The following is a 55,736-nucleotide window of genomic DNA, read 5'->3' as shown; positions in this document are numbered from 1 at the left end:
GGTGAACCTGCGGTGCAGCGCGGCGATGAACTCGAGCGCGCCACTGGTCAGCACCTCCTCCTGCCTCTCGGGCCGCTGCCCGGGGTCGACGCCGACGATTTCCAGCGGGGAGGGCGCTGGTGCGGACATGGTGGGTCACTCCTTCGACGAGCGGTGATCTGCGGCCGCCGGGCGATGTGCGGCGCGGGGCGGCACCGGGTGCCGCGTTCCGCGCCGGGCGCGCGGAACGCGGGCATGGGCACCTTCGGGACAGGAAGGTGCTTCTGATCAGTGGAGATTAGTTTCCTCATAGTGGAACTTCAAGAGTTTGTTGACGTCGAGATATCTCTCACGCCGATCCACCCCCGGAACCGGCCCTTCCACTGTCCTCGGGTGCCACCCCACGCAATCGCCATGCCGCCGCGCGTGCTGTACGGATCGGCTACCGCAGGCGGTGCAGATCGTCCGGGGTGTCGATGTCGGCGGGGTCGGCGATGTCCGCGCACTCCACGAGCGTCAACTCGTCCTGCCGCTCGCGCAGATAGTCGCGCGCCCCCGCGTCCGCCTGGGCGCTGCGGGCGACGCCCTCCCAGTGCGCGGCGCCCAGCAGCACCGGATGGCCGCGGCGGCCGTCGTACGTCGCGGCGGCGAGGGTGGACGGGGAACGGTAGGCCACCCGTACTCTGGCCACGGCTTCCGCGCCGATGCCGGGCTGGTCCACCAGGGACACCACAACGGCCTCCGCGCTGGTGACGGCCCGCAGTCCGGTCCGCAGCGAACTCCCCATCCCCTCGGCCCAGTCCGGGTTGTCGACCAGTACGCACCCGGGCAGCCGCGCAGTCTCCCGCACCTGCTCGGCAGCCGCGCCCAGCACGACGTAGACCGGCGCACATCCCCCCTCCCGCAGGATGCGTACCGCGTGCTCCACCAGCGGCCGTTCCGCGTGCCGCAGCAGGGCCTTGGGGTGGCCCCCCAGCCGTCGCCCGCCGCCGGCGGCCAGCAGTAGCCCGGCTACGCGCGGGGCCGTACCGTCCGCACGGCCGTCCGATGTCTGTTCCCTTGGTGGCATACGTTCATGGATATCGCACGTAAGGGGGAGGCCAACCGTCATCCTTGGGGACGATCATCGGAATAGGCACCCTGAAATCTCGCGTTCCGTGTGGCGCCACACGCGTAGAGTGGCGTTTACTGTCGGAATCTCCGACTGGAGCGGTCAACTCCTTGGAGGAAAGCGGTTATCCCGCGCTCCGCGGCGCGGGACATCCCATGTGGGGGGAGAACGTGCGAAGCGAGACTGTGGGGCAACGGCGGACGCCGGCCGCCGGGCACGATACCGGCGCAGACCCGCGCATCGAGGCGCTGAGCCGCGCCGTGCACCGGATGCGGCGCGCGCTGGACGCGCACCCCGCCGAGCTGCATGACCGCCGCGAGGCCGAGCGGGAGCTGGACGCACTCGCCGCGTCGGCCCGCTCCGGGGCACCCGTCGCGGAGGAGCTGCGGCACTCACTGCTGCTGCTCGCGGCCGCCGTCGGCTCGGTGAGCGCCCTCGCACGCCCGCTGGTCGGCGTGCGCGAGGCCGTCGAACTCTTCGGCAGCGGCCCCCGCCCGACGAGTTGATCGCTGCCCGGTACTGTCTGATCGTCTGTGATGTACACGACGATATCGGGGGCAGTTCTTCATGACTGACGGAGCGGCAGCGGACGTGTTCTCACCGCTGGCCGAGGACGATCCGGCGTCGGTTGCCGGGTACCGGCTGGCGGCCCGGTTGGGCGCGGGTGGGATGGGCAAGGTCTACCTTTCCTACACCCCGGGCGGGCGTCCCGTCGCGATCAAGGTGATCCGTCCCGACTTCAGTGAGGATCCGGAGTTCCGGCGCCGTTTCCAGCAGGAGGTGCGGGCTGCCGAGCGGGTGCAGGGCCTCTATACGGCGCCGGTGATCGACGCCGACACCGAGGGCCCGCACCCCTGGCTGGCCACCGCCTATGTCCCCGGCCCCTCGGTCGCCGAGGCGGTGGCCGGGCATGGGCCGCTGCCGGTGTCCACGGTGCTGTTCCTGGTCGCCGGGATCGCCGAGGCACTCCAGGTCATCCACAAGGCGGGCATCGTCCACCGGGACCTGAAGCCCTCCAATGTGCTGCTCGCGGACGACGGGCCGCGCGTCATCGACTTCGGTATCGCCCGCGCCGCCGACGCGACCTCGCTCACCAGCACCGGGGTCAGCATCGGCACCCCCTCGTTCATGGCGCCCGAACAGGCGGAGGGGCAGCGGATCACCGGCGCCACCGACATCTTCGCGCTGGGCCAGATCGCGGCGTATTCCGCGCTGGGCACCCCGGCCTTCGGCGAGGGCACCTCGCACGGCGTGCTCTACCGCATCGTCCACGCCGAGCCCGCGCTGGACGGGATCCCGGACGAGCTGCGGGAGTTGGTCACCCGCTGTCTGGCCAAGAAGCCGGAGGACCGGCCCGGGCTCGACGACATCCTGCGGATGTGCCAGACGGCTTCCGGCGACACACAGCTGCGTCGGCCGGGGGACTGGCTGCCGTCCGCCGTGGCCGCGGACATCTCACACCGCGCGGCGGCACCCGCCCCGGCGCAGTCCCCCACCCAGACCGCTGGGGGACAGGGCGCGACCCGGCCCGCGACCCAGGTCTCGGGGCCTGAGGGCGCCGGAACAGCTCCGCTGACCGCTCAGGTGCCGCCCTCGCCCCAGTCGGCCGGGCCGCAGACCCCGCCCCCGGCGCCGCCGCTCGCCGCCGCGCCCACCATGGCGGCCAGGCCGGTGGGCCCGCAGCACCCCACGCCACCACCCGGCGGCGCATACCGGCCGGTCGGTCACTACCAGCACGGCCCGGCGGGCCCGGCCGGCCCGTACGGACCGGTCCACCCCCGCCCGCTGCCGCCGCGCCGCAGATGGGACCGGGGCAAGACGATCGCGGCCGTCGTGGTGGGCGTGGTCGTGCTTTTCTGGGGCAGCGCCTACCTGGTCGGAAGTGACAAGGACTCCGGCTCCGGCGGCTCCTCGGGCGGCGCCCAGGAGGCGGGTAGGGGCGGGAAGAAGCCGAACCCCAAGCCCGCGGCGTACAAGGGCATCAACCTGCCGGAAGGCTACTTCCTGGCCATGGCCGACAAGCCGCTCAAGCCCCGGAAGCTGGGCAGCGGCGGGGTGTCCTCGGAGCTGACGTACCTCAACACCATGGTGGACGGCGCGACCCTCGGTATCGACGAGCCCAACGGCAAGCTCGTCCTGCTGAACAACTCCCAGCAGGGCTCGCTCAAGACGTGCCGGTCAGAGACCCGTTTCACCGGAGACGTCAAGCTCAGCCAGCTCTCCCCGGGCTCCCAGCTGTGTGTCCGCACCAGCTCGGGACACCTCGCCCTGGTCACCTACCGCGGCCACGCCCCCGAGGGCGACCCCAGCGACCACGTGAAGCTCGACGTCACGGTCTGGCGCAACGCCATCGCCGCCCGCGACGACTAGCGCCCCGCGCCCCGAAGGGGCGCGGGGAACTGCTCCCCTGGGGGCACCTCCCGGCCGGAGGCTGGGGGACTCCGGCCGGGAGGTGCCCCCACCAGCCAGTACAAAGCCGTAGCCCGCGACCGACAGCCAGGGGCAGCCCCGAATCGGAACAACGAAGCCGGCAGGCAAGGCTGAGGGAGCCCCCTACTGGCCCCCCGCGGAGCTGGCGAGAGCCGCCGACAGCTCGGCGGCGACCTCGTGCATCAGCGGGACGAACTTGTCGGTTGCCGCGTCGGTGACACGGCCGGCCGGGCCCGAGATGGAGATCGCGGCGGAGGTGGGGGAGTCGGGCACGGAGACGGCGATGCAGCGCACGCCGATCTCCTGCTCGTTGTCGTCGGTGGCGTACCCGGCCTCGCGGACGCGTGCGAGCGCTTCCAGGAAGCCCTCCGGGGTGGTGATCGTCTTCTCGGTGGCCGCGGGCATCCCGGTCCGGCTGAGCAGCGCGCGGACCTGGTCGTCCGGGGTGTGGGCGAGCAGCACCTTGCCCACACCCGTGGAGTGCGGCAGCACCCGGCGGCCGACCTCGGTGAACATCCGCATCGAGTGCCGGGAGGGCACCTGCGCGACGTAGACGACCTCGTCGCCGTCGAGCAGCGCCATGTTCGCCGTCTCGCCGGTCTCCTCCACCAGCCGGGCCAGGTAGGGGCGGGCCCAGGTCCCCAGCAGCCGGGCGGCGCTCTCCCCGAGCCGGATCAGCCGGGGGCCGAGCGCGTAGCGCCGGTTGGGCTGCTGGCGCACGTAGCCGCAGGAGACCAGGGTGCGCATCAGCCGGTGGATGGTGGGCAGCGGCAGCCCGCTGGCGGCCGAGAGCTCGCTGAGCCCGACCTCGCCCCCGGCGTCGGCCATCCGCTCCAGCAGGTCGAAGGCCCGCTCGAGGGACTGCACCCCGCCGGATGCGGCAGGGGCCGTGGCAGCCTGGGGGGTGGTTGTGTGCTCTGCGGACGGCGGCACGTCGCGTTCCTTTCCTGGCCTGCGGTCAGGCGCATGGTATCGAGGGCGGGGAGCCGGGGGACCGTCTCCCGGGAGTTCGCCCTACTCGTACACGCCCCGGCGCGGACGCCGGTTTCCAGCTGCGTCGTTCTGCTGGATCACACGTCCCGCGAGGCCCTGTGTCGCGCCGATGTTCTTCGGCATGGCGGCCGATCTTCTTCTGTATGGTGAAAGACTAGTTCCATTTTGCGGAGTTCTCCAGGGGTAGACCCTTGACGGGTCCTTCCGGTCGCACGAAGATTCGTGCAACCGAACTTTTCAACAGAACGTTGAAAGGGCTGATGGAGCTGAAGGAGGTCGGTTTGTCCGACGTGCGGCTCGTCCTGCGCTCACGGCGCGTCCTCACCCCCGAGGGAGAGCGTCCGGCAACGGTCACGGTGAACGGCGAAGGCCGGATCGAGGCGGTATCGGCGTACGACGCCGAGGTGCCGCCCGGCGCGGCGCTCGAGGACGTCGGCGAGGACGTGCTGCTACCCGGTCTGGTCGACACCCATGTCCATGTGAACGACCCGGGGCGCACCCAGTGGGAAGGCTTCTGGACGGCCACCCGCGCCGCCGCGGCCGGCGGCATCACCACCATCGTCGACATGCCGCTCAACTCGCTCCCGCCGACCACCACCGCCGACAACCTGCGCATCAAGCGCGAGGTCGCCGGGCCCAAGGCACACGTGGACGTCGGCTTCTGGGGCGGCGCCATCCCCGGGAACGTCGCCGAGCTGCGCCCGCTGCACGAGGCGGGCGTCTTCGGCTTCAAGTGCTTCCTCTCGCCCTCCGGGGTCGACGAGTTCCCCGAGCTCGACCGCGCACAGCTGGCTGCCGCCATGGCGGAGATCGCCTCCTTCGACGGGCTGCTGATCGTGCACGCCGAGGATCCAGGCCGACTCGCCGCCGCCCCGCAGAAGGGCGGCCCCGCCTACGCCGACTTCCTCGCCTCCCGCCCCCGGTCGGCCGAGAACGACGCCATCGCCCTGCTGATCGAGCTCGCCGCCGAGCACGGCACCCGCGTACACGTACTGCACCTCTCCTCCAGCGACGCGCTGCCGCAACTCGCCAAGGCCCGCGCCGAGGGGCTCCGCATCACCGCCGAGACCTGCCCCCACTTCCTCACCCTCACCGCCGAGGAAGTCCCCGACGGTGCCACCGAGTTCAAGTGCTGCCCGCCCATCCGGGAGCAGGAGAACCAGGACGCGCTGTGGCAGGGCCTGGCCGACGGCACCCTCGACTGCGTCGTCTCCGACCACTCGCCCTGCACCACCGACCTCAAGATCCCCGACTTCGGCACCGCATGGGGCGGCATCTCCTCCCTCCAGCTCGGCCTGCCCGCCATCTGGACCGAGGCCCGCCGCCGCGGGCTCGCCCTCACCGACGTCGCCCGGTGGATGTCCGAGGCACCGGCGCGGCTGGCCGGGCTCCAGGGCAAGGGCGCCATCGCGCCGGGCCGCGACGCCGACTTCGCGGTCCTCGCCCCCGAGGAGACCTTCACCGTGGACCCGGCCCGCCTCCACCACCGCAACCAGGTGACCGCCTACGCGGGCAAGACCCTGCACGGCGTCGTCCGCTCCGCCTGGCTGCGCGGCGAACGCGTCGCCGACCACGGAGTTCCCACCGGAAAGACCGGACGGCTCATCGAAAGGAAGACCGCATGACAGCGGCGCAGACCGCAGGCACACCCAGCTACACCGGCGACGCGGAGCCCTACCGGGGCGGCGACACCTACGCCGACTACCGCGCGCCCGAGGCCGGGTTCCCCTTCGCCCACCTTCCCGATCTGGCCGACCGCAGGCTGGGCGCCACTGTCATCGCCGCGAACGACGAGTTCTTCGCCGAGCGGGAGAATCTGCTCAACCCCGAGCGCGCCGAGTTCGACCCGCACGCCTTCCAGCACAAGGGCAAGGTCATGGACGGCTGGGAGACCCGCCGTCGCCGCGGCGCCTCGGGCGAGAGCCCGCATCCGACCGACGACGAGCACGACTGGGCATTGGTCAAGCTCGGCGCCCCCGGTGTGATCCGCGGTCTGGTGGTGGACACCGCGCACTTCCGCGGCAACTACCCGCCGGCCGTCTCCGTCGAGGCCACCTCCGTCCCCGGCGCGCCCTCCCCCGAGGAACTGCTGGCCGACGACGTGAAGTGGACGACCCTCGTTCCCCGTACGCCCGTCGGCGGCCACGCGGCCAACGGCTTCGTCGTCACCGAGGAGCGCCGCTTCACGCATCTGCGGCTGCGCCAGTACCCCGACGGCGGCGTCGCCCGGCTGCGGGTGTACGGCGAAGTGGTGGCCGACCCCGAGTGGCTGGCGGCGCTGGGCACCTTCGATCTGGTGGCGCTGGAGAACGGCGGGCTGGCCGAGGACGCCTCTGACCGCTTCTTCTCGCCGCCGGTCAACAGCATCCTGCCGGGCCGTTCGCAGAAGATGGACGAGGGCTGGGAGACCCGCCGCCGCCGCGACAAAGGGCACGACTGGGTCAGCTACGTACTCGCCGGGCAGGGCCGCATCCGCGCCGTCGAGGTCGACACCGCCTGCTACCGGGGCAACGCCGCCGGCTGGGTGGGCCTGGTGGGCAAGGACGGTGAGACGGGGGAGTGGACCGAACTGCTGCCCCGCACCCGGCTCCAGCCCGACACCATCCACCGCTTCCTGCTGACCGACGCACCGCCAGTCACCCATGTGCGGATGGACATCTTCCCGGATGGCGCGGTTGCCCGGCTGCGCCTGCACGGCTCCCTGACCGAGGAGGGCACCCGCCGACTGCGCGCCCGCCACACCGAGTTGAGTTGACGGCACCGGCTCCGGAGGGGCGGCGCCGCACCCGCTGCCCCTCCGGCTCCCGGCGCTTCCGGCTTATCCGGGCGTGAACGACCGGCAAAATTCCGCGAGTTGGCATTGACATGCCATCTACGCGCGTCACCATAGGGTGGCATGAGATTCCCCCCACGTCTGAGCCGTATCGGTGCCATCGGAGCCCTCGCCGCCGCGATGTTCGTCGGCGGCCCAGCCCTCACCACCGCGCCCGCGGCCGCGGCGCCGGTGGCGCAGTCCGCGGTCGCGGCACCGCAGATCACCGCCGTCGGCGACATCTGCCAGTCGAAGCTGCCGCCGGAAGCCCACGACACCCTCGACCTCATCGAACAGGGCGGCCCCTACCCCTACCCCCAGGACGGCACCGTCTTCGAGAACCGCGAAGGCATCCTGCCGGACCAGCAACAGGGCTACTACCACGAGTACACCGTCAAGACTCCTGGCTCCGACGACCGCGGTGCCCGCCGCATCGTCACCGGCGAGAAGGACCAGGAGGACTACTACACCGCCGACCACTACGAGTCCTTCGACCTGGTCGACTACTCCTGCTGACCACCCCCCACAGTGCGACACACCGGATGTGCTCCGCGGCTCCGCCGCGGAGCACACTCGTGTCTGCCACGCCCGCACGCCGGAAGTTACTTCCTTCGTGCGGTTTCCGCGCGAGGAGAGGTTCTTGTGCCCCGGCCGCGGAGATTCAACGTGCGCCGTGCACCGGCCACTTGAAGGAGCACCTCGTGCTGACGCCCCGGCGAATGACCACCGAGCGACTGCTTCTCCGGCTCCCCGAAGACTCCGATCTCGACCCCCTCGCCGCTCTGTACGGCGACCCCCTCGCGTTGAAGAACATCGGAACCGAGGCCCACTGGAGCCGCGAACAGACTCTCCGCATGCTCCGGGAGTCGTCTGCTGAGTACGAACAGCGGGGCTACGCCATGTACACAGTGGTGCGACGCAGCGACGGCACGGTCCTCGGTCTGTGCGGGCTGTGCCCCGACGAGGACGACCTTCCCGAGATCTCCGGTGTGCTCATCCGCCGCCACTGGGGCCAGGGCTACTGCCGCGAGGCGGCCGCGGCCGTGCTGACCCGGGCGCAGGCGAGCCCCGGCCCTGTGACCCTCACCGGGCACGTGGAAGCCGACCATCCCGCTCTCGAATACGTGGAGAGGACGGTCATGTACGCGCATGGGTTCGTCTTCGAGAAGGAAGCCCCGTTCCCCTACAGCGGCAAGCTCATGCGCTACTACCGCTGGTCGTCGCCGACTGCCGGTCCGGGGACGGAACAGCGGCGGTGACGTCACCCACCCGGGCGGCGTACGTGGCCCGTATTCCGCTCTTCTCCTGATCTCCGTCGCCGCCGCGATGCTCCTGAGCGCCGCCCTGAATCCGCGTCTCCGTGTGGGTACTTGGGGAGGAGATCTAGTGACGTCTCGGTTCGAGGCGACGAAAAAGGAGCCGGAAACGGCAGAAAAACTGGAGCACCACCATGATCAAGAAGCTGATGAGCAAGCTGTACGTCTCCCGCCAGTACGGCGCATACCGTTTGTACTGGCGCTGAGCCCCACCGGCCCACGCCGCCGGCTCCGTACCATCCCGGGCCGGCGGCGTGGGCCTCCGACGCCGGAGCGGAGAGGGCCGTACATGACCTCGAAGCGGCAACCCCCGCAACTATCCAGGAGCGAGGCCGGTCCCAGAGCGTGGCGGCGGGACCGGCTGGGCGTGGCGGCGCGGGCCGCCCAGGAATGCGGGGACGTATGGCAGCTGGCACCCCGGGTGTACGTGGCCGCCACGGCCGGGCCGTGCGAGACGGTGCTCCAGCGGACGACGTACGAGTACGAGACCACTCCGGGGACCTTCCTCCCCACGAAGCGCCCTGACGGGTCCGTGCCGGGCCCCACCGAGCGGGCACACGGCCACGCCGCGCGGATGCGCGCGCTGCGCCCGAAGGCGGTGGCCGCCCGGATCGGCGACATCGCCCCGGACGCCGCGCGCTTCGCCGCCGACTGGCCGGTGGGCCGGGACGTCGACGTACTGCCCCGGGCCCAGTCGGCGCTGGCCGACATCGGCTGCCGCTATCTGTTCTCCACCGACGCCGAGACCCTTCAGGCCGCCGGAGCCCGGCTCGCCGAGGCCCGCGAGGGGATCATCCACTCCTGGCCGCTGCCGCCCTGGGTGCCCACGCCCACGCGCCGCTTCCTGGCCCGGCAACAGGCCGTCTTCGCCGAGGCGTTGCAGGGCGTGATCGACCGGCGCCGGAGCACGGGACGGCTCGGGGAGGATCTGCTGGGGCAGATGCTCCGCCCGTCCTCGCAGTACGGGCTGCTGCCGGACGCCGCGATCATCGACAGCCTCACCGGGCTGATCGTCGCCACCGCGGAGACGCCTACCCGTGCCGTCGGCTGGATCCTGCTCACCCTGGCCCGCCACCCCGAGGTGGCCGGCCGCGTCGCCGCCGAGGCCCACGCCCTGCCCGCCGACCCGCACACGGTGACCGGCGCCCACCTTGACCAACTGCGCTACACCCAGGCACTCGTCCGCGAGGTGCTGCGGCTGTATCCGCCCAACTGGCTGCTGGCCCGCAGGGCCACGCGCCCGACCGAGCTGGGCGGCTACCCCGTCGAGCCCGGCACCATGGTGCTGGTCTGTCCGTACACCGCCCACCGCGACCCGGTCCAGCACCCGGACCCGGGCCGACTGCGCCCCGACCGCTGGCTGGACGCGGCCGGCTCCCTCGGCACCCCCGGCGTCTTCCTGCCGTTCAGCACCGGGCCGCGCGCCTGCGAGGGCACCTCCATGGCGCTGGCCGAGCTGACGCTCATCACCGCCGAGACCGCCCGCCGCTACCACCTGAGCGAGCCGCCCGGGCCAGTGCCCAGCCACCGGATCGCCACTTTCGGTGCCCTCACCCCCGTCGGTCTGCGGCTGCGCGCGACCCCGCGGAGCTGAAAACGGGCAGGTGGCCGTTGTCCCGTAATGGGACGACGGCCGCCGCTTTGCGGGTAACGTTCAGCCCTTACCCCAGGTGTCCCGCCACCCGGGGGGTGGCTTACCCGGCGTAAACGGGTAACGTTCCCCACAGAGAGTGATGCGTGGGCGGTAGATATGGGGAGTTACCGGTGAGAAACGGCCCAGAGGCGGTTACCTGCGGTGAGGCCATGCTGCTGATGCTCGCCGAGCCCGGTCTCCCACTGGAACGCGCGGCGAACTTCCGGCGTTCCGTGGCAGGTGCCGAGTCCAACGTCGCGGCGGGGCTTGCCAGGTTGGGTCACTGGGCGCGCTGGATCGGCCGCGTCGGGGACGACCCGGCGGGGGAGGCCGTGCTGCGGGAGCTCCGCGCCGACGGTGTCGACGTCTCCTGCGCCGAGATGGACCCCGAATCGCCGACCGGCCTTCTGCTCCGCGACAGCCATCCGCACCGCGCCATCGATGTGCAGTATTACCGCACCGGTTCGGCCGCCTCCCTGCTCAGCCCCGCGCAGATCACCCCCGAAGCTCTCGCCGGAGTACGGCTCGTGCACGTCACCGGCATCACCCCGATGCTCTCCGACGACGCCGAGCAGGCCACCCGCGCCCTGATCGAAGGCGCCCGGCAGACAGGCGCCACCGTCTCCTTCGACCCCAACGTCCGCCGCAAACTGGGCACCGACCACGAGTGGATCCGGCGCGTCGGCCCGCTGCTGCGCGAGGCCGACCTCGTGCTCGCGGGGGAGGACGAGATCGAATTGCTGCTGGGCGCGGGCCCCGACGAAGGCGCCAAGGCACTGCTGACCCTCGGCCGCGCCAGCACGGTCGTCATCAAGCACCGCGACCACAGCGCCGTCGCCCACACCGCCGAAGGCCAGTGGCGGCAGCAGCCCTTCGACGTACCCGTCGTCGACCCGGTGGGCGCCGGCGACGCGTTCGCGGCGGGCTGGCTCTCGGCGCGACTGCGCGGACTCGACCACCAGCGGGCGCTCGCCGAGGCCGCCTGCGTGGCGGCACTCGTCATCCAGGCCCCCGGCGACATCGACGGGCTGCCCACGGCCGCGGCGCGCGACCGCGCCCTCGAGGCGTTCACCCGCGGCATCGACCCGGTGCACCGCTGACCGCAACCCGGTACGGCCCGGTACGGCGAGGGCCTAGCCGACATTCCGACAGATCAAGAGAGGCGGCGAACTGCCGTGTATCGCTGGGAGATCACCAGGGCCGCGCTGGAACAGCGCGTCTTCGCCATTGTCCGCGCGGACAGCTACGAGAAGGCCACCGCGACGGCCGACATCCTGCTCGCCGCGGGGCTCACCAGCCTGGAGATCTCGCTGACCACCCCGTACGCGCTGGACGCGATCAGCACGCTGCGCCGCGAGACCGGCGACGACTCGGTGATCGGCGCGGGCACCGTGCTCGACAGTGCCTCGGCGCGGCTCGCCGTCGACGCGGGCGCCCGCTTCCTCGTCTCACCCAACCTCGACGAGGAAGTCATACGCACCGGACACCGCTACGGCGTGCCCGTCTTCCCGGGCGTCGCCACCCCCACCGAAATGGTCCGGGCACTTGAGCTGGGCGCCGACGGGCTCAAGCTCTTCCCCGCCTCGCAGTACGGGCCCGGCTGGCTGCGGAACGTACGGGCCGCGCTGCCGCAGGCACCCGTGCTGCCCACCGGCGGCGTCACCGTCGAGTCGGCGCCCGAGTGGATCGCGGCGGGCGCCGTCGCCTGCGGTATGGGCTCCGCGCTGACCGAGGGCGACGACCGGGAGACGGTCGCTAAGCGGGTCACCGACCTTCTCCAGCGCATCGAGGACGCCGTACCGGCCAAGAGCAGGGGCAGCCGGGGCTGACCGAGAGGGGGCGTCCGGCAGGCCCCTGACTCCCGGGTGCTGGCCGGCCCCGACTCCCGGCTGCCGGCCGGCCCCGACTCCCGGCTGCCGGCCGGCCCCGACTCCCGGCTACTGGCCGAAAAGGCACCGGTGATGTTCCGAACACCGGCTCCTACGCTCGCCGTATGGCTGACCAGAGCGTGCTGGACGTGAGCCCGGGCACCGACGGAATCGTCGATCTCGCCGCGCTGGGCGAGGAGTTCGTCCGCGACCCCTACCCCGTATACGCCGCGCTCCGGGAGCGCGGCCCCGTACACCATGTCCGTACTCCGGAAGGGGCGCTCGCCTGGCTGGTGGTCGGCCACGAGGCGGCGCGCGCTGCTCTCACCGACGAACGCCTCTCCAAGAGATGGCAGAACGCCTCGCCGGATGCCGGCGGCCTGGTGATCGCCCCCGGCACCCACATGCTGATCAGCGACCCGCCGGACCACACCCGGCTGCGCAAGCTGGTCGCCAAGGAGTTCACTCAGCGCCGTATCGCCGCGCTGGAACCGCGGATCCGGGAGCTGACCGCCGGGCTGCTGGACGCCATGCTGGCGAGCCCCGACGGGCGGGCCGACCTGGTGGCGTCGCTGGCCTTCCCGCTCCCGATCGCGGTGATCTGCGAACTGCTGGGCGTACCCGACCTGGAGCGGGACCGCTTCGGCGCCTGGTCCGACCACGTACTGAGCGCCGCGCCGCCGGAGGAGAAACAAGGCTCCGTCCAGGCGCTGGCCAACTATCTGACCCAGCTGCTGGAGCGGCAGCGCGCCCAGCCGGGGGACGACCTGCTGAGCACCCTGATCCGGACCAGCGACGAGGACGGTGACCGGCTGTCCACCAATGAACTCCTCGGCATGGCCTGGCTGTTGCTGATCGCCGGGTACGAGACGACGGTGGGGCTCATCGCCAACGGCACCCTCGCGCTGCTGCGCCACCCCGACCAGCTCGCCGCGCTGCGCGCCGACCCGGCACTGTTGCCGGGAGCCGTCGAGGAGATGCTGCGCTACGACGGTCCGGTCGAGGTGTCCACCTTCCGCTTCACGCTGGAGCCCGTCGAGATCGGCGGCACGCTGATACCCGGGGACGGGCAGCTCGTGCTGCCGGTGCTGGGGGACGCCGACCGCGATCCGGCGCGGTTCCCCGACGGCGACCGCTTCGACATCCGCCGCGAGGCACGCGGCCACCTCGCGTTCGGTCACGGTATCCACTTCTGTCTGGGTGCCCCACTGGCCCGCCTGGAGGTCCGGGTCGCCTTCGAGATGCTGCTGGAACGTACTGCCTCGCTGGAGCTCGACGCCCACCCCGCGACGCTGGAGTGGCGGGAGGGAACGGTGCTGCGTGGAGTGAAGAGCCTGCCGGTGCGGTTCGGGTGAGCCCGCTGGTGATGCGGGGGCGGTAGTGGCTGCCGTAGCCGGTGGTCGGCCGGGTGCCGGGGCCGTCGGCGGACCGGGTGCAGCGGTCGGTAGCAGACCAGGTGCAGGGTGAGGTGTCGGACGGGAAACGTGTTGTGAAGCTCGGCGCGGTGGTCTGGACCGGGCTCGTAGGGTACCGGCATGCGGATCAGTCAGTGCCGGGAAGAAGATCTACAGCTGCTCGACCAGCACATGCCTTCCCGCGGGGCGACCTCGCACCATGTGGCCCGCTACACCCGGCAGCGGGAGGGCCGCGCCACCTTGCTCGTCGCCTGGCGGGACCGGCGCCCGGTCGGAAGCTGTGAAGTTCGCTGGGAGGGATGCGCGGCGCCGGAAGTGCGGGCCGCCCACCCTGGCTGCCCCGAGGTGAACGGGCTCGGGATCTGGCCCGAGACGCTGCGCTCCCAGGGCATCGGCACCGCCCTCATCCAGGAGGCGGAGCGGCTTGCCGCGGGGCGGGGATGCGGGGTCATCGGGCTCGGCGTCGAGAAGAACAATCCGCGCGCCAGCGCGCTGTACACCCGGCTCGGGTATCACGCCTCCGTGCCGTATCTGGACTGCTGGAGTTATGAGGACGGGGCGGGGGTGGCGCATCGGGTGGCCGACGCGTGTGTGTTCATGGTGAAGCCGCTTTAGGGCGTGTCCGGCGGATCTTGTCCGGCTCACCGTTGTTCCGGTGAGGGGGTGCCCCTGCCCGTCGTCCGCGGACTGCGGCTACGTCGTGGCTGGTCGCGCAGTTCCCCGCGCCCCTTGCGGGGCGCGTCTCCCCGCCCCAACCCGAGGGATCAACTGGTCGGGGTCGTCTCCAAGGTGGCGGGGTCCACCGGGGTGCCCGTTGCGCGGGACAGTTCGCAGGCTTCCGCGACCAGGAGGGCCGCGAGGGCTTCCCGGCCGTCGCAGGGGTTGGGGATCTCTCCGCGGAGGGCGCGGACGAAGGCGGCGAGTTCGGCCTCGTAGGCGGGGCCGAAGCGGTCGAGGAAACCGGGCCAGGGCTTGTCCGGGGCCGCGGGAGCGGTCGGCTCCAGTGAGGTGAGGGGCGTACGCGCGTCCAGCCCGACCGCCAACTGGTCCAGCTCACCCGCGAGTTCCATCCGCACGTCGTACCCGGCCCCGTTCACCCGCGTAGCCGTGGCGGTGCACAGGGTGCCGTCGTCCAGGGTGAGCAGCGCGGCCGCGGTGTCCACGTCGCCCGCCTCCGCGAACATGGCGGGTCCCGCGGCGGAGCCGGCCGCGTAGACGGAGACGATCTCGCGCCCGGTCACCCACCGCACCGCGTCGAAGTCGTGTACGAGGCAGTCCCGGTAGAGCCCTCCCGAGTACGGCAGATACTCGGCGGGCGGCGGCGCCGGGTCCGAGGTGAGGGCCCGTACGGTGTGCAGCCGTCCCAGCCGCCCGGCCCGCACGGCTTCCCGTGCCGCGGTGTAACCGGCGTCGAAGCGCCGCATGAAGCCGATCTGCAACAGGGTGTCCGCCGCCTCCACTTCCGCCAGCGCCTCCCTGGTGCCCGCCAGATCGAGGGCGATGGGCTTCTCGCAGAAGGTGGGGAGCCCGCGCCGGGCCGCCGTGCGGATCAGCTCGGCGTGCGAGGCGGTCGCCGAGGCGATGACCACGGCGTGGATGTCCAGCGAGAACAGCTCGGCGACGCTCGGCACCGAGGTGGCATCGAGCGCGGCGGCGACCTCGACGGCGCGCATCGCGTCCGCGTCCGTGACCACCAGCTCGGTCACCTCGGGATGTGCGCTGAGCGTGCGGGCGTGCAGGGTTCCGATCCGGCCGGTGCCGATGAGTCCGATGCGCATGGCCCTACGCTGGCGCGGCGCACTCGGCGCTGTCAACGTTTTGTCTTTTCGTCCTGACAATCGAATGTACGGTTCCCGGTGGCGCGGAAGAGCACTACGCTCCCGTCCGTGGCCAAGAATGATCCGGTGGACCTCCAGCTCAGTGTGGACCGTGCCAGCCCCGTCCCGCTCTACTTCCAGCTCGCCCAGCAGCTGGAGAGCGCCATCGAGCGCGGCAAGCTGGCGCCGGGGAGCCTGCTGGGGAACGAGATCGAACTGGCGGGCCGCCTCGGGCTGTCCCGTCCCACCGTCCGGCAGGCCATCCAGTCCCTGGTCGACAAGGGGCTGTTGGTGCGCCGCCGCGGTATCGGCACACAGGTCGTACACAGCCAGGTCAAGCGGCCCATGGAGCTGAGCAGCCTCTACGACGACCTGGAGGCGGCGGGCCAGCGCCCGGCCACCAGGGTGCTGCGGCAGGTCGTGGAGGAGGCGACGGCCGAGGTCGCCGCGGCGCTGGCGGTGCCGGAGGGCACCGAGGTGCTGCTGGTTGAGCGGCTGCGGCTGGCCCACGGCGAGCCGATGGCCCATATGCGCAACCATCTGCCGGCCGACCTGCTCGCCCCGAAGCAGCGCGAGCTGGAGACCACGGGGCTCTACCGGCTGATGCGCGGGGCCGGGGTGACGCTGCACTCCGCCCGGCAGACCGTCGGCGCGCGGGTCGCGGACGCGGCCGAGGCCGAACTGCTGGGCGAGGTCGAGGGCGCGCCGCTGCTCACCATGCAGCGCACGACGTACGACGACACGGGGCGGGCCGTCGAGTACGGCTCGCATCTCTACCGCGCTTCCCGCTACTCGTTCGACTTCCAGCTTCTGGTGCGTCCTTGAGAGGTGTCCTGATGAGAGAGCCTGGCGACGGTCCCGCGGACAGACCGGTTGACGGTCACCCACCGCGTCGTCACATATCCGGGGCAGGTCGGGCGGGAGCGGACCCGTCGGACGGTTTCCGGCCACTGTGGCGGATACTTGGGCGAAGGTCCAGGGCGATTCCCGACGGCGACCGTATCCGTATCCGTACCGAGCGAGCAGAACAGGTGGCCAGCGTGCACAGGTCCCGGCGAAGGTCCCGTACGTCCCGCAGGTCCATACGCGCGGCCGGGGCCGCGGTGGCGGCGGCGATCGTCGCGGTGGGTGCGCTCGCCGGATGCAGCAGCACCGGCGGCAAGCGGGCCGAGGAGGCGCGCGAGAACGCGGCCTCCGGCAAGGCCAACGTCACCACCCCGCGCTGGAAGATCGCCATGGTCACGCACTCCGGCGACGGCGACACCTACTGGGACATCGTGCAGAGCGGCGCCAAGCAGGCCGCCGCCAAGGACAACATCGAGTTCCTCTACTCGCACGACAAGGAAGCCGGCAAGCAGGCGCAGCTCGTCCAGACGGCGATCGACAAGAAGGTGGACGGCCTGATCGTCACCCTCGCCAAGCCGGACGCCATGAAGAGCGTCGTCAAGAAGGCCGTCAAGGCGGGCATTCCGGTCATCACCATCAACTCCGGCCAGGAGGTCTCGCAGGACTTCGGCGCCCTGACCCATATCGGCCAGGACGAGGTGCTGGCCGGTGAGGCCGTCGGCCGCGAGCTGAACAAGCGGGGCAAGAAGAAGGCCATCTGCCTCGTCCACGAGCAGGGCAACGTCGGCCACGAGCAGCGCTGCGACGGCATCGAGAAGACCTTCGACGGCAAGGTCAAGAACCTGTACGTGGACGGCACCAATATGCCCGGCGTGCAGTCGTCGGTGGAGGCCAAGCTCCAGTCCGACAAGAAGGTCGACGCCGTCGTCACGCTGGGCGCGCCGTTCGCGGCCACCGCCGCGCAGGCCAAGAAGAACGCCGGCAGCAAGGCTGAGATCGACACCTTCGACCTCAACGACAAGGTCGCGGCCGGGCTCAAGGACGGCACGATCGGCTTCTCCGTCGACCAGCAGCCGTATATGCAGGGCTATGAGGCCGTCGACCTGCTCTGGCTCTACCGCTACAACGCCGACATGCTCGGCGGCGGCAAGCCGGTGCTCACCGGCCCGCAGATCCTCACCAAGAAGGACGCCGGCAAACTGGAGGAGCTGACGAAGCGGGGGACCCGATGACCGTCACGACTCAGCCGGGCAACCAGGACAACCAGCCGGGCCGGGGCGGCGAGGACCGGTCCGCGGAGCCGCAGGACTCCGTCCCACAGCCGGAGAAGGTCGACGAGCGGCTGGTGCACAGGCCGCTCCCGGTGCGGCTGCTGCGGCGCCCCGAACTGGGCGCCGTGGTGGGCGCCATCGCGCTGTTCGTCTTCTTCGCGCTGGTCGCCGACAGCTTCCTGCGTCCCACCAGCCTCTCCACGGTCCTGTACTTCTCCTCCACCCTGGGGATCATGGCGGTGCCGGTGGCGCTGCTGATGATCGGTGGGGAGTTCGACCTGTCGACCGGTGTCATGGTGACGTCCTCGGCGCTGGCCTCCTCGATGTTCAGCTACCAGATGACGGCCAACACCTGGGTCGGCGTCGGGGTGTCGCTGCTGGTGACGCTGGCGATCGGCTTCTTCAACGGCTTCATGCTCACCCGTACGAAACTGCCCAGCTTCATCATCACGCTGGGCACCTTCCTGATGCTGACGGGCCTCAACCTCGGCCTCACCAAGCTGATCAGCGGCACCGTCACCACCAAGAGCATCAGTGACATGGAGGGCTTCGACTCGGCCAAGGCCGTCTTCGCCTCCACGCTCACCGTCGGGAGCGTCGACCTCCAGATCACCATCGTGTGGTGGCTGGCGCTGGTGGCCGTGGCGACCTGGATCCTGCTGCGCACCAATATCGGCAACTGGATCTTCGCGGTCGGCGGCGGGGTGGACGCGGCCCGCGCGGTCGGTGTCCCGGTCGCCCGTACGAAGATCGGGCTGTATCTGGGCGTCGCGTTCGCCGCCTGGATCTCCGGCCAGCACCTGCTGTTCAACTACGACACCGTCCAGTCCGGCGAGGGCGTCGGCAACGAACTGATCTACATCGCCGCGGCCGTCATCGGCGGCTGTCTGCTGACCGGCGGCTACGGCTCCGCCGTCGGCGCGGCCGTGGGCGCCCTCATCTTCGGCATGGCCAACAAGGGCATCATCTACGCGCAGTGGGACCCGGACTGGTTCAAGTTCTTCCTCGGCGCGATGCTGCTGCTCGCGACGCTGCTGAACGCATGGATACGGAAGCGGGCGGAGGCGACCCGATGAGCGGGACGAATACGGGGACGAGCGCCGGGACGAGCACCGAGCAGCCGGCGGACGCCGGGGCCCTCGTCGAGCTGAGCGACGTCAGCAAGTTCTACGGCAACATCCGCGCTCTGGAGGGCATCTCCCTCCAGGTGCGCCCCGGCGAGATCACTTGCGTGCTCGGTGACAACGGTGCGGGCAAGTCCACCCTCATCAAGATCATCTCGGGGCTGCACCAGCACGACGGCGGCACCTTCCGCATCCAGGGCGAGGAGACCCGCCTCGCCTCCCCACGCGAGGCGCTGGACCGCGGTATCGCCACCGTCTACCAGGACCTCGCCGTCGTGCCGCTGATGCCCGTGTGGCGGAACTTCTTCCTCGGCTCCGAGCCGACCGTGGGCCGCGGGCCGCTGCGCCGTCTCGACGTACAGCAGATGCGGCGCACCACGCACAGCGAGCTGCTGCGGATGGGGATCGACCTGCGCGACGTCGACCAGCCGATCGGCACGCTCTCGGGCGGTGAGCGGCAGTCCGTCGCCATCGCGCGCGCCGTGCACTTCGGGGCGAAGGTGCTGGTGCTGGACGAGCCGACGGCCGCGCTCGGCGTCAAGCAGAGCGGCGTCGTGCTCAAGTACGTCGCGGCCGCGCGGGACGCCGGGCTGGGTGTCGTACTGATCACCCACAACCCGCACCACGCCTATCTGGTCGGGGACCGGTTCGTGCTGCTCAAGCGGGGCGCGATGGCCGGGGCCTACGAGAAGTCCGAGCTGGAGCTGGAAGAGCTGGTGCGGCAGATGGCAGGCGGCTCGGAGCTGGACGAGCTCAGCCACGAGCTGGAGCGGGGCTGAGGGGCGGGTCGGCGGAGGGCGCAGAGGCGGCTGAGGGATGAGCGGGCAATGAGGGCCGACCCCCAGCGCCTGTGCGCCGGACGACGTACGGTTGATCCCTGGCAGAATCGGGCGCGCCCGTAGGACCCCTCCCAGAGAGACGACCACTCTTGAACGCGGACAGCTTTCAGCGAGCAGACCGGGTCCACCGACGGCGGACGGGCCCCAGCCCCAGCGTCCTGAGGGCCGTCAGCACCCGCGAGCGGCGCTCGCATCTGTCGGCTCCCCGCGTTCCCACGGTGGGCATCGACATCGGCGGCACCAAGGTCATGGCGGGTGTCGTCGATGCCGACGGAACGATTCTGGAGAAGGTCCGCGCCGAGACGCCGGAGAAGTCCAAGAGCCCGAAGGTGGTCGAGGACACCATCGCCGAGCTGGTCCTCGACCTGTCGGACCGGCACGACGTGCACGCCGTCGGCATCGGCGCGGCCGGCTGGATCGACGCGGACCGCTCCCGGGTGCTGTTCGCGCCGCACCTCGCCTGGCGTGACGAACCCCTCAAGGACGCGCTCACCGCCCGGCTGGCCGTCCCGGTGATGGTCGACAACGACGCGAACACCGCGGCCTGGGGCGAGTGGCGGTTCGGTGCGGGGCGCGGCGAGGACCACCTGGTGATGATCACGCTGGGCACCGGAATCGGCGGGGCCATCCTGGAGGACGGCCGGGTCAAGCGCGGCAAGTACGGGGTGGCGGGCGAGTTCGGCCATATGCAGGTGGTGCCCGGCGGTCACCGGTGCCCCTGCGGCAACAGAGGGTGCTGGGAGCAGTACAGCTCGGGGAACGCGCTGGTGCGGGAGGCCCGCGAGCTGGCCGCCGCCGAGTCACCCGTCGCCTACGGCATCATCGACCGCGTCGGCGGCCAGGTCGGCGACATCACGGGCCCGCTCATCACGGAGCTCGCCCGCTCCGGCGACGCCATGTGCACGGAGCTGTTCCACGAGGTCGGCTCCTGGCTGGGGGTCGGCCTGGCCAACCTCGCCGCGGCCCTCGACCCGTCCTGCTTCGTGATCGGCGGTGGGGTCAGCGCGGCCGACGAGCTGCTGATCGACCCCGCCAGAGAGGCGTTCCGGCGCCAGCTGACGGGGCGCGGCTACCGCCCCGAGGCCCGTATCGTGAAGGCACAGCTGGGCCCCGAGGCCGGTATGGTCGGTGCCGCGGACCTCGCCCGGCTGGTCGCCCGCCGCTTCCGGCGGGCCAACCGCCGCCGGCTGGAGCGCTACGAGCGCTACGAGCGGGCGGCGGACAATCTGCGCCGGGCCGTCGGCCAGTGACCAGGGCCGCGACGGCCGCCGTGACGACATCCACACACACCCTCTGAGATGCCCAGCGCCATGCCGCACACGGAAGACAGCCCCCGCCCCCACGAACCCGCCGGGCCCGGTGGCCCCTCCCGGCCGAAAGCCCAGGGAGAGCGCCCCCCGCACCGGCCGCGCCACCGCCTCGCCGTACTGGCGATCGTGGTGCTGCTCATCGCGCTGCCGAGCGGCTATCTGGTGCAGTCCGCGTTCCAGAGCCGTGCCAGCGGCAAGGACAAGGAGCGCGCCGCCGCAGCCACGAGCCTCACCTACGCCCGGCCCCCCAAGGCCAGCCAGCGGATCTACAACGTGCCGGTGCCGGTCTCCGCGACCCGGGTGGCCTTCTACGAGGCGAACGCGTGGCAGAAGAGCACGATGTGGGTGCAGTTCCGCACCAGCCCCGAGCGGCTCAAGGAATTCCTCGGCGACATCGGCACCCGTACCTCCGAGCTGGAGAAGGGCGAGGTCGCCATCAGCGGCAAACAGGCCCGCGAGGTCGGCTGGCGCTTCGACGAGCCCAGGAGCCACTACCGGAGCACCCGGATCGAGCAGCCCAAGAGCAAGCCCGACCTGTGGGTCACCGTGGACACGACGTACAAGAGCAGGCCCCGCGTCTACGTCGTCTCCACCACCGAGTTCTGAGTCCCACACGGTTTCTCCACACCGTCCGCACGACTGCACAAAGCCTGCACCGCGCGGGCGCCCCCGCGCGGTACGGCCCGCACACCGCTCGATAGCGTGAACGCGTGAGTAACGGCCGCCCCACCCCCTCCCTGTCCCGAACGCCTGCCCGAGGTGAAGCACGGTGACCCCCGCCCAGACGCTCCAGCACCGGACCGACGGACCCGACAACGCGCCCGTACTCGTGCTCGGCCCCGCCCTCGGTACCACCTGGCACATGTGGGACCGGCAGATCCCCGAGCTGACCCGCAACTGGCGGGTCCTCCGGTTCGACCTGCCGGGACACGGCGGCTCACCGGCCTACTCCGCCGACTCCGCTGACGCCTTCGCCGAGCGGCTGCTGGCCACCCTCGACCGGCTGGGCGTCGAACGGTTCGGCTACGTGGGCTGCTCCCTCGGCGGCGCCATCGGCATCCAGCTGGCCCTGCGTGCTCCGCAGCGCGTCACCTCGCTCGCGCTGATCTCCTCCTCGCCGCGGTTCGCCACCCCCGACAGCTGGCGGCAGCGCGGGGTCGTCATCCGTACCAACGGGCTCGACCCGATCGCCCGCACCACCCCCGAACGCTGGTTCACGCCCGGCTTCGCCGCCGCGCAGCCCGCCATCGTCGAATGGGCGGTGCAGATGGTCCGCACCACCGACCCCGGCTGCTACATCGCCGCCTGCGAGGCGCTGGCCTCCTTCGACGTACGGGAGTCGCTGGGCCGGATAGGGGTGGGCACCCTGGTCGTCGCCGGCGCCGAGGACGAGGTCACCCCGCCCGCCGAGGCCCGCGCACTGGTCGCCGGCATCCCGGACGCGCGGCTGGCCATCGTGCCCGGCGCCTCGCATCTGACGCCCGTCGAGCAGCCCGGCGCCGTCACCGATCTGCTCATCCGGCACTTCACCACCACCTGGCAGGAGTCGGCCGCCGGCCCCCCGGCCCCGGCCCCCGTGATCAGCCCCGTCCCGCAGCAGGCCTCCGCCGTCGCCGAACTGGAGTCCGGCGAGGGGGCCGCGCTGCGCACCGACGCCTACGAAGCGGGCATGAAGGTGCGCCGCGAAGTGCTCGGCGACGCGCACGTCGACCGCTCCCTGGAGGAGACCGACGACTTCACCGAGGACTTCCAGAACTTCATCACCCGGTACGCCTGGGGCGAGATGTGGACCCGCACCGGCATCGACCGGCGCACCCGCTCGGTGATCACGCTGACCGCGCTGGTGGCCGGCGGCCACTACGACGAGCTGACGTTCCATGTCCGGGCCGCGCTGCGCAACGGGCTGACCCCGGACGAGATCAAGGAAGTGCTGCTCCAGACCGCTGTCTACTGCGGGGTGCCCGCGGCCAACGCGGCCTTCGCCGTCGCCCAGCGCGTGATCCGGGAAGAGACCACTCCGGAGGACCGCAAGCAGGCCGAAGAGGAGAATGAGCCTCATGGGAACTGACGCGAACGACACCCCGCTGAAGCTCACCAAGAAGGGGCACTCCTGCGTCCGCCTGGAGAAGGGCGGCCGCACCCTCGTCATCGACCCCGGCGGCTTCAGCGAGCCGGAGGCCGCGCTGGGCGCGGACGTGCTGCTGGTCACCCACGAGCACCCCGACCACTTCGACGAGCTGCGGCTGCGCGCCGCCATGGAGGCCAACCCCGAGGCCCGGATCTGGACGCTGCGCAGCGTCGCCGAACAGATCTCCGGGGCCTTCCCCGGCCGCGTCCACACCGTCGGGCACGGTGACACCTTCGAGGCGGCGGGCTTCGAGATCGAGGTGCACGGCGAGCTGCACGCGGTCATCCACCCCGACATCCCGCGCATCACCAACATCGGCTTCGTCGTCGACGGACTGGTCTTCCACCCGGGCGACGCCCTCACCATCCCCGAGCGCCCGGTCAAGACGCTGCTGCTGCCGATGCACGCCCCGTGGAACAAGTTCTCCGAGGTCCTCGACTATGTGCGCGCCGTCAGCCCGGCGCAGGTCTACGACATCCACGACGGGCTCCTCAACGACAACGGCCTCGCCGTGCTGAACCGGATGCTGGGCCAGGCCGGTCCCGGAACGGGTGGCGCGGCGCACAACCACCTCCAGCCGGGGGAGCGTGTCGGACTGGCGCGGTAGCCTGCATGCTCCCGGGGGACGACCCCCGTGACCCCCGACGGAGTCTGCATGCGTATTGCCACCTGGAACGTCAACTCGATAACAGCCCGGCTGCCCCGCCTGACACAGTGGCTGGAATCCGCCCAGCCCGACGTGCTCTGCTTGCAGGAGCTGAAGGTGTCCGACGACGCCTTCCCGCAGCAGGAGCTGCGTGCGCTCGGGTACGAGTCGGTCGTCAGCGCGCAGGGCCGCTGGAACGGTGTCGCCGTCCTCTCCCGCGTGGGCATCGAGGACCCTGCCCTCAGCCTGCCGGGCGCGCCCGCCTGGGAGGGCGTCATCGAGGCCCGCGCGGCGGCCGCCACCTGCGGCGGGGTCCGGGTGTGGTCGCTGTATGTGCCCAACGGGCGTGAGGTGGGCCACCCGCACTACGAGTACAAGCTGGAGTGGCTGGCGGCGCTGCGGGACGCCGCGGAGAAGTTCTCCACCGCGGCGATGCCGTTCGCCGCGCTCGGCGACTTCAACATCGCGCCGACCGACCGTGACGTCCACGACATCGCGGAGTTCGCGGGCTCCACCCATGTGACCTCCCGCGAACGGGAGGCGCTGGCCGCGCTGGAGGCCGCCGGGGTGTCGGACGTCTACCCCCGCCCGCTGAAGTACGACGTGCCGTTCACCTACTGGGACTACCGGCAGCTGTGCTTCCCCAAGAACCGGGGCATGCGGATCGATCTCGTCTACGGAAACGAGGCGTTCACCACCGCGGTGTCGGACGCCTACGTCGACCGCGAGGCCCGCAAGGGCAAGGGCGCCTCCGACCACGCCCCGGTGGTCGTGGACCTGGAGCTCTGAGGAAGCCCTCCCGCCCACCTGTCCCTTCCCCAGGGGCAGGTGGGCGGGAGCGGCTCAGCCCGCGAGCTGCCGCAGCTCGATCGACTCGCCCAGGGCCCGCAATCCCGCGTCACCGGGGTGCAGATGGTCCCCTGAGTCGTACTTCGGCAGCATCCGCGCGGGGTGCGCCGGATCCCGCACGACCTTGTCGAAGTCCAGCACGGCGTCGAAGTGTCCGCCGTTCTCCCGTACGAAGGCGTTGATCTTCGTACGCTTCGCATCGACCTCGGCCGTGCAGTCGTGGTAGCCCTCGCACGGTGTGATCGTCGCCGCGAGGACCCGCATCCCGCGCTCCTCGGCCCGTGCGGAGATGGCCTTCATCCCGGCGATGACCGCCTCGGCCGAGGCGCCCCACCGCACATCGTTGATGCCCTCGAAGAGCACCACCGTCCGGGCGTTGGTCTGGGCGAGGACGTCCCGTTCGAGACGGTGCTGGGCGCTGACGCCCGCCGTATCGGTGCTGACGCCGTCGCCGGGGTAGCGGTCGGTGACGATGCGGTTGGCGGAGATGCCGTGGTTGAGGACTCCGAACCGCGGTACGTCGCTCTGCGCCAGCAGCCGGCCGGCCAGCACGTTGGGCCAGCGCCGGTTGGCGTCCGGGGTGGAGTGGTCGCCGTCCGTGATGGAGTCACCGAGTGCGACGACGGAGCCGGGGCCGCCCTTGACGTCGACGCCGGTCAGGAACGGCCACGTCGTCAGGGAGCGGGTGAAGGCGGCACCGTCCGCCTCACCCGTGCGGTCACCACTGCCGCCCTCGCTCAGATACGAGCGCTGCTGCGACTTGCTGTGCACGGGCGCGGCCGGGACCGGGTCCGGCAGATGGATGCTGACCAGCAAATTGGTGTCGGAGGGCACATCGAAGCCGACCGGGTCGCTGACGGCCCGGGCCCCCGCGGGGATGCGGGTTCCGGCCTGCCCCCCGTCGAAGGTCAGCGGCGTCGGGCGCCGGTGCGCCGCTGCGCCGTCCTTCTGCACGGCGATGGAGGCGTGGCCGATCCGCACCGGAGTGCCGGCGAAGGTGTTCTCCAGCCGGATCCGGGCCCGCGGACCCCCGGCGGAGGTGTGCACGACGAGCCGCAGCGTCTGATCCCGCCACTGTCCGGTCCCGGTGTAGCCGCCGGTGCTGGCGGACCAGCTGCCGGTCCAGCCGGTGGTCTCGGGACGTACGGCGATATCGAAGACGTGCAGGTCGGCGTCGGCGCCGGGGTCCCGCGGCAGCGTGACGGAGCTGACGTCGCGGCCGCGTTCGAGCGGCACGGTGACCGCGTACAGCCGCGCCTTCTCGGCCAACTGGTCGCCCTGCCGGGTGTTGAGGTGAGGGAGGGCGACGGCCTTGGTGGCGAGCGGGCCACCGCGCCAGTCGCCCGCGGTGAGGGTGTAGGTGCTGTGGGAGCCGTCCCGGTAGCGCACGGTGCCCGTGCCGCCGGCGGCGTCGCCGGGGCCGTGCGGTGAGGTGGCGGCGACCAGGAAGGAGAGGGCGTTGCCGCGCCCGCCGACCTGCACATGCTGTCCGTCGGCGACCACGTTGTCCGGCCGGCCCGGCGCCCGGTCGGGCCGGCGCAATGGTGCCGCGTCCAGGTCGAGCCGGGTTCCGGGGTCCCAGCCCGCGGCCTTGAGGTCCTGTGCGGAGAGGGAGCGGCCCGCGCCGTCGAAGTCGGCGGCGTCGGGCCTGGCGTCGTCGCTGACGGCGCGGTTGTCGTAGAGCCGTTCCAGGGGGAGCGCCCGCTCGGCGGGGGCGACCGACTGTGCTGTCTGCTGCGTACGGTCCTGCGCGGTGGCGGTCGCCGACAGTGTCGGTGCGACGGATACGGCGGCCACCAGGATGGTGAGGGATCTGATCCAGGTACGTCTGCGCACGTGATGCCCTCTCGATGGACTCCTACAGCGTTGTGTGCACCCCGGATTCCACCGAGGCGGGGTGAAGTTAGGGAGGCCCTGACGCGTCGTCAAGGTGTCCGGCAGCTCAAACCGGGCGGGCTCCTCGCACAGCGCGCCTATGGTGCCCAGGGGCGTGGGAATGCCACGCTGATGACATGGACTTCCCCTTTCTGGACAACTGGCGCAAGCCCCACCCGGATGCCGAAGGGGCGGCGGCCGCATCGACCGATCAGCTGTCGGACGATCCGGGGAGCGCGACGCAGCTCCTCTCCGAATGCGAGCTGCTGCGCGAGCACGCGCGGGCCGCCGGTGTCGAACTCGACGACTCCGTGGAGTCCTTGGCCGCGCTGGACCAACTGCTGCCGCACTGGCGCGAGGACCCCGAGGTCACTCCATGGCTCGGTACCGACGCAGGGCTGTATCTGGGAACCGTGATGGTGCGGGCCGTACCCGGGGCCCGGTGGGTGCTGTGGCCGGACAGACAGCCGGTGGTCCAGCTGCCGTCCGGGCGGGAGGTGGATGTGCTGGAGGAGGGCAGTGCCTGGGCCGAGACGGGCTCGCCTGAACTGTCCCAGGCGTACGCGGAGGTCAGCGAGGACTGACGGGAAGACGCCGCCCGTGCTCACCTTGCCGCGTGCCATCCGTTGCTGCGTGTCATCCCGGTAGTGACCCATTCGGCCCGATAGTTTCCACATCCTATGGAATCGCCGTCTGTGGAATCGCTGCCTACGGAACCGCTGATCGAGCTGCGCGGAGTCAACAAGCACTACGGCACGCTGCACGTCCTCAGGGACATCGACCTCACCGTGGGCCGCGGTGAGGTCGTCGTCGTCATCGGCCCCTCGGGCTCCGGCAAGTCGACGCTGTGCCGCACCATCAACCGGCTGGAGACGATCGGGTCCGGCACCATCACCCTGGCAGGGCAGCCCCTCCCGGCGGAGGGCCGGGAGCTGGCCAGGCTGCGCAGCGAAGTCGGCATGGTCTTCCAGTCCTTCAACCTCTTCGCGCACAAGACCGTGCTGGCCAATGTGGCGCTCGCGCCCATCAAGGTGCGCGGCAAGAAGAAGGAGGAGGCCCACGCGCGGGCCCAGGAGCTGCTGCGCAGGGTCGGTCTCGTCGAGCACGCGCAGAAGTACCCGGCGCAGCTCTCCGGCGGCCAGCAGCAGCGGGTGGCCATCGCGCGTGCCCTGGCCATGGACCCGCAGGCGCTGCTCTTCGACGAGCCGACCTCCGCGCTGGACCCGGAGATGATCAGCGAGGTGCTGGAGGTCATGCAGCAGCTCGCCCGGGAGGGCATGACGATGGTCGTCGTCACCCACGAGATGGGCTTCGCCCGCTCGGCGGCCAACCGTGTGGTGTTCATGGCCGACGGCCGGGTCGTCGAGGACCGCACCCCCGAGGAGTTCTTCACCGCGCCCCGCAGCGAGCGCGCCAAGGACTTCCTCTCCAAGATCCTCAAGCACTGAGAGGGGGCCCGGTCGTGCGTACGCCTGCTCCGTCGAGCCGTCCCACCTCATCGAACGGCACCGTCCCTTCGGGCATCAGGGCCCTGCTGGGCCGTGGCCTGGTCGCCGCGCTCCTGCTGGCCGGCACCGCGTGCGGGGCTTCCGGCAGCCCGCCCGCGCGCGGCCCGCAGCCGGGGAAGCTGCCGCACTACGCGGTCGACAAGGGCTTCTCCCTCCCCTCCTCGCCCACCTGGCAGAGCGCCCACCGGCGCGGAAAGCTGACCGTCGGCGTCAAGGAGGACCAGCCGGGCATGGGCGAGAAGAACCCGGCCACCGGCGAGTACACCGGGTTCGACGTGGAGATCGCCAAGATGATGGCCGCCTCGCTCGGCTTCGACCCGGACAAGCAGATCGTGTACAAGGCCATCGCCTCCGCCAACCGGGAAACCTCCCTGCAGAACGGCCAGATCGACTACTACGTCGGCACCTACACCATCAACCCTGGCCGCAAGAAGCTGGTCGGCTTCGCCGGGCCCTACTACATCGCCGGACAGCGGCTGCTGGTGCGCAAGGACGAGAAGCGGCTGAGGGGGCCGCAGGACATGGCGGGCAGAAAGATCTGCTCGGCCGTCGGATCGACCCCGCTCCAGCGCATCCAGGCGGACTACCCGCGCGCCGAGGCGGTCGCCTACGACAGCTACGCCATCTGCGTCGACAACCTCCTCAACCGCCAGGTCGACGCGGTCACCACGGACGACACCATCCTGCTGGGCTACGCGGCCAAGGACCCCGGACAGCTGAAGGTCGTCGGCAAGGCGTTCTCCGAGGAGCCGTACGGCATCGGCGTGCCCCGCGCGGACCGCGCCCTGGCCGAGGCGCTGGACGACGCGCTCACCGCACGCGAGAAGAACGGCGACTGGAAGCGGGCCTACGACGCCACCCTCGGCCTCTCCGGCCGCCCGGCCCCGAAGCCGCCCCGCGTCGACCCGGCGCTGACGCGCTGAACGAACTGCTGCCGAGCCGACGAGCCGCCGATTTTCCCGAGCTGCCGAGTTGCCGATTTGCCGAGCTGAGAGGAACGCGAACGGCTCCATGGACGTACTGACAGACAACTTCTCCCTCTACACGGAGGGCTTCTGGGGCACCGTACGGCTGACCGTCTACTCCTCCCTGCTGGCGCTCGCGGTGGGCGTGCTGATGGCGGGGTTCCGGGTGGCGCCGGTACGGGCCCTGCGCGTGGTGGGCAGCACATGGGTGACGGTGCTGCGCAACACCCCGCTGGTCCTGCTGTTCTTCGCGATGCTGCTGGGGTTGCCGCGCTTCGGGGTCGCGCTGCCGTTCGAACTTTTCGCGGTGCTGGCGCTGGGCTGCTACACCTCGGCGTTCATCTGCGAGGCGGTGCGCTCGGGCATCAACACCGTGCCGGTCGGCCAGGGGGAGGCCGCGCGCAGCCTGGGGATGACCTTCGGCCAGACGCTGGGCGCGGTGGTGCTGCCGCAGGCGTTCCGCAGCGTCATCGCGCCGATCGGCTCCACCCTGATCGCGCTCGCCAAGAACTCGGCGATCGCCGGCTCCTTCAGCGTCGTCGAACTGCTGAGCACCTACAAGACGCTCAGCGAGAAGGGCTACAGCGTGATCTGGGGCTTCGTATGGATCGCGCTGGGCTATCTGGTCCTGACGCTGGCGATCAGCGCCCTCTTCCACGCGATGGAGCGGCGCTGGGGGGTGGCCCGATGAGCCTCACAACCGTCAGCCCGAAGCGCTCGCCGCGTGCTCCGCAGGGTGCGTCATCGGCGCTCTACGACATCCCGGGACCCAAGGCGCGGGCCCGGCACCTGGCCTACGGAATCGCCGCGAGCCTCGCCCTGCTGGCGCTGGTGGCGTGGGTGATTCATCTCCTTGTCGACACCGGGCAGTTCTCGTACGTCAAATGGCGCCCGTTCGGCTACGTGGGCGTCCAGGAGCTGCTGCTGCGCGGCCTCGGCAACACCCTGAAGGCGTTCGCGCTCGCCGCCGTGCTGGCCCTGGCCCTGGGTGCGGTGCTGGCCGCCGGACGGCTGTCGGAGCACCGGCTGCTGCGGTGGGCCAGCACCCTGGTGGTCGAGTTCTTCCGGGCCATGCCCGTGCTGGTCATGATCTTCTTCGTCTTCGTCGCCCTGGAGGTCCAGCCGCTGCCCGCGCTGGTGACCGGGCTGACCCTCTACAACGGCTCCGTACTCGCCGAGGTCTTCCGCTCCGGCGTGCTCTCCGTCGACCGCGGCCAGCGGGAGGCCGCCTACGCGCTCGGCATGCGAAAGACCCAGGTCATGACGTATGTGCTGGTGCCGCAGGCGGTGCGGGCCATGCTGCCGACGATCATCAGCCAGCTCGTCGTCGCCCTCAAGGACACCTCGCTCGGCTTTCTGATCACCTATGAGGAGTTCCTGCACGCGGGGCGGCTGATCGCCATCAACATGGACTACACGATGCCGTTCATCCCCATCGTGATCGTCATCTCGGCGATCTATATCGGACTGTGCATGCTGCTGTCGTGGTTCGCCAACTGGGTCGCCCGGCGCGAGCGCCGCAACGTCAAGAACGAAGCCGTCTCCGTAGGCCCGGCCGAAGCAGCTCCGACCATGCCGGGCACCCGCATGTGAGAGCGCCGCGCTCACGCCGGGGTGGTCGTCGCCGCGCGGGTCACATCGGCGACGAGCTCCACCACATCGGGCCCGTACGCCTCCGAGTTGACGACCTTCAGCAGCAGGCAGAACTCCCCGTTCCGCCCGTACTGCCGGGCCAGCCGCACATGGTGCCGTACCAGGTAGCGGGTGGCGGCCTGGTTGGTGATGGACCGTTGCCCGCAGATCAGAAAGACCGGGCGCGCTTCGGCCCGGTCCTGGCCGCCGGTCAGCCGCGCCAGCAGCACATGCTCGACGGCCCCCTTCTCCGCCCGGTACCGCTCACCGCCGACGGTGAAGTCGACGGGGCGCTGCCCGTCCGCGATCACCGAGAACCCCGGCAGCAGCGAACCCAGATGCGCGGCCATCCGCCGGTTGGAGGCCGGCCCGCCCAGGCAGAACTCGGTGCGTTCGCCGAACCCCTGCCGCGCGGCGTCGTGCGCGACGACATCAGCCCTGGCTCCGCACTCCTTGATGAGCGCGGACAGTTCCAGCAGCGCGAACACATCGTTCGGGGCCACCGACCATTCGCTGATGCCGGGGTCCTTGGGGACCACCAGCAGGCACGAGGAGTTCTCCGGCATCCCGAAGAACCGCTGCCTGCGGCGGAGTTTGCGGCGCCACAAGGAGGTGCGGGCCAGCCAGCCCGCCGATGCCGTGATCGCGGCGGCGACCAGGCCGAGCACGATCTCCCGCAGGTTCTCGTCCATGCCGCCGCAGCGTAGGCCCTTGCGGGCGGCCCGGTCCGACCGGGTGACCGCACCCCCTGCCGCTGCAGAGTGCTGACGTATCCACGTCCACCGCATTACGCTGCGCGGATCACGCGTTGTCCCGCGTAGCACGCCCGAAGGAGGCACCCGCATGACGCCCTCTCCCGAAAGTTCCCCTCCGACCCCGGAGGACCCGTCTTCGAGCACCGCGGGGAAGAGGGCGGCGGGTTGGCGCCGTAACCCCATCTTCCTCCGCAACGGCGGGTCGTGCGACGGCGGTGGCCGGCGGTCGTTCACCGGCGTGGGCGACGGGGGCGCCATGAGGGGCGCATCCTCTCGGCGGGGCCGCACTGCGCGGAGTGTCATCGCCGTGCTCGGCACCGGGGCAGTGGTGGCGGGACTCATGGGAGCCGTACCGGCAGAAGCGGGCCAGGAGCCCGCGGAGCGGGGGAGCACTCCCGCCAAGTCCCCGGTGGCCACCGGCTACGGCGGCGCCGTCTCCAGTGTGGACGCCGACGCGTCCGCCGCGGGCCTCGAAGTGCTCAAGAAGGGTGGCACAGCCGCCGACGCGGCCGTGGCGACGGCCGCGGCCCTCGGCGTGACCGAGCCGTACTCGGCGGGCGTCGGCGGCGGCGGATACCTCGTGTACTACGACGCGGCCAGCCGCAAGGTGCACACCATCGACGGCCGGGAGACGGCTCCCCGCAGCGCCGACAAGCACCTGTTCACGGAGGACGGCAAACCCATCCCGTTCGCCGAAGCCGTCACCAGCGGCCTCGCCGTTGGCACCCCGGGCACCCCCGCCACCTGGGAGAGAGCCCTCCGCGCCTACGGTAAAAAGTCGCTCGCCGAAAACCTGCGGCCCGCCACCAGGCTGGCCCAGCACGGCTTCACGGTCGATGAGACCTTCCGCAAGCAGACGGCGGAGAACGAGGACCGCTTCCGTGCCTTCCCCGCGACGGTGGACCTGTTCCTGCCGGGCGGCAAGCTGCCCAAGGTCGGCACCACACTCAAGAACCCCGATCTCGCCCGCACATACAAGGAGCTCTCCCGCAAGGGCAGCAAGGCCCTCTACCGCGGCGAGCTGGGCCGCGACGTCGTACGGACGGTGCGCAAACCCCCCGTGGCGAAGGGCAGCGACCGCAAGGTCAGGCCCGGCGACATGACCGTGCGGGACCTGCGCGCGTACAAGACGCTGTCCCAGCAGCCGACCCGCACCAGCTACCGGGGCCTGGACGTATACGGCATGGCGCCCTCGTCCTCCGGCGGCACCACCGTTGCCGAAGCACTCAACATCCTCGAACGCAGCGACCTGGGCTCCCTCAGCAAGAAGGCGTATCTGCACCGCTATCTGGAAGCCAGCCGGATCGCCTTCGCCGACCGGGGCCGCTGGGTGGGTGACCCGGCGCACGAGGACGTGCCGACCGAGGGGCTGACCTCGCAGAAGTTCGCGGACTCCCGCGAGTGCCTGATCGACGACGGCAAGGCCCTGAAGAGCCCGGTGGCGCCCGGCGATCCGCGCGACCCCGAGGAGTGCGACCGCGGCGACGCCGACCAGGCGGCCCCCACTCCCTACGAGGGGCGGGACACCACCCATCTGACCGTCGCCGACAAGTGGGGCAACGTCGCCGCGTACACCCTCACCATCGAGCAGACGGGCGGCAGCGGCATCACCGTCCCCGGCCGCGGTTTCCTGCTCAACAACGAGCTGACCGACTTCTCCTTCGTGCCCGTCACCCCCGGCGTCCACGACCCGAACCTGCCGGGGCCCGCGAAGCGTCCGCGCTCCTCGATGTCGCCGACCGTCGTCCTCCAGCACGGCAAGCCGGTGCTCGCCCTGGGCTCGCCGGGCGGCTCGACGATCATCACGACCGTGCTCCAGACCCTCACCAACCACCTCGACCGAGGGATGCCGCTCCTCGACGCCATCGCCGCGCCCCGCGCCAGCCAGCGCAACGCCGCCCAGACCGAGGCCGAACCGAAGCTGATGAACGACCCGGTGCGGGGCCAACTGGAGGGGCTGGGGCACTCGTTCAAGCAGAACCCGGAGATCGGCGCCGCGACCGGTGTGCAACGGCTGGGAGACGGGCGCTGGCGCGCCGCGGCCGAGCCGGAGCGCCGCGGCGGCGGCTCGGCGATGGTTGTGCGGCCGACGGGAGGCTGACCGCACGCGTGCACCGAGGGCGGTGAGGGGGTGCCCCTCCCCGCCGTCCGCGGGCTGCGGGCGTGTTGTGCCTGGTCGCGCAGTTCCCCGCGTCCCTGACGGGGCGCGGGTTCCTGAATTCCGGCTACGGTCCCGATCCCTGCCCGGCATACTTCGACCGTACGAATTCGGCAGCGAAACTTGCCAGTTCGCCGGTCGAAGCAGCCTCAAGGGGCCGACCGCAGCCGGTCGGCCCCTACCGCCCGTGGTTGCCGCCTGATCACAGGCCGTACGATCGCTCTGCATCAGCTGAGTGACGGCCCATGGCGGCCGAATGGACCGGGGGAGAGGGCATGAAGTCCCTGCGCGCGGACGACCCTGAACGCATCGGCGACTACCGGCTGTTGGGTCGGCTCGGCGAGGGCGGGATGGGCAGCGTGTATCTCGCCCAGTCCCCGCGCGGCCGCACCGTCGCGGTCAAGCTGGTGCGTCGGGAGCTGTCCGAGGACGCCGAGTTCCGGAGCCGCTTCGAGCAGGAGGTCGGCGCCGCGCGCCGGGTCGGCGGCGAGTGGACGGCCCCGGTGCTGGACGCGGACACGGAGGCCGATCCGCCGTGGGTCGCCACCGGCTACATCCCGGGCATCACGCTGTACGAGGCCGTTGCGGGGCGTAAGAAACCGCTGCCCGTACGCACCCTGCGGATCCTGGCCAACCGGCTCGCCCGCGCGCTCGGCACCATCCACGAGGCGGGACTGGTCCACCGCGATGTGAAACCCTCGAACATCCTGGTCACCATCGACGGGCCGCGCGTCATCGACTTCGGTATCGCCCGCGCGCTGGAGACCGTCGCGGACGCCCAACTGACGCGGACCGGCGCCGTGGTCGGCTCGCCCGGCTTCATGTCACCCGAACAGGTACGCGGCGACCGGCTGACCGAGGCCAGCGACATCTTCTCCCTCGGCTCCGTGCTGACCTTCGCCGCGACCGGGCGCGCTCCCTTCGAGCGCACCGGAGTCGCCGGGCATGTGCAGATGTACCGCATCACCCAGGAGGAGCCCGATCTCGACGACGTTCCCGAGGAACTGCGGGATCTGATCGCCGCATGCCTGGCCAAGGACGTCGCGGAGCGGCCGGGGCTGGCGCAGATCCTGGAGCGGACGGCGGACCCGGAGGACGAGCCCGGCCCTGGCGCGTCCGGCTCCGAGGCCGCCGAACCCTGGCTGCCGGGCGGCCTGGTCGCCCAGCTGGGCCGGCACGCGGCGCGGCTGCTGGACGCGGAGGTCCCCGGCGCGCAGGCCGCCGCGGACCGCGCGGCGGAGGCCCCCGCGGTCCCGCCCCGCCCGGGCGCGGAGCCCTCGCTCCCGGGCGCGGAGCACCTGGGCCGGGACGCCGATCCGGAGACCCCGCCGTCGGGGGAGCCGTCCGGGGGCGGGGACGCGGCGTCCGGGGGCGCTGCTTCCGCGTCGGGCCCCGGCGGCGAGGGCCGGACGGCCACGGGAGCCGCGACCCCGCAGGAGGGCGCCGGCACAGCGGAGGCCGGCGAGCCGTCCGGCGCCGCGACAGGCGAGCAGCCGCCGCCCGCCCCCGATGAGGCTCAGATGCACGGCATGGCGACCATCACCGATGCCGCGGCGCAGAGCCCCCCGCCCTCCGGCCCGCCGACGCCCCCGCCAGGACCGTACGGACACCAGGGCCCGCCCGGCCCGCCGCCGGCGTACGCGCTGCACGGTCCGGCCGCGGCGCCGGGCCCCGAACGTCCGCACCGGCGCGGCCTGGTGCTCGGCGCGATCGGCGTCGCGCTGGCACTGGTCGCCGGCGTCGGCACCTTCGTCGCGCTGCAGGTGTACGACAAGAGCGGCGATGACGCCGAACAGCCCGGATCCCGGGCGAAGGCGTCGCCCGGGGCCGAGAGCGGCAAGGCCAAGAAGCCGTCCCCCAAGGACATCAGCAGCCCGGCTCCCGGCGGCGCCCTGCCCAAGGGGTATCTGGGCGCCTGGCAGGGCGGCGTCCAGGACGCCGACGGCTCCACCATCACCCGTCGGTTCGAGATCCGGCAGGGCGAGGAGGGCGAGGTCGTCGCCAGGACCGTCAATCTCCGCGCCGACATGATGTGCGAGGGAGAGGCGACCCTGGTGGCGTTCGACGGGGGCGACGAGGGGCTGCGGATCACCAGCCGGATCACCGACAGCCACCCCGCCGCCAAGCCGTGCTTCCCGTACAAGGAGCAGACGTTGAAGCTCCGCTCCGACGGAACCCTCTCCTGGATCTACCCGGACAGCTCCCTCTCGGCGACGCTCACGAAGGTGGGCGACCCGGCGACTCCGGTGCCCTCGCGGATGGCCGGCAAGTGGAAGGGCCTCAACCCGCAGGGCGAGGAGCGGACCCTCACCCTGCGCCGGGGCCGGGTCGGCACGGCCACGCTTCGGGTGACGGGCGAGTACGCGGGCGACAGCTGCGAGTGGGAGCACACGCTCGGCGGCGCCGACGGGGAGACCCTGCTGTACGGACCCGACAGGGTTGTCGGGTCCGCTTCGGGGCCGAGCTGTACGGAGTCCACGGCGTCGCTGATGATCAGCGCGATCAGCGACGACGAGGTTCGCGTTGCGTCCGTCCGCGAGCCGGGGGGCAACCCGCGCGTATATCGCCGGGCCGGCTCCGAGTAGGGCCTGCCCCTGCTCGTTCTTCGCGGGCTGCGGGTGCTTTGTGCTTGCTCGCGCAGTTCCCCGCGCCCCTGACGGGGCGCTCAGCCCTCATTCGTCGGCACCGTCAGCCGGGAGGGATCCCCCTCTGGCGACGTGAACTCCAGCCGCCCGCCGTCCGGGTTGTACTCCGCGTACAGCGGGTCGACGGTGTCGATGACGACGGCGAGCCGGTGGCCTTTGGGGACGTCGTACGCCGTGGAGAACAGCTCCAGATCCACGGCGAACGGCTTGCCCGGGGTGCGGTTGTGGAAGGTGTGGGGGGCGTGGCTGATGAGTTTGCCGGTGCCGAGGGGGCCGACGTCGTAGAGGTAGGCGTAGTAGGTGCCGCTCGCCTTGTCGCTGGTGACCGTGGTGTGCAGCTTCGGCGTGCCGCGTACCTGGGTGTCCTCCGTATAGCGCTCGGACTGCCACACAGTGGCGCGGGAGCGGGGCAGCAGTGGTACGGAGACGACCGGCGGCAGTTTGAGGAACTGGTCGAGGATGCCGGTGAGGAAGATGGTGCCGCCGTTGGCGCCGGAGTCCTTGCCGGTGGCCAGTTCCTTCGTCCCGTCCAGTGCCACGGTGCGGTTGCCGGAGGGGACGTCCTGCCAGCTCCGGTAGCCCTCGTAGCCGCCGCTTGACCGGGACTTGAGCTGTACGGGGGCTTCGGTGTCGATGCCGTTGTGCTTGCCCTTGAGGTAGCGGTCGAACCACCGGTGCGCGTGCGACCAGGTGTCGTTGGGCAGTCCGAGCAGGCCGGTGGCCTCGGCGGTGGCGTGGTCGCCCGGGCGGAACTCCAGCCGCTTGGGGCCGCGCAGCTTCTCGTAGAAGTCGGCGTACTGGTTGGGCGGGAAGATCGAGTCGTTCCAGGCGTTGCCGAGCATGATGGCGGCGCCGTTGTCGTTGATCTTGTCCAGATAGGTGGTGGGGGAGCGCTTCTTGCCCCACGCGATCATCTCGTCCTCCTTGTCCAGGTTGGAGGAGAGGAAGTTCTTCATGATCTCCCGCAGTTCGGGACTCGGACGCCCGGTGAGCTCGCCCGAGGCGCCGAGCAGCCCGGCTGCCTGGAGGTGCTGGGTGCGGCCGCTGTAGATGGCGCCGATCAGATCGGCCCAGCCGCTGAGCGCGGTGACGGCCTTGATCCGCGGATCGTGCCCGGCAGCGAGCAGGCTGATGCCGGCGCCGTAGGAGACGCCGCCCATGCCGATCCGGTCCTTGTCGGCGGGGGTGTGGGCCAGCGCCCAGTCGATGACGCGGGAGGCGTCGGCGACATCCTTGGGCCCGGCGGTCTCGATGTGGCCGCCGGACTGCCAGAAGCCGCGGGAGTTGTAACTGACCACCACATAGCCGGAGTCGGCGAGCTTCTTGGCCTGGGCGAAATACTCGACCTGCGGGCTGGCCCAGCTGGTGGGCAGCACGATCAGCGGGTACTTGCGGGCCGAGCCCTCCGTCGCGCCCTCGGGGAGGAACACATTGCCCTTGAGGTTGGTGCCGCCGTCACCCTCGATGTCGACGAAGTCGACGCCCGGGGCGGCCGTTGCCGCTGCCTCGGCGGGCTGCGCCGTTGCCGCCGGTACGACGGCGAGACCCGTGGCGGCGAGCGTTCCGGAGAGGAGGACGGCGGCCGTACGAACGTGCCCTGAGGTGGGGGAGGGGCGCATGCGCAGCTCCAGGTGTCGAGGGTGACCCAGGGGTGGGAGTGAAAGTGACTGGAGAGTAAGCGCGTTGGGCTACCCGAGGTAACCCGTCGGTAGGTTACGGACCAGTAAAGAGCCGAGCCGCTCGCCGCCCCGTACGGGTTCTTGTCAGGCGCGCAGAGGGGACTTACGGTCTCAACCTCACGTATATCTACGCGTGTCGAACAGGCTGCCGCCCTCGAGAACATCCTCGTGAAGGAGCTGCTCATGCCCGACCTTGTACGTGCCGCGCTGGTACAGGCGACCTGGACAGGCGACACCGAGTCGATGATCGCCAAGCACGAGGAGTACGCCCGCGAGGCCGCTCGCCGAGGCGCGCGGATCATCGGCTTCCAGGAAGTCTTCAACGCCCCCTACTTCTGCCAGGTCCAGGATCCCGAGCACTACCGCTGGGCCGAGCCGGTCCCGGACGGGCCCACCACCCAGCGGATGCGGCAGCTGGCGCGGGAGACGGGGATGGTCGTCGTCTCGCCGGTCTTCGAGATCGACGGCTCCGGCTTCTACTACAACACCGCCGCCGTCATCGACGCCGACGGCACCGTGCTGGGCACCTACCGCAAACACCACATTCCGCAGGTCAAGGGGTTCTGGGAGAAGTACTACTTCCGCCCGGGGAATCTCGGCTGGCCGGTGTTCGACACCGCCGTCGGCAAGGTCGGCGTCTACATCTGCTACGACCGGCACTTCCCCGAGGGCTGGCGCGCGCTCGGCCTGAACGGCGCGCAGCTCGTCTACAACCCCTCGGCGACCTCGCGCGGTCTGTCCGCGTATCTGTGGCAGCTCGAACAGCCCGCGGCCGCCGTCGCCAACGAGTACTTCATCGCCGCCATCAACCGCGTCGGCACCGAGGACCTGGGCGACAACGACTTCTACGGGACGAGCTACTTCGTCGACCCGCGCGGCCAGTTCGTCGGCGACGTCGCCTCGGACAAGGAGGAGGAACTGCTGGTCCGCGACCTGGACATGGGGATGATCGAGGAAGTCAGGCAGCAGTGGGCCTTCTACCGGGACCGAAGGCCGGACGCCTACGAAGGGCTGGTGCAGCCGTGAGCGCCCGGCCCGATCCCTCGTCCGGCACCAGGACCGACGTCCACCGCGAACTGCACGCCCGCCACCGCGCGGTACTCCCCGACTGGCTGGCCCTCTACTACGCCGAGCCGCTGGAGCTCACACACGGCGAGGGCCGGCACGTCTGGGACGCCGAAGGGCGCCGCTATCTGGACTTCTTCGGCGGCATCCTCACCACCATGACGGCGCACGCGCTGCCGGAGGTCACCAAGGCCGTCGCCGAGCAGGCCGGTCGCGTCCTGCACACCTCCACCCTCTACCTCAACCGCCCCATGGTGGAGCTTGCCGAGCGTATTGCCGCGCTCTCCGGTATCCCCGACGCGCGGGTCTTCTTCACCACATCGGGTACCGAGGCCAACGACGCCGCGCTGCTGCTGGCGACCACCTACCGCCGGTCCAACCAGGTGCTGGCGATGCGCAACAGCTACCACGGCCGCTCCTTCACCACCGTCGGCATCACCGGCAACCGCTCCTGGTCGCCCACCTCCCTCTCCCCGCTCCAGACCCTCTACGTACACGGCGGCGTCCGCAGCCGCGGCCCCTTCGCGCACCTGGACGACGCCGAGTTCATCGACGCCTGCGTCACCGACCTGGCCGACATGCTGGGCCAGGCCCGCGCGGACGTCGCCGCGCTGATCGCCGAACCCGTGCAGGGCGTCGGCGGTTTCACCTCACCGCCCGACGGGCTCTACGCCGCCTTCCGCGAACTCCTCCAGCAGCACGGCATCCTGTGGATCAGCGACGAGGTGCAGACCGGCTGGGGCCGGACCGGCGACCATTTCTGGGGCTGGCAGGCACACGACGCCGCCGGGCCGCCCGACATGCTCACCTTCGCCAAGGGCATCGGCAACGGGATGTCCGTCGGCGGCGTCGTCGCCCGCGCCGAGATCATGAACTGTCTGGACGCCAACTCCATCTCCACCTTCGGCGGCAGCCCCGTCACCATGGCGGCCGCCAACGCCAACCTCGGCTACCTCCTCGAACACGACCTCCAGGGCAACGCGCGCCGCGTCGGCGGCCTGCTGCTGGAGCGGCTGCGCGCGGCAGCGGCCGGGCTCGGCGTCGTCCGCGAGGTACGCGGCCGCGGCCTGATGGCCGGCATCGAACTGGTGCTGCCCGGCACCGAGGAGCCCTCGCCCGAGGCCGCGTCGATCGTGCTGGAGGCGGCACGCGAGGGCGGCGTCCTCATCGGCAAGGGAGGGGGCCACTCCACCGCCGGCGTGCTGCGCATCGCGCCGCCGCTCACACTGACCGTCGCCGAGGCCGAGGAGGGCGCAGCCGTACTGGAGAGCGCCCTGCGTACCGCCGAGTCCGAACTGGCAGGAGGGCAGACCGCATGACCTCGACCCTGATCACGGGCGGACTCGTCGTCACCGCCGCCGACGAGACGGAGGCCGACATCCTCGTCGAGGACGGCCGGATCGCCGCCGTCGCCGCCCGGAACAGCGCCGCCGCCGCGTCGTTCACCGCCGACCGCACCCTGGACGCCACCGGCAGATACGTCGTCCCGGGCGGCGTCGACGCCCACACCCATATGGACTTCCCGTTCGGCGGCACCTTCTCCAGCGACGACTTCGAGACCGGCACCCGCGCCGCCGCCTGGGGCGGTACGACGACCATCGTCGACTTCGCCGTCCAGACCAAGGGCCACGCGCTGCGCGAGGGGCTGGACCAGTGGCACGCCAAGGCGGACGGCCGGTGCGCCGTCGACTACGCCTTCCACATGATCCTCTCCGACGTGAACGACGGCACCCTCAAGGAGATGGACGCCCTGGTCGAGGAGGGCGTGACCTCGTTCAAGATGTTCATGGCCTACCCGGGCGTCTTCTACAGCGACGACGGCCAGATCCTCCGCGCCATGCAGCGCACCGCGGCCAACGGCGGGCTGACGATGATGCACGCCGAGAACGGCATCGCCATCGACGTACTGGTCGAACAGGCCCTCGCCGCAGGCCGTACCGACCCGCGCCACCACGGGGAGGTCCGCAAGGCGCTGCTGGAGGCCGAGGCCACCCACCGGGCCATCCAGCTGGCCCGGGTCGCCGGATCGCCGCTGTATGTCGTACACGTCTCCGCGAGCGAAGCCGTCGAACAGCTCGCCGCAGCACGCGGAATGGACCTGCCCGTCTTCGGCGAGACCTGCCCGCAGTACCTCTATCTGAGCACCGACAACCTCGCCGAACCCGACTTCGGCGGCGCCAAATACGTGTGCAGCACCCCGCTGCGGCCCCGCGAGCACCAGGCAGCGCTGTGGCGGGCGCTGCGCACCGACGACCTCCAGGTCGTCTCCACCGACCACTGCCCCTTCTGCTTCACCGGCCAGAAGGAGCTCGGCAGGGGCGACTTCTCCAAGATCCCCAACGGGATGCCCGGCGTCGAGCACCGGATGGACCTGCTGCACCAAGCCGTTGTCGACGGGCACCTCACCCGACGCCGCTGGATCGACCTCGCCTGCGCCACCCCGGCGCGGATGTTCGGGCTCTACCCGAAGAAGGGCACCCTGGCGCCCGGCGCGGACGCGGACATCGTCATCTACGACCCGCACGCCGAACAGACCCTCTCGGCCGAGACCCACCACATGAACGTCGACTACTCCGCCTACGAGGGCAAACGGATCACCGGACGCGTCGAGACGGTGCTCTCCCGCGGCGAACCGGTCGTGGAACGGGGCAGCTACGCGGGCCGGGCCGGTCACGGCGAGTACGTCCCGCGTGGGATCTGCCAGCTTCTCAACTGACAGCCTCTCAACTGAACGTGGACTTGTAAGGGGTATGCCCATGGACTTCGGACTCGTCGCCCAGACGGATCCACCCGGCGCCGCGACCGTCGCGCTGATGCGGCGCGCCGAGCGCAACGGCTTCCGCTACGGCTGGACGTTCGACTCGCCGGTGCTGTGGCAGGAGCCGTACGTCATCCACAGCCGCATCCTCGCCGAGACCGAACGGCTGGTCGTCGGGCCCATGGTCACCAACCCGGGCACCCGCTCCTGGGAGGTCACCGCGTCCACGTTCGCCACCCTCAACGAGATGTACGGCAACCGCACCGTGTGCGGCATCGGGCGCGGCGACTCGGCGATGCGGGTCGCCGGGCGCCCGCCCACCACCCTCGCCAGGGTGGGGGAGGCCATGCGGGCCGTCCGCGATCTGGCCGAGGGCCGCGAGGCCGTGGTCGACGGCACCCCGCTGCGGCTGCCGTGGGTCCGCGACGGGCGGCTGCCGGTATGGATGGCCGCCTACGGGCCGAAGGCGCTGGCGCTGGCCGGCCGGGAGGCGGACGGCTTCATCCTCCAGCTCGCCGACCCGCTGCTGACCGCGTGGATGGTGGGCGCCGTCCGGGAGGCCGCGGTGCAGGCGGGCCGCGATCCGGCGGAGGTCACCATCTGCGTCGCCGCACCCGCCTATGTGTGCGAGGACACCCCCGCGGCGCTGGCCCACGCCCGCGAGCAGTGCCGCTGGTTCGGCGGCATGGTCGGCAACCATGTCGCGGACCTCGTCGCGCGGTACGGCGAGCACTCCGACGCCGTACCCGCGGCGCTCACCTCGTACATCAAGGAGCGCGCCGGCTACGACTACGCACACCACGGGCGGGCCGGCAACCCCGACACCGCGTTCGTGCCCGACGACATCGTCGACCGGTTCTGTCTGTTGGGTCCCCCGCGGGCCCATGTCGACCGACTCCGCGAGCTCGCCGGGCTCGGCGTGGACCAGTTCGCGCTGTACGCGATGCACGATGCGAGGGAGGACGTCGTCGATGCATACGGAGCCGATGTCATCCCGGTGCTGGATTAGGGGGTGCCCCTGACTGCCGTCCGCGGGCTGCGGGGACGTTGTGGCTTGTCGCGCAGTTCCCCGCGCCCCTTACGGGGCACAGCTTTAGCGCTTGGGAGGTCTGCGCCAGGGGCGCAGGGTGGGCAAGCGCAGCCCCCAATGCGGGGTACGCAGCCCTCGCGGGTCCGGGTGTCACTCCGTCTGCTTCTCGTAGACGAGGGGCTGATAGTCGGGGTGCCGGCGAATGTAGTTCGCGAAGAATGGGCAGATCGGCGCCACCTTGTCGCCCGCCTCCTGCGCCGTCTCCAGGATGTGGTGCGAGAGGGCGCTGCCGACGCCCCGGCCCTCGTACGCGGGCTCGACCTCCGTGTGGGTCACCGCGATCACGCCGGGGGCGCGGAGGTACTGGGTGACGCCCGCGAGGACACCGCCGATCCGTGCCTCGTAGCGGCTCTCCGCGGTGTTGTCGGAGATGTCGAGCTGCTGTCCGTCGGCCATGCTCTCCCTCGCTGTCGCCCGCTGCCGGCTGTCACTCGGTCGCGTCGTGGATCTGTGCCGTGAAGTGCTCGGGCGACACGGCCTGTCCCTGGCCGTCGAGCACGGCGACGGGGCGTCCCCGGAAGACCACCGTCGGGGTGGCCGCAACACCGCTCTCGTCGAAGGCGCGGCTCACATGCGTCACCCAGCTGCGGTGCGCCCTCTCCAGTACGGCTTCGTCGAACGAACGGCGGCGCAGCCCCGGCACGTCGTTGGCCAGCCCGAGCAGCATCCGGTCCTCGGCGAACCCGTCGTGGCCCTCGTGCGGCTGGTTCCGGTAGAGCGTGCGCAGATACGTCAGTAACTGGGACTGCCCCACATCGGCCGCCGCACCCAGCGCTGCCAGCGCGTGGTGCGAGCCCTGCCCGCCCAGCTTGTCGTCCATGAACGTGCCGAAGTGGAAGTGCAGCACGAACTCCCCGTCGTCGGCGAGCTGCTGCATCGTGCCGCCCAGCGCGTTCTCCATCCGGGCGCAGTACGGGCAGCGCATGTCGAGGTAGAGGTCCAGCACGGGCGGTCCCGGCTCCGGCGCCTCCGGGTCGGCCCCGTAGACCACCGTCGTGCCGCCCTTGCCGGTCGTGTTCGCCGGGATCATGCGCCCAGCCTCGCCGCACCGCCCGCGCCCGGCAACGGGGGAGCGCCCATCGGGGTGGCCGCGTCCCACCTTCCGCGAAGTTGACTTGAACCTCACTTCAAGTTGCAGGGTGTGATCACGCGGCGCACCGCCCCCGGTGACGGCCGCGGCCCACAGCAACAACCCGCGCATGAAGGAGCACAGCCGTGATTCTGGTAACCGGAGCGACAGGCAAGGTCGGCGGACAGGTGGCGGCACAGCTCGTGGCGGCGGGAGCCGCCGTACGCGCACTCGTCCGGGACCCGGCGACCGCCGTACTGCCGGACGCCGTGGAAGCCGCGCGCGGCGACCAGGTCGATGTCGTACGCGGAGACCTCGCGGACCCCGCGAGCCTGACCGCGGCGCTTACCGGCGAGGTCGAGGCCGTCTTCCTGGTGTGGCCCCTCGGCGGCCCCACCGGGGCGGCCGAGGTCGTCACCACCCTCGCCGCGCACACCAGCCGTATCGTCTACCTGTCGACCCGTGGCGTGCCGGAGGACGACGAGGCGGAGCTCGCCGAGGACATCCTCGGCACCCACGCGGCCCTGGAGCGGCTGGTCCGCGGCTCCGGCGCCGAGTGGACCCTGCTGCGGCCCGGCGGATTCGCCGGCAACACCCTGCTGTGGGCCCCGCAGGTGCGCGCCGGCGGCCCCGTCCGCACGGCCCACCCCCAGGCGGCCCGCCCGGTTGTGCACGAGGCCGACATCGCCACCGTCGCGGTCCGCGCGCTGCTGACCGACGACCTGCTGGGGGAGGCCCCCGAACTCACCGGCCCCGAACTGCTCACCCAGGCCGAGCAGATCGCCATCGTCTCCGAGGTCCTCGGCCGCCCTCTCGCCGTGGAGAAGCTCTCCCGTTCGGAAGCCCGCGCCGACCTCCTCGCGGGAGGCGTGCCCCCTGCGTACGCCGACGGGATTCTCGACGCCCACGCCGCGATGGAGACCGACCCGGAGACGGTCGTCCCCGGAGGCGCGGAACTGCTGGGCCGCCCGCCGCTTACCTACCGCCAGTGGGTGACGGACCACGTGGCCGACTTCCGGTAACGCGGCAACGTGGCAACGCGACTGCCCTGCCCGAGACTTCGGCCCCGGGACCGCCCCGATCGGGTGAGAAGTCCACGACAGCGGGTGCACCGCGCCGAGCGGTCGCTAGCGTCCATGAAATGACCAACAGCACCAATCCGTTCGATGACGAGACCGCCCGGTTCCTCGTCCTCGTCAACGACGAGAACCAGCACTCCCTGTGGCCCGCTTCCGTCCAGGTGCCCGAAGGCTGGACCGTGGCCCACCCGGAGGACACCCGGCAGGCGTGTCTGGACTACGTCGAGCGTTCGTGGACCGACATGCGTCCTGCCTCGCTGGCCCGCGCCATGGAGGGCCGGTAGCACCGACCCAGGGGCCCGCGGGCAGCGCACACCGAAGCCGGGTGCCGGAGCGATCAGCTCCGGCACCCGGCTTCGGCATTCCCGTGCTCGACCGCCCGATGCGGGGACTTGGCTGCCCGATGCGCCGCTGTCCGATGCGCCGGTTCGGCCGCCGGTCGCGTCAGCTCGGCAGCGCGCGCAGCCAGGTCGGCTGCTGGGCCTCCCGCTCGGCCGGCCGGGGCTGCGCGGGGTCGCCTGCCTGGAGCCGCCACAGATTCGCGTATCTGCCGCCGCGCTGCACCAACTCGGTGTGAGTGCCCCGCTCGGCGACCACACCGCCGCGGTCGAGGACGTAGATGGTGTCGGCGTTGCGGATCGTGGACAGCCGGTGCGCGATCACCACGAGGGTCCGCTCGCGGGCGAAGGCTTCCAGCCCGCGCTGAATGGCCGCCTCCGTCTCGTTGTCGACCGCGGAGGTCGCCTCGTCGAGGATCACGACAGGCGGATCGGCCAGGAACGTACGGGCCAGGGCGATGCGCTGTTTCTGGCCTCCGGAGAGCGCGGCGCCGCGTTCGCCGACCTGGGTCTTGTAACCGTCGGGCAGGGACTCGATGAACGAGTCGGCCCCGGCGGCCCGGGCGGCCGCGGCGACCCGCCGCTCGTCGGCCTCGAAGGTGCCGTAGCGGATGTTCTCCGCGATGGTCCCGTCGAAGATGAACGGCTCCTGGGATACGTAACCGATCGCACCCCGCAGCTCGTGCAGCGGCAACTCGCTCACATCGACACCGTCGAGCAGCACCTGCCCGGCGGTCGGCTGCCGGAAGCGCATCAGGAGTTTGGCGATGGTCGTCTTGCCCGCGCCGGTCGTCCCTACGATTCCGGTGACCTGGCCGGGGGCGATGTGCAGCGACAGATCGCGCAGGGCCGGCGGCCTGCCGGGGTAGGCGAACGTCACCTTCTGCAGGTCGAGTTCTCCGCGGACTCCCTCGGCGGGCAGTTCCCTGCTGCCCTCGGCCGTCTCCCTGGGCAGCTCCAGCAGCCGCTGGACACGCCGGAACGCGTCCGCGGAGCGGCGGTAGTCGTCCGTCATGTCTCCGAGCCGGTTGAGCCGCGACAGAGTCATCGCGGGCAGGTCCAGCAGCGGGGTGAAGCGCTCCAGCGACAGTTCGCCGCGCAGCACGGCCTTGCCGCCCAGCAGAATCGTGCCGGGCAGCGCGGCGAAGGCGCACATCCGCACCAACTGGGCCTGCACGGCGGAGCTGCGGTCGGTGCGGGCGTTGGCTGCGCCGTCCTCCGCGCACAGCTCGGCGACGCGCCGCTCCTCGTACTCCTCGGTGCACGCGGCCTTGACCATCACATTGGCCTGGAGGTTGTCGGTCAGCCTGGCGTGCAGCCGGGAGCCGGTGGCGGCGGACTCCGCGCGGTCGCCGGCCGTGCGCTCGTGGAAGCGGAAGGAGAGCCAGGCGACCAGCGGGATCGGCGCGAACGCGAGCCAGGCCAGCTGCGGGGCCAGCAGCAGGAAGGTGGGGGCGAGCACGGTGAAGCAGGTCGCCAACTGCGCCGACTCGTGCAGGGTGCGTCCGACGAAGTCGCCCAGCTGGCTGATGTCCTCGGTCAGTACCCGCGCGGTCTGGTTGGTCCGTTCCCCCTCCAGGTCGGCTGTCGACAGCCGTTGGACGTGTGCGTATGTGGTCGCCCGCAGATCGCCCTCGATGCGCCGGGCGAGCCTGTTCCAGTTGGCGGTGGCCAGATACGACAGCCCGGTGGATACCACCGCTGTCAGCGCCGTGGCGCCCGCGAGGAGGGGCAGTTGGGTTTCCAGCCCGGCGAATCCCAGTCCTGACAGCCACTCGCTGCCGCCCCCGACGAGGACCGTGATGGTGTAGGAGATGAGCGCGAACAGGCCCAGTTCCATTGCCTGGGCGACCACGGACAGCGCGGTTGCCAGGCCGAACTTACGCCGGTGCGAGCCGATGAGGCGCGTCAGGAAGTGCCCGCGGGAGGGCGTCCGGGAGCTGTCGGAGGCATCGGAGTCGGCGCCGGCTCCGGACTGGTCCGCGCGTCGCCAGGCGCGTCTGACGATGGCCGTCGTCGCCACGGCGACGAGACCGAGGCTCACCCACGGAGCGGACAGCACCTTCAGCACATGCTTCCCGACCCCCAGCGCCAACGTGACCCCCACGCCGGCGCCCGCGACCGCGACGACACCCGCGCCACCGCCGGAAGAGCGCTGCGAGCCGCCGATAGCCGGTCGCGACGCGTCTTCGCCGCGGTCGGCTTCGCGTGACGTGTGCCGGGACGCCGGGTGCGACGTACCGCTGGATGTTCCGCCCGGCGCTCGGCGCGACGTACGGTGCGCTGCGGGGCCGGGGTGGTCCGCGAGCTGTGCGACCACCTGCGCCACCGCCTCACCCAGCAGCCGCGCCGCCTCGCGGGAACTCAGCGCCGCGGGGTCGTGGAACAGCAGCACTCGGCCGGTGACCGGGCTGACCTCCGCCTCGTCCACCCCCGGCGTCGCCTGGAGCGAAGTCTCCAGCAGCCGGGCGAGGTTGGGCCGCCCGCGGACGGCCCTCACCTCCCAGCGCTGCCGGCCGGGAAGGACGGACCGTGGGCGGACCTGGCCGTCGATGAGACGGCTGGAGGGCGGTGCGCTCGTCGCGGGCGGGCCCATCAGGAGTGTCATGTACGGAAATCCACCAGGGGTGCGGAACGGCGCCCGCGGGTTGCCGCCGGATACCGGCATATTTATCGGGCGTTGGCAGTCATGACGGAGCCTAGGGGCGGCTCCGACGACCAGCCAGGCGAGCTCCTGATGGTTCACTCGTCCGGGTAGCCGGTCGGGACGCCGCGAGGGCCGGTTCATACGGGTGGGCGGCTGGATGGCGCTGTCGGCGCGCCGCCGCCGTCGAGTCCCCGCCGCACGCCGGGTTCCCCGCGCCGCACGTCGGTTCCCCGCGCCGCGCTCCCGCGCCGCACGCCGGCTTCCCCGCGCCGCACGTCGTTCATCCCCGTCGCCAACTCCGTTGTGGTGCACGTCGGCGGAGACTACTGTGCGAACGGCCGTGCTTTTACTTCCTCCGCCCGACGCTTTTGCTTTTCTCCGTCCGACCCGACCCGAAGGAGTCACCCGTGCAGGAACAACGCATGGTCGAGCTGGCGCATGCGCTGGCCGTCGCCAAAAGTCGGCAGGACATCCCCGCCGCCCTCCGGCTCTTCCACCCCGAGATGGTGCTGGACACCCCGGCATTCGGCACGACGGCCCGGGGGCGGGCCGAGAACGAGCGGGCGTTGCGGCGGTTCTTCGCCGCCTTCCCGGACTACGAGATCACCTTGGACGGCCACGCGAGCAACGCGGACACGCTGGTGTGCTGGGGGACGGCGCGGCTGACCATGACGGGTGACCGGTTCGGTGTGCGACCCGGCGGCACCCGCGCCGAGTTGCCGGTGTTCATCCGGTTCACCTTCCGGGACGACCTCATCGCGAGTGAGCAGTTCTTCTTCGACCTCGCGACACTGTGCGACGGGTCCGGTGTCTCCACGGACGCGGTCCGCGGCACTCTCTTTCCCGTATCCGCCAAAGGCGAGGTCCGACCCGTACCCGCGAAAGGTGAGGGCCGATGAGAGCGGACGTGCGCGTGAGGGATGTGGGCGACCTTCGCACCTCGCACCTCTTCGACATCGTCGTCGACCTGGACCCCCAGCTGCCCATCGGCAGCGGCCCGTTCGGCAGGCGGGTGCTGTTCGGCGCCGCCGGGGGTACGTTCTCCGGCCCCAGGCTGCGCGGTGAGGTGGTGCCCGGCGGCGGGGACTGGGCGCTGTTCGCCCCGGACGGAACGATGGCCCTGGACGTGCGCCTCACCCTGCGCACCCATGACGGCGCGCTGTTGCACATGACGTACGGCGGTCGCTGGAGCACGCCGCCCGGGCTGCGTGCTGCCATGGCCGATCCCGCCGAGCGGCACCGCGTCGACCCCGCCGACTACTACTTCCGGACCAACCCGCTCTTCGAGACCGGTGCCGAGCAGTACGCCTGGCTCAACGGCATCGTCTGCGTGGGGTCGGGCTACCTCGTGGAAGGAGGGATTGCCTACAAGGTCTCGGAGGTCCTGTAACGGGGCGCCCGGTGCCCGGCCCGGCCCGGGCGGGCGGCGGGGGCTCGACCTTGCCGCTACACCCCTCTCGCTCCGTCGATCCGCTCGCGGAGCAGGTCGGCGTGGCCGTTGTGCCGGGCGTACTCCTCGACCATGTGGACGAGCACCCAGCGCAGGGAGACTTCTCCGCGCCAGGCGTCGACGCCCGAGACATCGAGGTCCGGTGTTTCGGCGACGAACCGCTCGGCGAAGGCCACTTCCTCGCGCCAGACCTGCCATGCCGCCGCAACGGTCTCCTCGTCGGGTGCCGCGCCGTCGAAGTCCCCGTCGGGGTCGGTGGCCGAGGAGAAGCGGGGCGGCGCGTCCTGCCCGGCGAGTACCTGCCGGAACCAGCGGCGTTCCACATCGGCGAGGTGCCTCACCAGCCCGAGCAGGGACAGCGTGGACGGTTCGACCGAGCGCCGGGCCAGTGCCCCGTCCACGCCCGTGCACTTCAGCTCCAACGTCGTGCGCTGGGCCGCCAGGACGCCCGCGAGCAGGGCGCGTTCGTTACCCGTCGTCGGGCCGCTGAACCGGGAGTCCTGCTCGGGGCTGATGAACATCTCGGCTCTTCTGGCCGGTGCGGGTATGTCCGCACCGGGCTCCGCAGTGCTGTTCTGCTCCACGAGACTCTCCCGTTCTGTCGGTGCCTGGGTTGCCGCACCCGATTGCGAGTGGGCAACTGCCCACTTACAGTGGGCGGATGCCCACTGTATCGCCAGGGCCCTCGCGGCCCTCCGAGCCCGAGCCCCATCAACTCCGGCAGATGGCCGAGTCGTTCGGTGCGGATCCCGAACGCTACGACCGCACGCGCCCCCGCTACCCCGACGCCCTGGTGCGCCGCGTCGTCGACGCCGGGCCGGGTCCCGACCTCCTCGATGTCGGCTGCGGCACGGGCATAGCGGCCCGGCAGTTCGCGGCGGCCGGCTGCCGGGTTCTCGGCGTCGAGCCCGACGTACGGCTGGCCGACTTCGCCCGGCGCGGCGGGACCGAGGCAGAGGTGGCGACATTCGAAGCCTGGGATCCGGCAGGCCGGACGTTCGACCTGGTCGTCGCCGGGCAGGCATGGCACTGGGTCGACCCGGTCGCGGGCGCGGCCAAAGCGGCGCAGGTGCTGCGGCCCGGTGGTCTGTTGGCACTGTTCTGGCACGTCTTCCAGCTCCCGGCGGAGGTGGCCGAGGACTTCGCCGCGGTCTACCGACGGGCGATGCCCGACGCGCCGGTGAACCTCCAGCCGACGCGGCAGGGCCTGGACGGCTACCAGGCGCTGCTCACCAAGGCCACCGACGGCATCCGGGAGTCGGCCGGGTTCGGCGAGTCGGAACAGTGGCGCATCGAGTGGGAGCGGAGCTACACCCGCGACGAGTGGCTGGTCCAGCTGCCCACCCACGGCATCCTGACCCGCCTTCCCCCGGCGAAGCTGGCCCAGGTGCTGGAGGGCGTCGGAGCCGTCATCGACGCGCTCGGCGGCAGCTTCACGCTGCCCTACACCACCGTTGCCGTCACCGCACGGAGGACCGGCACCGCCTGACGGGGGCCGATACGGGGGCGGGCGAGACGGGCCGGTGCTACGGCACCCGCGCGGTCCACTCCTCGCTGCTGTACTTGGTGAGGGCCAGCTCCTCGGCGCGCGCCAGCTCCTCCGGGGTCACCCGGCCCTCGGTGAGCCCGTAGCGGGTGCGGAACGAGTCGATCATGCGGTCGATGACCTCGTGACGGGGAAGGCCGGTCTGCCGGCGCAGTGGGTCGACGCGCTTCTTGGCGCTCCTGGTGCCCTTGTCGGACATCTTCTCCTTGCCGATGCGCAGCACGTCCAGCATCTTCTCGGCGTCGATGTTGTAGGACATGGTCACGTGGTGCAGGACGGCCCCCTCGCCACCGGCAACACGTTTCTGGGCGGCACCGGCGATCTTGCCCTCCTTGGAGGCGATGTCGTTCAGGGGCTGGTACCAGGCGTTGATCCCCATGTCGGCGAGGGCGTTCAGCACCCAGTCGTCGAGATAGGCGTAGGAGTCGGCGAACGACAGACCGGAGACGAGGGAGGCGGGGACCGAGAGGGAGTAGGTGATGGTGTTCTCGGCCTCGACGAACATCGCGCCGCCGCCGGAGATCCGGCGTACGACGGTGACCCCGTGCCGTGCCGCGCCGTCGGGATCCACCTCGTTACGGAGCGACTGGAAGCTGCCGATGATGACGGCGGGGGAGTCCCATTCCCAGACGCGCAGCGTCGGTGAGCGGCGTCCTGCGGCGACCTGAGCGGTCAGCACCTCGTCGAGCGCCATGTGCAGGGCGGGCGACTGCGGCGGCTCGTGGATGAGCTGCCAGTCGTAGTCGGTCCACTCGGTGGCCCGGGTCAGCGCCCGGCGCACGCAGACCGCGACGCCCTCGGCCGTGATGCCGTACATCGCGGTGCCTTCGGGGAGCGCTGCCTCGATACGGGCGGTGAGGGCGGCCGTGTCGGTGTCGGAGGGAGCGCCTTCGAGCGCCCGGTCGATGGCGGCGAGCGCCTCGTCGGGTTCGAGGAAGAAGTCGCCCGCTACGCGGACGTTGCGCAGCACGCCGTCCTGGTCGTCCAGATCGACCACCACCAGCTTGCCGCCGGGGTTCTTGTACTCGCCGTGCATGACCGACCGCCTGCCCTCACCTGTCCGTCCCGGCCGGGCCGTGCCTGGCTCCGGCCGGCGTTCAGCCTACGTCGGTGACCAGCCGGCGCGATCGGCGTGAATGGCCGATCAGCAGGAACGTGGACATCACCAGCGTGACGCCCTGGGCCACGACGGTCAGTCTCTTGTCGTCGAACCAGGCCGGCTCGTACATGTTGGGAATCGGCCCCAGCGTCCCCACGTCGACGTACGCGTAGAGCAGCAGCAGCGCCAGCCCGCCGGCGGAGACCAGCCAGGCGAAGGCGTCGGAGACCGTCCGCCACCACACCAGCACCAGCAGCGCCGCCAGTGCCGCCAGCCCCGCCTCGATCCGGAAGAGGTCCCCCTGGCTGATGCCCTCGCTGACCGCGTCGTACTGGTCGGCGATGGTGGCGTGGATGTAGGCGTTCACGCCGAGCCCGCCGGCCGACAAGGCGCGGGCGCCGCCCTGCACGATGCGGTACGCCTGACCGTGGGGTGCGGGGGGAGGGGTGGAGGTGTTCGCGGTCATGGCCTCTCCTGCCGTCCGGGTGTGCGGGACCGGACCTGGTGTCAGTAGCCGCCGTCGGTCTGCTTCGGCTTCTTGGAGGGCTTCTTCTCGCTCTTCTTCCCGCCGGGGATCTTCTTGCCGGACGGGTCGAGGACGAACCATTTGGCGCCGAACTGGTCGAGTGCCTGGCCGTTGGTGTCCCCGGCCTTCTCATCGCCCTGGTAGAGGTAGAGCGGGTGGCCGTTGTAGGTGACTTGCCGGTCGCCGCCCTCCCGCTCGCTGGTCCCCAGCAGATCGCTTTTCGTGCCCGCGCCCGCCTTGGGCTCGGCCTTGCCCTTGACGACGACGGGCGGCCACGCCTCCGCGCAACCGCCTTCACAGGTCGACTTGCTCGACTTGTCGGCCTCGAAGAGATAGAGCGTCCGGCCCGCGCCGTCGACCAGGAACTTCCCCAGGTCGCCGGAGCGCACCTGAACGGTTCCCTCCTTCTTCGTGGTCGAGGGTGAGGGGGACGCACCACCGCCGCCGTCGTCCGAGCAGCCGCTGAGAGCGGTGGCCAACAGCACGGCTGTCGCGGCGCATACGGCTGTCCTGGCGGTCTTCCGCGTGCTGGCCGCTTTCCGCGTGCTGGCGGTCTTCCGCATGAGAGGGCCTCCGGCTCGGCTGTCCCGCAGCCTGGAGAGGGCTGCGGGACCAGAGCACCACGCGCCACGGGGAGCGGCCAGTCGGCGGGGGCCGTCCTGCGTACCCGGCCACCGCCCTGCCCGGCCGGGCTCCATCCGCCGCGCGCCGGGCCCGTGCGAGACCCGGCCCCCGTACGCCGGGTCAGGCCGCGAAGCCGCCGTCCACCGCCAGCAGGGCGCCGGTGACGTACCGTGCGCCGTCGCCGACGAGGTGGGCCACCGAGTCGGCGATCTCCTCCGGTGTCCCGTACCGGCCCAGCATCGTGAGAGCCGCCTGCGCCGCCGCGCTCTCTCCGTCGGCCGGGTTCATATCGGTGTCGATCGGGCCCGGCGAGACCTGGTTGACGGTGATGCCGCGGGACGCCAGTTCCCGGGCCAGCCCCTTGGTCAGCCCGGTGACGGCCGCCTTGCTCATGGCGTACAGCGTCATCCCGGGGAAGGGCACGCGCGCGGACACGCAGCTTCCGATGTTGATGATCCGGCCGCCGTCGGCCATCCGGGAGGCCGCCGCCTGTGCCACGAGATAGGCCCCGCGTACGTTGACCGACAGCACCCGGTCGAGCTCCGCGGCGTCCACCGAGGCGAGCTCGCCCTGGGCACCGGTGCCCGCGTTGTTGACGAGGATGTCCAGCCGTCCGAACTCCTCGGCGGCCCCGTCCACCGCGGCCCGGACCGAGTCCGCGTCGGCCAGCGAGGCTCGCACGGTCCACGCCCGGCCGCCGCGCTCCTTGATCTGCTCGGCCACCTCGCGGGCCGACTCGGCGTTCGACTCGTACGTCAGCGCCACATCGGCGCCGTCCGCCGCCAGCCGCAGGGCGACGGCGGCGCCGATTCCCCTGCTGCCGCCGGTCACGAGGGCGGCTCTGCCGCGGAGGGGCCGCTGGTCGGTGTCACTGCGCATGGTCGCTTCCTGCCCGTTCGTCGTCGTGGTCGTTGTCATGTCGGTCGTCGTTCCGGTTGACATGACTCGATCCTCGGGCGAGGTGTGCCGGGGTGCTGGCGCTATTCGGACGGTACATTTTAGTCGCGTACGATGCACTTGCTGGTACCGTGTAGTGAACTAGCACGGACCACGGGAGCGACACGTACACATGAACACGACCGAGGAGTGGCTGGCCGCCGCGTCCATCGACCCGTCCGTCGGCGCGCTGCGTCCGGACTACCGCGCGCTGCTGATCGTCGCCGAGGGGCTGCGGCCGGGGCCCGGCGACGCCTTCAGCGAGGAACTGCTCGCCGAGGCCGAGGCGAAGGCGTGCGACCCCGAGGAGCACCCGCACGTCGCCGAGTGGCGGGAGGCGTTCCGCGCCTTCGGCGCGAAGCCCAAGCGCACCCGGCCCAGCGTCGATGCGCTGCTGCGCCGTGCCCCTGAAGGGCTGCCGCGCATCGACCGGCTGACGGACATCTACAACGCGGTCTCCGTCGCACACGTCGTCCCGCTCGGCGGCGAGGACCTCGACCACTACACCGGTCCGCTCCGGCTCACCCGCGCCGAGGGCACGGAGCCCTTCGAACTGATGTCGGGCGGCGAGCCGGTGACGGAGAACCCGCGTCCCGGCGAGGTGATCTGGCGCGACGACGAGGGCGTCACCTGCCGCCGCTGGAACTGGCGCCAGTGCGTACGCACCCGGCTGACCACCGAGACCACCCGTGCGGTCTTCATCCTCGACGCCCTCGGCGCCATGGACGACTCCGCACTGGAAGAAGCGGGCCGCGCGCTCACGGACGCCCTGCGCGCCGGCAACCCCGACGCGGCGACGGCCTCCCGCCTGCTGCGGGCCACCTGACCCACGCGCCACCCTGCGACGCGGCCCCACTCTCGCCGCCGCGACGGAGAAAAGTTGCGGCACCGGTAGTCGGAAAGCACCGGTAGTCGGGAAACCGGAGTCGACCTCGCCGAGCCGGCAGGTCCGGCCCCGTGCTTCCATGGTGAGGTGATCGACGACGAGCTGACGACAGCGGTGGAACAGGCGGTCCGCGAGGCGGTGGACGCCCAGGTGATGCCGCGCTGGCGGCAACTGGCCGAGCACGAGGTGGAGACCAAGACCGGCAGCCATGACCTGGTCACCATCGCCGACCAACGTGCCGAACAGCAACTGTCCGAAGCGCTACGTCAGTTGCTGCCCGGCTCCGCCGTCGTCGGCGAGGAGACCGTGCACGCGCACCCGGCCTCGTACGCGGCGCTCTCCGGCCCGGACCCGGTGTGGATCATCGACCCGATCGACGGCACCCGCCAGTTCGTCGCGGGCGACGAGGGCTTCTGCACCATGATCGCCCTGGCCCACCACGGCGAGACACTCGCGGGGTGGATCCTGGCGCCCGCTCTCGGGATGACGGCCATCGCACGGCGCGGCGGCGGGGTGCTGCTCAACGGGGAGCCGCTGCGGGCCGGTTCACCCGATGCGGGCGCGCCGTTGCACGTCGCCGTCTCGCACCCGGACTACACGGACGAGTCCCAGGAACGCGCGCTGCGCGGGCTGCGTACGGAAGGCGTGGACGTACGGCCCACCGGCTCGGCGGGGCTGGAATACCTCGCGATCGCCCAAGGGCGGCTGGACGCCGTCGCCTACACCTGGGAGTCCGCCTGGGACCACGCAGCCGGGCTGCTGATGGTGGCCGAGGCGGGCGGCGCCAGCAGCACCGTGGCCGACGCCCCGTTCCGCCTCGCGGGCGGCAACGCGCTGCCGTTCACCGCCGCGCGTGACGCGGACACGACGCGGCGTATGGTGGGGCTCCTGCGCGACGAGAGTGCCGAGAGCGACGGAAGCCGACCTGCCTGACCAGGGCCGGGCGAGGGGAGCCGCAAGTGCCATCGATCCGGGACGCGGTGATCGTGGGAGCCGGCCCCAACGGGCTGACAGCAGCC

Annotated in this window: 54 protein-coding genes (2 of these 54 running past the window's edge); 39 read left to right on the top strand and 15 right to left on the bottom strand. The window is 71.3% G+C overall.

The annotated features are described in order from the left end of the window. Together aceB and ACQEU8_RS07880 are read right to left on the bottom strand one after the other, a co-directional pair. Positions 1-129 carry the 5' portion of a malate synthase A gene (gene aceB / locus ACQEU8_RS07885; protein ID WP_433098257.1) on the bottom strand. It extends 1,500 nt beyond the left edge of the window, so 129 of the gene's 1,629 nt are visible here — the first part of the coding sequence; the start codon lies at positions 127-129; its stop codon lies off the left edge, out of view. Positions 130-421: 292 nt separating this feature from the next. After that, positions 422-1,048, bottom strand: coding sequence for a nucleotidyltransferase family protein (locus ACQEU8_RS07880; protein ID WP_433098255.1), 627 nt, complete (start codon positions 1,046-1,048; stop codon positions 422-424). A gap of 212 nt (positions 1,049-1,260) precedes the next feature. On the opposite strand from ACQEU8_RS07880, the gene ACQEU8_RS07875 reads away from it, so the two are divergent. Both ACQEU8_RS07875 and ACQEU8_RS07870 read left to right on the top strand, forming a co-directional pair. Further along, positions 1,261-1,596, top strand: coding sequence for a DUF5955 family protein (locus ACQEU8_RS07875; protein WP_433098253.1), 336 nt, complete (start codon positions 1,261-1,263; stop codon positions 1,594-1,596). 61 nt (positions 1,597-1,657) lie between these two features. After that, on the top strand, positions 1,658-3,460 hold the full coding sequence (locus ACQEU8_RS07870; RefSeq protein ID WP_433098251.1) for a serine/threonine-protein kinase: 1,803 nt from the start codon (positions 1,658-1,660) through the stop codon (positions 3,458-3,460). A 183-nt stretch (positions 3,461-3,643) separates the two neighbouring features. On the opposite strand, the gene ACQEU8_RS07865 is transcribed toward ACQEU8_RS07870, so the two are convergent. After that, positions 3,644-4,453 (bottom strand): IclR family transcriptional regulator, encoded by an 810-nt coding sequence (locus ACQEU8_RS07865; protein WP_433098249.1) that lies wholly within the window; start codon positions 4,451-4,453, stop codon positions 3,644-3,646. A gap of 341 nt (positions 4,454-4,794) precedes the next feature. On the opposite strand from ACQEU8_RS07865, the gene allB reads away from it, so the two are divergent. From allB to ACQEU8_RS07820, 9 genes are all read left to right on the top strand, one after another. Continuing rightward, positions 4,795-6,138, top strand: coding sequence for an allantoinase AllB (gene allB, locus ACQEU8_RS07860; RefSeq protein ID WP_433098247.1), 1,344 nt, complete (start codon positions 4,795-4,797; stop codon positions 6,136-6,138). Then, entirely contained in the window at positions 6,135-7,268 is a 1,134-nt protein-coding gene (gene alc / locus ACQEU8_RS07855) for an allantoicase (protein WP_433098245.1), read from the top strand. Before allB ends, alc begins: the two co-directional genes overlap by 4 nt. A 141-nt stretch (positions 7,269-7,409) precedes the next feature. Further along, positions 7,410-7,841, top strand: a complete 432-nt coding sequence (locus ACQEU8_RS07850; protein WP_433098243.1) for a ribonuclease domain-containing protein — start codon at positions 7,410-7,412, stop codon at positions 7,839-7,841. 185 nt (positions 7,842-8,026) lie between these two features. Further along, positions 8,027-8,584 (top strand): GNAT family N-acetyltransferase, encoded by a 558-nt coding sequence (locus ACQEU8_RS07845; protein WP_433098241.1) that lies wholly within the window; start codon positions 8,027-8,029, stop codon positions 8,582-8,584. Between the two features lie 346 nt (positions 8,585-8,930). Beyond that, a complete protein-coding gene (locus ACQEU8_RS07840; RefSeq protein WP_433098239.1) occupies positions 8,931-10,235 on the top strand; it encodes a cytochrome P450 in 1,305 nt (434 codons plus the stop codon). Positions 10,236-10,444: 209 nt separating this feature from the next. Beyond that, positions 10,445-11,374 carry a sugar kinase gene (locus ACQEU8_RS07835; protein WP_433102225.1) on the top strand — a complete coding sequence of 310 codons (930 nt, stop codon included), beginning with the start codon at positions 10,445-10,447 and terminating at the stop codon, positions 11,372-11,374. 75 nt (positions 11,375-11,449) lie between these two features. Continuing rightward, on the top strand, positions 11,450-12,103 hold the full coding sequence (locus ACQEU8_RS07830; protein ID WP_433098237.1) for a bifunctional 4-hydroxy-2-oxoglutarate aldolase/2-dehydro-3-deoxy-phosphogluconate aldolase: 654 nt from the start codon (positions 11,450-11,452) through the stop codon (positions 12,101-12,103). Between the two features lie 164 nt (positions 12,104-12,267). After that, positions 12,268-13,497 (top strand): cytochrome P450 family protein, encoded by a 1,230-nt coding sequence (locus ACQEU8_RS07825; protein WP_433098235.1) that lies wholly within the window; start codon positions 12,268-12,270, stop codon positions 13,495-13,497. Between the two features lie 180 nt (positions 13,498-13,677). Further along, a complete protein-coding gene (locus tag ACQEU8_RS07820; protein ID WP_433098233.1) occupies positions 13,678-14,172 on the top strand; it encodes a GNAT family N-acetyltransferase in 495 nt (164 codons plus the stop codon). 149 nt (positions 14,173-14,321) lie between these two features. Here the strand turns inward: ACQEU8_RS07820 and ACQEU8_RS07815 are convergent, their stop codons facing one another. Then, complete coding sequence (locus ACQEU8_RS07815; protein WP_433098231.1) at positions 14,322-15,335, bottom strand: Gfo/Idh/MocA family protein; 1,014 nt, start codon at positions 15,333-15,335, stop codon at positions 14,322-14,324. Positions 15,336-15,479: 144 nt separating this feature from the next. Between ACQEU8_RS07815 and ACQEU8_RS07810 the strand changes: the two genes are divergently transcribed. From ACQEU8_RS07810 to ACQEU8_RS07770, 9 genes are all read left to right on the top strand, one after another. Beyond that, the gene (locus ACQEU8_RS07810) at positions 15,480-16,199 is read left to right on the top strand and encodes a GntR family transcriptional regulator (protein WP_433102223.1); all 720 of its coding nucleotides are present in this window, start codon (positions 15,480-15,482) and stop codon (positions 16,197-16,199) included. A 215-nt stretch (positions 16,200-16,414) separates the two neighbouring features. Further along, positions 16,415-17,452 (top strand): sugar ABC transporter substrate-binding protein, encoded by a 1,038-nt coding sequence (locus tag ACQEU8_RS07805; RefSeq protein ID WP_433098229.1) that lies wholly within the window; start codon positions 16,415-16,417, stop codon positions 17,450-17,452. Next, entirely contained in the window at positions 17,449-18,567 is a 1,119-nt protein-coding gene (locus ACQEU8_RS07800; RefSeq protein ID WP_433098227.1) for an ABC transporter permease, read from the top strand. Before ACQEU8_RS07805 ends, ACQEU8_RS07800 begins: the two co-directional genes overlap by 4 nt. Beyond that, the gene (locus ACQEU8_RS07795; protein ID WP_433098225.1) at positions 18,564-19,394 is read left to right on the top strand and encodes an ATP-binding cassette domain-containing protein; all 831 of its coding nucleotides are present in this window, start codon (positions 18,564-18,566) and stop codon (positions 19,392-19,394) included. The genes ACQEU8_RS07800 and ACQEU8_RS07795 overlap by 4 nt, the downstream gene beginning before the upstream one ends. Positions 19,395-19,612: 218 nt before the next feature. After that, positions 19,613-20,704: an ROK family glucokinase gene (locus ACQEU8_RS07790; RefSeq protein WP_433102221.1), complete on the top strand. Its 1,092-nt coding sequence runs from the start codon at positions 19,613-19,615 to the stop codon at positions 20,702-20,704. Between the two features lie 60 nt (positions 20,705-20,764). After that, positions 20,765-21,370 carry a hypothetical protein gene (locus ACQEU8_RS07785; protein WP_433098223.1) on the top strand — a complete coding sequence of 202 codons (606 nt, stop codon included), beginning with the start codon at positions 20,765-20,767 and terminating at the stop codon, positions 21,368-21,370. A gap of 163 nt (positions 21,371-21,533) precedes the next feature. Then, a complete protein-coding gene (gene pcaC / locus ACQEU8_RS07780; RefSeq protein WP_433098221.1) occupies positions 21,534-22,832 on the top strand; it encodes a 4-carboxymuconolactone decarboxylase in 1,299 nt (432 codons plus the stop codon). Continuing rightward, a complete protein-coding gene (locus ACQEU8_RS07775) occupies positions 22,822-23,499 on the top strand; it encodes an MBL fold metallo-hydrolase (RefSeq protein WP_433098219.1) in 678 nt (225 codons plus the stop codon). Before pcaC ends, ACQEU8_RS07775 begins: the two co-directional genes overlap by 11 nt. 48 nt (positions 23,500-23,547) lie before the next feature. Beyond that, positions 23,548-24,327 (top strand): exodeoxyribonuclease III, encoded by a 780-nt coding sequence (locus tag ACQEU8_RS07770; RefSeq protein WP_433098217.1) that lies wholly within the window; start codon positions 23,548-23,550, stop codon positions 24,325-24,327. 54 nt (positions 24,328-24,381) lie between these two features. Here ACQEU8_RS07770 and ACQEU8_RS07765 read toward each other — a convergent pair whose 3' ends face one another. Then, the gene (locus tag ACQEU8_RS07765; RefSeq protein WP_433098215.1) at positions 24,382-26,223 is read right to left on the bottom strand and encodes a GDSL-type esterase/lipase family protein; all 1,842 of its coding nucleotides are present in this window, start codon (positions 26,221-26,223) and stop codon (positions 24,382-24,384) included. 176 nt (positions 26,224-26,399) lie between these two features. Between ACQEU8_RS07765 and ACQEU8_RS07760 the strand changes: the two genes are divergently transcribed. The 5 genes from ACQEU8_RS07760 (at position 26,400) to ACQEU8_RS07740 (ending at position 30,328) form a co-directional block, all read left to right on the top strand. Beyond that, a complete protein-coding gene (locus tag ACQEU8_RS07760) occupies positions 26,400-26,846 on the top strand; it encodes a DUF6278 family protein (RefSeq protein WP_433098213.1) in 447 nt (148 codons plus the stop codon). A 120-nt stretch (positions 26,847-26,966) separates the two neighbouring features. Then, positions 26,967-27,710: an amino acid ABC transporter ATP-binding protein gene (locus ACQEU8_RS07755; protein WP_433102219.1), complete on the top strand. Its 744-nt coding sequence runs from the start codon at positions 26,967-26,969 to the stop codon at positions 27,708-27,710. A 74-nt stretch (positions 27,711-27,784) separates the two neighbouring features. Then, positions 27,785-28,693: a glutamate ABC transporter substrate-binding protein gene (locus ACQEU8_RS07750; protein ID WP_433102217.1), complete on the top strand. Its 909-nt coding sequence runs from the start codon at positions 27,785-27,787 to the stop codon at positions 28,691-28,693. 88 nt (positions 28,694-28,781) lie between these two features. Continuing rightward, positions 28,782-29,426: an amino acid ABC transporter permease gene (locus ACQEU8_RS07745; RefSeq protein WP_433098211.1), complete on the top strand. Its 645-nt coding sequence runs from the start codon at positions 28,782-28,784 to the stop codon at positions 29,424-29,426. Continuing rightward, positions 29,423-30,328 carry an amino acid ABC transporter permease gene (locus ACQEU8_RS07740; RefSeq protein WP_433098209.1) on the top strand — a complete coding sequence of 302 codons (906 nt, stop codon included), beginning with the start codon at positions 29,423-29,425 and terminating at the stop codon, positions 30,326-30,328. Before ACQEU8_RS07745 ends, ACQEU8_RS07740 begins: the two co-directional genes overlap by 4 nt. An 11-nt stretch (positions 30,329-30,339) precedes the next feature. Here the strand turns inward: ACQEU8_RS07740 and ACQEU8_RS07735 are convergent, their stop codons facing one another. Beyond that, positions 30,340-31,059 carry a hypothetical protein gene (locus ACQEU8_RS07735; RefSeq protein WP_433098207.1) on the bottom strand — a complete coding sequence of 240 codons (720 nt, stop codon included), beginning with the start codon at positions 31,057-31,059 and terminating at the stop codon, positions 30,340-30,342. 403 nt (positions 31,060-31,462) lie between these two features. On the opposite strand from ACQEU8_RS07735, the gene ggt reads away from it, so the two are divergent. Beyond that, positions 31,463-33,223: a gamma-glutamyltransferase gene (ggt, locus tag ACQEU8_RS07730; protein ID WP_433102215.1), complete on the top strand. Its 1,761-nt coding sequence runs from the start codon at positions 31,463-31,465 to the stop codon at positions 33,221-33,223. 332 nt (positions 33,224-33,555) lie between these two features. Further along, entirely contained in the window at positions 33,556-35,865 is a 2,310-nt protein-coding gene (locus ACQEU8_RS07725) for a protein kinase domain-containing protein (protein ID WP_433098205.1), read from the top strand. An 80-nt stretch (positions 35,866-35,945) separates the two neighbouring features. Here ACQEU8_RS07725 and ACQEU8_RS07720 read toward each other — a convergent pair whose 3' ends face one another. Then, positions 35,946-37,544, bottom strand: a complete 1,599-nt coding sequence (locus ACQEU8_RS07720; protein WP_433098203.1) for a CocE/NonD family hydrolase — start codon at positions 37,542-37,544, stop codon at positions 35,946-35,948. 243 nt (positions 37,545-37,787) lie between these two features. Here ACQEU8_RS07720 and ACQEU8_RS07715 point away from each other — a divergent pair, with 243 nt between their 5' ends. The 4 genes from ACQEU8_RS07715 to ACQEU8_RS07700 are packed head-to-tail and all read left to right on the top strand — an operon-like array spanning position 37,788 to position 42,436. Beyond that, a complete protein-coding gene (locus ACQEU8_RS07715; RefSeq protein ID WP_433098201.1) occupies positions 37,788-38,630 on the top strand; it encodes a nitrilase-related carbon-nitrogen hydrolase in 843 nt (280 codons plus the stop codon). Further along, positions 38,627-39,988 (top strand): aspartate aminotransferase family protein, encoded by a 1,362-nt coding sequence (locus tag ACQEU8_RS07710; RefSeq protein WP_433098199.1) that lies wholly within the window; start codon positions 38,627-38,629, stop codon positions 39,986-39,988. Before ACQEU8_RS07715 ends, ACQEU8_RS07710 begins: the two co-directional genes overlap by 4 nt. Next, a complete protein-coding gene (hydA, locus tag ACQEU8_RS07705) occupies positions 39,985-41,385 on the top strand; it encodes a dihydropyrimidinase (RefSeq protein ID WP_433098197.1) in 1,401 nt (466 codons plus the stop codon). The genes ACQEU8_RS07710 and hydA overlap by 4 nt, the downstream gene beginning before the upstream one ends. A 40-nt stretch (positions 41,386-41,425) precedes the next feature. Beyond that, positions 41,426-42,436 carry a TIGR03842 family LLM class F420-dependent oxidoreductase gene (locus ACQEU8_RS07700; RefSeq protein WP_433098195.1) on the top strand — a complete coding sequence of 337 codons (1,011 nt, stop codon included), beginning with the start codon at positions 41,426-41,428 and terminating at the stop codon, positions 42,434-42,436. A 171-nt stretch (positions 42,437-42,607) separates the two neighbouring features. Here ACQEU8_RS07700 and ACQEU8_RS07695 read toward each other — a convergent pair whose 3' ends face one another. After that, complete coding sequence (locus ACQEU8_RS07695; RefSeq protein WP_433098193.1) at positions 42,608-42,913, bottom strand: GNAT family N-acetyltransferase; 306 nt, start codon at positions 42,911-42,913, stop codon at positions 42,608-42,610. A 31-nt stretch (positions 42,914-42,944) separates the two neighbouring features. After that, entirely contained in the window at positions 42,945-43,547 is a 603-nt protein-coding gene (locus tag ACQEU8_RS07690; RefSeq protein WP_433098191.1) for a thioredoxin domain-containing protein, read from the bottom strand. A gap of 185 nt (positions 43,548-43,732) precedes the next feature. On the opposite strand from ACQEU8_RS07690, the gene ACQEU8_RS07685 reads away from it, so the two are divergent. Both ACQEU8_RS07685 and ACQEU8_RS07680 read left to right on the top strand, forming a co-directional pair. Then, complete coding sequence (locus ACQEU8_RS07685) at positions 43,733-44,608, top strand: NAD(P)H-binding protein (protein WP_433098189.1); 876 nt, start codon at positions 43,733-43,735, stop codon at positions 44,606-44,608. A gap of 119 nt (positions 44,609-44,727) precedes the next feature. Continuing rightward, positions 44,728-44,949 carry an MbtH family protein gene (locus tag ACQEU8_RS07680; protein WP_433098187.1) on the top strand — a complete coding sequence of 74 codons (222 nt, stop codon included), beginning with the start codon at positions 44,728-44,730 and terminating at the stop codon, positions 44,947-44,949. A gap of 160 nt (positions 44,950-45,109) precedes the next feature. On the opposite strand, the gene ACQEU8_RS07675 is transcribed toward ACQEU8_RS07680, so the two are convergent. Continuing rightward, complete coding sequence (locus tag ACQEU8_RS07675) at positions 45,110-47,611, bottom strand: ATP-binding cassette domain-containing protein (protein ID WP_433098185.1); 2,502 nt, start codon at positions 47,609-47,611, stop codon at positions 45,110-45,112. 446 nt (positions 47,612-48,057) lie between these two features. Between ACQEU8_RS07675 and ACQEU8_RS07670 the strand changes: the two genes are divergently transcribed. Together ACQEU8_RS07670 and ACQEU8_RS07665 are read left to right on the top strand one after the other, a co-directional pair. Continuing rightward, positions 48,058-48,549, top strand: coding sequence for a nuclear transport factor 2 family protein (locus tag ACQEU8_RS07670; protein WP_433098183.1), 492 nt, complete (start codon positions 48,058-48,060; stop codon positions 48,547-48,549). Then, positions 48,546-49,040 carry a DUF3237 domain-containing protein gene (locus ACQEU8_RS07665; protein WP_433098181.1) on the top strand — a complete coding sequence of 165 codons (495 nt, stop codon included), beginning with the start codon at positions 48,546-48,548 and terminating at the stop codon, positions 49,038-49,040. Before ACQEU8_RS07670 ends, ACQEU8_RS07665 begins: the two co-directional genes overlap by 4 nt. 56 nt (positions 49,041-49,096) lie before the next feature. On the opposite strand, the gene ACQEU8_RS07660 is transcribed toward ACQEU8_RS07665, so the two are convergent. Further along, entirely contained in the window at positions 49,097-49,621 is a 525-nt protein-coding gene (locus ACQEU8_RS07660) for a DinB family protein (RefSeq protein ID WP_433102213.1), read from the bottom strand. Positions 49,622-49,761: 140 nt separating this feature from the next. Here ACQEU8_RS07660 and ACQEU8_RS07655 point away from each other — a divergent pair, with 140 nt between their 5' ends. Next, positions 49,762-50,589, top strand: coding sequence for a class I SAM-dependent methyltransferase (locus ACQEU8_RS07655; protein WP_433098179.1), 828 nt, complete (start codon positions 49,762-49,764; stop codon positions 50,587-50,589). Between the two features lie 37 nt (positions 50,590-50,626). On the opposite strand, the gene ACQEU8_RS07650 is transcribed toward ACQEU8_RS07655, so the two are convergent. The 4 genes from ACQEU8_RS07650 to ACQEU8_RS07635 all read right to left on the bottom strand — a co-directional run bounded on the left by ACQEU8_RS07650 (position 50,627) and on the right by ACQEU8_RS07635 (position 53,774). Further along, on the bottom strand, positions 50,627-51,682 hold the full coding sequence (locus ACQEU8_RS07650) for a lipoate--protein ligase family protein (RefSeq protein WP_433098177.1): 1,056 nt from the start codon (positions 51,680-51,682) through the stop codon (positions 50,627-50,629). 61 nt (positions 51,683-51,743) lie between these two features. Further along, complete coding sequence (locus ACQEU8_RS07645; RefSeq protein WP_433098175.1) at positions 51,744-52,211, bottom strand: hypothetical protein; 468 nt, start codon at positions 52,209-52,211, stop codon at positions 51,744-51,746. 41 nt (positions 52,212-52,252) lie between these two features. Further along, entirely contained in the window at positions 52,253-52,834 is a 582-nt protein-coding gene (locus ACQEU8_RS07640) for a COG4315 family predicted lipoprotein (RefSeq protein ID WP_433098173.1), read from the bottom strand. A gap of 181 nt (positions 52,835-53,015) precedes the next feature. Beyond that, positions 53,016-53,774 carry a 3-oxoacyl-ACP reductase family protein gene (locus ACQEU8_RS07635; RefSeq protein ID WP_433102211.1) on the bottom strand — a complete coding sequence of 253 codons (759 nt, stop codon included), beginning with the start codon at positions 53,772-53,774 and terminating at the stop codon, positions 53,016-53,018. Positions 53,775-53,964: 190 nt separating this feature from the next. Between ACQEU8_RS07635 and ACQEU8_RS07630 the strand changes: the two genes are divergently transcribed. From ACQEU8_RS07630 to ACQEU8_RS07620, 3 genes are all read left to right on the top strand, one after another. Next, complete coding sequence (locus ACQEU8_RS07630) at positions 53,965-54,657, top strand: B3/B4 domain-containing protein (protein WP_433098170.1); 693 nt, start codon at positions 53,965-53,967, stop codon at positions 54,655-54,657. 147 nt (positions 54,658-54,804) lie between these two features. Continuing rightward, positions 54,805-55,650 (top strand): inositol monophosphatase family protein, encoded by an 846-nt coding sequence (locus ACQEU8_RS07625; RefSeq protein WP_433098168.1) that lies wholly within the window; start codon positions 54,805-54,807, stop codon positions 55,648-55,650. 26 nt (positions 55,651-55,676) lie between these two features. Further along, positions 55,677-55,736 carry the 5' end (the start) of a phytoene desaturase family protein gene (locus tag ACQEU8_RS07620; RefSeq protein ID WP_433098166.1) on the top strand. 1,368 nt of this gene lie beyond the right edge of the window, so 60 of the gene's 1,428 nt are visible here — the first part of the coding sequence; the start codon lies at positions 55,677-55,679; the stop codon falls past the right edge of the window.

Origin of the sequence: Streptomyces sp. CA-250714 (assembly GCF_050936705.1) — a bacterium.
Lineage (GTDB): Bacteria > Actinomycetota > Actinomycetes > Streptomycetales > Streptomycetaceae > Streptomyces.
This window is presented reverse-complemented; position numbering and strand designations above follow the sequence as displayed.

What these genes read in the sequence shown, in the direction of transcription:
- ACQEU8_RS07680 (WP_433098187.1), top strand. Translation starts at nt 44,728, where the DNA reads ATGACCAACAGCACCAATCCGTTCGATGACGAGACCGCCCGGTTCCTC.
- ACQEU8_RS07635 (WP_433102211.1), bottom strand. Translation starts at nt 53,774, where the DNA reads ATGCGCAGTGACACCGACCAGCGGCCCCTCCGCGGCAGAGCCGCCCTC.
- ACQEU8_RS07695 (WP_433098193.1), bottom strand. Translation starts at nt 42,913, where the DNA reads ATGGCCGACGGACAGCAGCTCGACATCTCCGACAACACCGCGGAGAGC.
- ACQEU8_RS07740 (WP_433098209.1), top strand. Translation starts at nt 29,423, where the DNA reads ATGAGCCTCACAACCGTCAGCCCGAAGCGCTCGCCGCGTGCTCCGCAG.
- ACQEU8_RS07745 (WP_433098211.1), top strand. Translation starts at nt 28,782, where the DNA reads ATGGACGTACTGACAGACAACTTCTCCCTCTACACGGAGGGCTTCTGG.
- alc (WP_433098245.1), top strand. Translation starts at nt 6,135, where the DNA reads ATGACAGCGGCGCAGACCGCAGGCACACCCAGCTACACCGGCGACGCG.
- ACQEU8_RS07735 (WP_433098207.1), bottom strand. Translation starts at nt 31,059, where the DNA reads ATGGACGAGAACCTGCGGGAGATCGTGCTCGGCCTGGTCGCCGCCGCG.
- ACQEU8_RS07630 (WP_433098170.1), top strand. Translation starts at nt 53,965, where the DNA reads ATGAACACGACCGAGGAGTGGCTGGCCGCCGCGTCCATCGACCCGTCC.
- hydA (WP_433098197.1), top strand. Translation starts at nt 39,985, where the DNA reads ATGACCTCGACCCTGATCACGGGCGGACTCGTCGTCACCGCCGCCGAC.
- ACQEU8_RS07815 (WP_433098231.1), bottom strand. Translation starts at nt 15,335, where the DNA reads ATGCGCATCGGACTCATCGGCACCGGCCGGATCGGAACCCTGCACGCC.
- ACQEU8_RS07760 (WP_433098213.1), top strand. Translation starts at nt 26,400, where the DNA reads ATGGACTTCCCCTTTCTGGACAACTGGCGCAAGCCCCACCCGGATGCC.
- ACQEU8_RS07870 (WP_433098251.1), top strand. Translation starts at nt 1,658, where the DNA reads ATGACTGACGGAGCGGCAGCGGACGTGTTCTCACCGCTGGCCGAGGAC.
- ACQEU8_RS07825 (WP_433098235.1), top strand. Translation starts at nt 12,268, where the DNA reads ATGGCTGACCAGAGCGTGCTGGACGTGAGCCCGGGCACCGACGGAATC.
- ACQEU8_RS07775 (WP_433098219.1), top strand. Translation starts at nt 22,822, where the DNA reads ATGGGAACTGACGCGAACGACACCCCGCTGAAGCTCACCAAGAAGGGG.
- ACQEU8_RS07725 (WP_433098205.1), top strand. Translation starts at nt 33,556, where the DNA reads ATGAAGTCCCTGCGCGCGGACGACCCTGAACGCATCGGCGACTACCGG.
- ACQEU8_RS07665 (WP_433098181.1), top strand. Translation starts at nt 48,546, where the DNA reads ATGAGAGCGGACGTGCGCGTGAGGGATGTGGGCGACCTTCGCACCTCG.
- ACQEU8_RS07795 (WP_433098225.1), top strand. Translation starts at nt 18,564, where the DNA reads ATGAGCGGGACGAATACGGGGACGAGCGCCGGGACGAGCACCGAGCAG.
- ACQEU8_RS07880 (WP_433098255.1), bottom strand. Translation starts at nt 1,048, where the DNA reads ATGCCACCAAGGGAACAGACATCGGACGGCCGTGCGGACGGTACGGCC.
- ACQEU8_RS07640 (WP_433098173.1), bottom strand. Translation starts at nt 52,834, where the DNA reads ATGCGGAAGACCGCCAGCACGCGGAAAGCGGCCAGCACGCGGAAGACC.
- ACQEU8_RS07645 (WP_433098175.1), bottom strand. Translation starts at nt 52,211, where the DNA reads ATGACCGCGAACACCTCCACCCCTCCCCCCGCACCCCACGGTCAGGCG.
- ACQEU8_RS07770 (WP_433098217.1), top strand. Translation starts at nt 23,548, where the DNA reads ATGCGTATTGCCACCTGGAACGTCAACTCGATAACAGCCCGGCTGCCC.
- ACQEU8_RS07655 (WP_433098179.1), top strand. Translation starts at nt 49,762, where the DNA reads ATGCCCACTGTATCGCCAGGGCCCTCGCGGCCCTCCGAGCCCGAGCCC.
- ACQEU8_RS07850 (WP_433098243.1), top strand. Translation starts at nt 7,410, where the DNA reads ATGAGATTCCCCCCACGTCTGAGCCGTATCGGTGCCATCGGAGCCCTC.
- ACQEU8_RS07835 (WP_433102225.1), top strand. Translation starts at nt 10,445, where the DNA reads ATGCTGCTGATGCTCGCCGAGCCCGGTCTCCCACTGGAACGCGCGGCG.
- ACQEU8_RS07715 (WP_433098201.1), top strand. Translation starts at nt 37,788, where the DNA reads ATGCCCGACCTTGTACGTGCCGCGCTGGTACAGGCGACCTGGACAGGC.
- ACQEU8_RS07720 (WP_433098203.1), bottom strand. Translation starts at nt 37,544, where the DNA reads ATGCGCCCCTCCCCCACCTCAGGGCACGTTCGTACGGCCGCCGTCCTC.
- ACQEU8_RS07820 (WP_433098233.1), top strand. Translation starts at nt 13,678, where the DNA reads ATGCGGATCAGTCAGTGCCGGGAAGAAGATCTACAGCTGCTCGACCAG.
- ACQEU8_RS07800 (WP_433098227.1), top strand. Translation starts at nt 17,449, where the DNA reads ATGACCGTCACGACTCAGCCGGGCAACCAGGACAACCAGCCGGGCCGG.
- ACQEU8_RS07785 (WP_433098223.1), top strand. Translation starts at nt 20,765, where the DNA reads ATGCCGCACACGGAAGACAGCCCCCGCCCCCACGAACCCGCCGGGCCC.
- ACQEU8_RS07700 (WP_433098195.1), top strand. Translation starts at nt 41,426, where the DNA reads ATGGACTTCGGACTCGTCGCCCAGACGGATCCACCCGGCGCCGCGACC.
- ACQEU8_RS07840 (WP_433098239.1), top strand. Translation starts at nt 8,931, where the DNA reads ATGACCTCGAAGCGGCAACCCCCGCAACTATCCAGGAGCGAGGCCGGT.
- ACQEU8_RS07675 (WP_433098185.1), bottom strand. Translation starts at nt 47,611, where the DNA reads ATGACACTCCTGATGGGCCCGCCCGCGACGAGCGCACCGCCCTCCAGC.
- ACQEU8_RS07660 (WP_433102213.1), bottom strand. Translation starts at nt 49,621, where the DNA reads ATGTTCATCAGCCCCGAGCAGGACTCCCGGTTCAGCGGCCCGACGACG.
- ggt (WP_433102215.1), top strand. Translation starts at nt 31,463, where the DNA reads ATGGGAGCCGTACCGGCAGAAGCGGGCCAGGAGCCCGCGGAGCGGGGG.
- ACQEU8_RS07650 (WP_433098177.1), bottom strand. Translation starts at nt 51,682, where the DNA reads ATGCACGGCGAGTACAAGAACCCCGGCGGCAAGCTGGTGGTGGTCGAT.
- ACQEU8_RS07690 (WP_433098191.1), bottom strand. Translation starts at nt 43,547, where the DNA reads ATGATCCCGGCGAACACGACCGGCAAGGGCGGCACGACGGTGGTCTAC.